This is a genomic window from Ruegeria sp. SATB045 (assembly GCF_059613525.1).
Genome location: NZ_JBXWSR010000021.1, coordinates 57672 through 113130 on the forward strand (window position 1 = coordinate 57672; position 55459 = coordinate 113130).

60 protein-coding genes and 1 tRNA gene (2 of these 61 only partly in view) are annotated in these 55459 nt (G+C 56.2%); 35 read left to right on the forward strand and 26 right to left on the reverse strand.

Translation table 11 applies throughout. The features are described from left to right. The 8 genes from AC2FNR_RS11780 to AC2FNR_RS11815 all read left to right on the forward strand — a co-directional run. Nucleotides 1–156: the final stretch of a hypothetical protein gene (locus AC2FNR_RS11780; RefSeq protein ID WP_496849167.1), read on the forward strand. 303 nt of this gene lie to the left of the window's left edge; 156 of the gene's 459 nt are visible here — the last part of the coding sequence; its start codon lies off the left edge, out of view; the stop codon is at nt 154–156. Nucleotide 157: 1 nt separating this feature from the next. Further along, entirely contained in the window at nt 158–1459 is a 1302-nt protein-coding gene (locus AC2FNR_RS11785; RefSeq protein ID WP_496849168.1) for a site-specific integrase, read from the forward strand. Beyond that, nucleotides 1456–3168 (forward strand): hypothetical protein, encoded by a 1713-nt coding sequence (locus tag AC2FNR_RS11790; RefSeq protein ID WP_496849169.1) that lies wholly within the window; start codon nt 1456–1458, stop codon nt 3166–3168. Before AC2FNR_RS11785 ends, AC2FNR_RS11790 begins: the two co-directional genes overlap by 4 nt. A gap of 287 nt (nt 3169–3455) precedes the next feature. Beyond that, nucleotides 3456–3830: a hypothetical protein gene (locus tag AC2FNR_RS11795; protein ID WP_496849170.1), complete on the forward strand. Its 375-nt coding sequence runs from the start codon at nt 3456–3458 to the stop codon at nt 3828–3830. A gap of 10 nt (nt 3831–3840) precedes the next feature. Further along, entirely contained in the window at nt 3841–4254 is a 414-nt protein-coding gene (locus AC2FNR_RS11800) for a hypothetical protein (RefSeq protein WP_496849171.1), read from the forward strand. Between the two features lie 68 nt (nt 4255–4322). After that, nucleotides 4323–4547, forward strand: coding sequence for a hypothetical protein (locus tag AC2FNR_RS11805; protein ID WP_496849172.1), 225 nt, complete (start codon nt 4323–4325; stop codon nt 4545–4547). A gap of 160 nt (nt 4548–4707) precedes the next feature. Beyond that, entirely contained in the window at nt 4708–4893 is a 186-nt protein-coding gene (locus AC2FNR_RS11810) for a hypothetical protein (RefSeq protein ID WP_496849173.1), read from the forward strand. A 740-nt stretch (nt 4894–5633) separates the two neighbouring features. Beyond that, nucleotides 5634–6713 (forward strand): tyrosine-type recombinase/integrase, encoded by a 1080-nt coding sequence (locus AC2FNR_RS11815; protein ID WP_496849174.1) that lies wholly within the window; start codon nt 5634–5636, stop codon nt 6711–6713. 256 nt (nt 6714–6969) lie between these two features. On the opposite strand, the gene AC2FNR_RS11820 is transcribed toward AC2FNR_RS11815, so the two are convergent. Further along, a tRNA-Ser gene (locus tag AC2FNR_RS11820) sits at nt 6970–7059 on the reverse strand. A gap of 123 nt (nt 7060–7182) precedes the next feature. Here AC2FNR_RS11820 and AC2FNR_RS11825 point away from each other — a divergent pair. The 8 genes from AC2FNR_RS11825 to AC2FNR_RS11860 all read left to right on the forward strand — a co-directional run bounded on the left by AC2FNR_RS11825 (nt 7183) and on the right by AC2FNR_RS11860 (nt 14167). Then, nucleotides 7183–8025 (forward strand): DUF2059 domain-containing protein, encoded by an 843-nt coding sequence (locus AC2FNR_RS11825; protein ID WP_496849175.1) that lies wholly within the window; start codon nt 7183–7185, stop codon nt 8023–8025. Continuing rightward, complete coding sequence (locus AC2FNR_RS11830) at nt 8025–8825, forward strand: DUF2059 domain-containing protein (RefSeq protein ID WP_496849176.1); 801 nt, start codon at nt 8025–8027, stop codon at nt 8823–8825. The genes AC2FNR_RS11825 and AC2FNR_RS11830 overlap by 1 nt, the downstream gene beginning before the upstream one ends. Nucleotides 8826–9034: 209 nt before the next feature. After that, nucleotides 9035–9652, forward strand: coding sequence for a 50S ribosomal protein L21 (locus AC2FNR_RS11835; protein ID WP_480651450.1), 618 nt, complete (start codon nt 9035–9037; stop codon nt 9650–9652). 11 nt (nt 9653–9663) lie between these two features. After that, nucleotides 9664–9933, forward strand: a complete 270-nt coding sequence (gene rpmA, locus AC2FNR_RS11840; RefSeq protein ID WP_010440093.1) for a 50S ribosomal protein L27 — start codon at nt 9664–9666, stop codon at nt 9931–9933. A 249-nt stretch (nt 9934–10182) separates the two neighbouring features. Next, complete coding sequence (locus tag AC2FNR_RS11845; protein ID WP_170751240.1) at nt 10183–10719, forward strand: GNAT family N-acetyltransferase; 537 nt, start codon at nt 10183–10185, stop codon at nt 10717–10719. Between the two features lie 37 nt (nt 10720–10756). Continuing rightward, entirely contained in the window at nt 10757–11791 is a 1035-nt protein-coding gene (obgE, locus tag AC2FNR_RS11850; protein ID WP_170751238.1) for a GTPase ObgE, read from the forward strand. Next, the gene (gene proB / locus AC2FNR_RS11855; RefSeq protein WP_496849177.1) at nt 11779–12885 is read left to right on the forward strand and encodes a glutamate 5-kinase; all 1107 of its coding nucleotides are present in this window, start codon (nt 11779–11781) and stop codon (nt 12883–12885) included. Before obgE ends, proB begins: the two co-directional genes overlap by 13 nt. Before the next feature lie 19 nt (nt 12886–12904). Beyond that, nucleotides 12905–14167 (forward strand): glutamate-5-semialdehyde dehydrogenase, encoded by a 1263-nt coding sequence (locus AC2FNR_RS11860; protein ID WP_496849178.1) that lies wholly within the window; start codon nt 12905–12907, stop codon nt 14165–14167. Here AC2FNR_RS11860 and AC2FNR_RS11865 read toward each other — a convergent pair. Then, nucleotides 14164–14760 (reverse strand): histidine phosphotransferase family protein, encoded by a 597-nt coding sequence (locus AC2FNR_RS11865; RefSeq protein WP_496849179.1) that lies wholly within the window; start codon nt 14758–14760, stop codon nt 14164–14166. The two genes, AC2FNR_RS11860 and AC2FNR_RS11865, sit on opposite strands and share 4 nt — an antisense overlap. Before the next feature lie 43 nt (nt 14761–14803). Here AC2FNR_RS11865 and AC2FNR_RS11870 point away from each other — a divergent pair, with 43 nt between their 5' ends. The 5 genes from AC2FNR_RS11870 (at nt 14804) to tsf (ending at nt 18591) form a co-directional block, all read left to right on the forward strand. Then, on the forward strand, nt 14804–14986 hold the full coding sequence (locus AC2FNR_RS11870) for a DUF3553 domain-containing protein (protein ID WP_170769740.1): 183 nt from the start codon (nt 14804–14806) through the stop codon (nt 14984–14986). 98 nt (nt 14987–15084) lie between these two features. Beyond that, nucleotides 15085–15840, forward strand: coding sequence for an L-ornithine N(alpha)-acyltransferase (gene olsB, locus AC2FNR_RS11875; protein WP_496849180.1), 756 nt, complete (start codon nt 15085–15087; stop codon nt 15838–15840). Nucleotides 15841–15843: 3 nt separating this feature from the next. Further along, a complete protein-coding gene (gene olsA, locus AC2FNR_RS11880) occupies nt 15844–16680 on the forward strand; it encodes a lyso-ornithine lipid O-acyltransferase (protein WP_496849181.1) in 837 nt (278 codons plus the stop codon). A gap of 167 nt (nt 16681–16847) precedes the next feature. Continuing rightward, nucleotides 16848–17639 carry a 30S ribosomal protein S2 gene (gene rpsB / locus AC2FNR_RS11885; protein ID WP_496849182.1) on the forward strand — a complete coding sequence of 264 codons (792 nt, stop codon included), beginning with the start codon at nt 16848–16850 and terminating at the stop codon, nt 17637–17639. 76 nt (nt 17640–17715) lie between these two features. Continuing rightward, on the forward strand, nt 17716–18591 hold the full coding sequence (gene tsf, locus AC2FNR_RS11890) for a translation elongation factor Ts (protein ID WP_170354186.1): 876 nt from the start codon (nt 17716–17718) through the stop codon (nt 18589–18591). Between the two features lie 373 nt (nt 18592–18964). On the opposite strand, the gene AC2FNR_RS11895 is transcribed toward tsf, so the two are convergent. From AC2FNR_RS11895 to AC2FNR_RS11905, 3 genes are all read right to left on the reverse strand, one after another. Beyond that, on the reverse strand, nt 18965–19720 hold the full coding sequence (locus tag AC2FNR_RS11895) for a helix-turn-helix transcriptional regulator (protein WP_170751221.1): 756 nt from the start codon (nt 19718–19720) through the stop codon (nt 18965–18967). Then, nucleotides 19717–20166, reverse strand: coding sequence for a type II 3-dehydroquinate dehydratase (gene aroQ, locus AC2FNR_RS11900; protein WP_496849183.1), 450 nt, complete (start codon nt 20164–20166; stop codon nt 19717–19719). Before aroQ ends, AC2FNR_RS11895 begins: the two co-directional genes overlap by 4 nt. A gap of 124 nt (nt 20167–20290) precedes the next feature. Next, nucleotides 20291–21286 (reverse strand): NADPH:quinone oxidoreductase family protein, encoded by a 996-nt coding sequence (locus AC2FNR_RS11905; protein WP_496849184.1) that lies wholly within the window; start codon nt 21284–21286, stop codon nt 20291–20293. A 138-nt stretch (nt 21287–21424) separates the two neighbouring features. Between AC2FNR_RS11905 and AC2FNR_RS11910 the strand changes: the two genes are divergently transcribed. Both AC2FNR_RS11910 and AC2FNR_RS11915 read left to right on the forward strand, forming a co-directional pair. Further along, a complete protein-coding gene (locus tag AC2FNR_RS11910; RefSeq protein ID WP_480865535.1) occupies nt 21425–22243 on the forward strand; it encodes an SDR family oxidoreductase in 819 nt (272 codons plus the stop codon). 22 nt (nt 22244–22265) lie between these two features. Continuing rightward, complete coding sequence (locus tag AC2FNR_RS11915; RefSeq protein ID WP_496849185.1) at nt 22266–23294, forward strand: phosphotransferase; 1029 nt, start codon at nt 22266–22268, stop codon at nt 23292–23294. 19 nt (nt 23295–23313) lie between these two features. Here AC2FNR_RS11915 and AC2FNR_RS11920 read toward each other — a convergent pair whose 3' ends face one another. Beyond that, nucleotides 23314–23910 (reverse strand): 2-hydroxychromene-2-carboxylate isomerase, encoded by a 597-nt coding sequence (locus AC2FNR_RS11920; RefSeq protein WP_496849186.1) that lies wholly within the window; start codon nt 23908–23910, stop codon nt 23314–23316. A 186-nt stretch (nt 23911–24096) separates the two neighbouring features. On the opposite strand from AC2FNR_RS11920, the gene AC2FNR_RS11925 reads away from it, so the two are divergent. After that, nucleotides 24097–25326 (forward strand): serine hydrolase domain-containing protein, encoded by a 1230-nt coding sequence (locus tag AC2FNR_RS11925; protein WP_496849187.1) that lies wholly within the window; start codon nt 24097–24099, stop codon nt 25324–25326. A 49-nt stretch (nt 25327–25375) separates the two neighbouring features. Further along, nucleotides 25376–26245 (forward strand): acyl-CoA thioesterase, encoded by an 870-nt coding sequence (locus AC2FNR_RS11930; RefSeq protein ID WP_480865529.1) that lies wholly within the window; start codon nt 25376–25378, stop codon nt 26243–26245. Here the strand turns inward: AC2FNR_RS11930 and AC2FNR_RS11935 are convergent. The 12 genes from AC2FNR_RS11935 to AC2FNR_RS11990 all read right to left on the reverse strand — a co-directional run bounded on the left by AC2FNR_RS11935 (nt 26242) and on the right by AC2FNR_RS11990 (nt 37961). Further along, complete coding sequence (locus AC2FNR_RS11935; RefSeq protein ID WP_496849188.1) at nt 26242–27009, reverse strand: SDR family oxidoreductase; 768 nt, start codon at nt 27007–27009, stop codon at nt 26242–26244. The genes AC2FNR_RS11930 and AC2FNR_RS11935 overlap by 4 nt on opposite strands. A gap of 111 nt (nt 27010–27120) precedes the next feature. Beyond that, nucleotides 27121–28350 carry an acyl-CoA dehydrogenase gene (locus AC2FNR_RS11940; RefSeq protein WP_480865527.1) on the reverse strand — a complete coding sequence of 410 codons (1230 nt, stop codon included), beginning with the start codon at nt 28348–28350 and terminating at the stop codon, nt 27121–27123. Nucleotides 28351–28460: 110 nt separating this feature from the next. After that, nucleotides 28461–29150 (reverse strand): phosphate regulon transcriptional regulator PhoB, encoded by a 690-nt coding sequence (phoB, locus tag AC2FNR_RS11945; protein WP_170354175.1) that lies wholly within the window; start codon nt 29148–29150, stop codon nt 28461–28463. A gap of 3 nt (nt 29151–29153) precedes the next feature. After that, nucleotides 29154–29864: a phosphate signaling complex protein PhoU gene (gene phoU / locus AC2FNR_RS11950; RefSeq protein ID WP_496849189.1), complete on the reverse strand. Its 711-nt coding sequence runs from the start codon at nt 29862–29864 to the stop codon at nt 29154–29156. 16 nt (nt 29865–29880) lie between these two features. Beyond that, a complete protein-coding gene (gene pstB / locus AC2FNR_RS11955; protein WP_170354173.1) occupies nt 29881–30678 on the reverse strand; it encodes a phosphate ABC transporter ATP-binding protein PstB in 798 nt (265 codons plus the stop codon). 10 nt (nt 30679–30688) lie between these two features. Continuing rightward, on the reverse strand, nt 30689–32050 hold the full coding sequence (gene pstA / locus AC2FNR_RS11960; RefSeq protein WP_480865525.1) for a phosphate ABC transporter permease PstA: 1362 nt from the start codon (nt 32048–32050) through the stop codon (nt 30689–30691). Then, nucleotides 32047–33519, reverse strand: coding sequence for a phosphate ABC transporter permease subunit PstC (gene pstC, locus AC2FNR_RS11965; protein ID WP_170751198.1), 1473 nt, complete (start codon nt 33517–33519; stop codon nt 32047–32049). Before pstC ends, pstA begins: the two co-directional genes overlap by 4 nt. Nucleotides 33520–33600: 81 nt before the next feature. Beyond that, nucleotides 33601–34641 (reverse strand): substrate-binding domain-containing protein, encoded by a 1041-nt coding sequence (locus tag AC2FNR_RS11970; RefSeq protein ID WP_170354170.1) that lies wholly within the window; start codon nt 34639–34641, stop codon nt 33601–33603. Between the two features lie 197 nt (nt 34642–34838). Further along, nucleotides 34839–35885 (reverse strand): PAS domain-containing sensor histidine kinase, encoded by a 1047-nt coding sequence (locus AC2FNR_RS11975; RefSeq protein WP_170354169.1) that lies wholly within the window; start codon nt 35883–35885, stop codon nt 34839–34841. Nucleotides 35886–35907: 22 nt separating this feature from the next. Then, entirely contained in the window at nt 35908–36429 is a 522-nt protein-coding gene (locus tag AC2FNR_RS11980; RefSeq protein ID WP_209197112.1) for a gamma carbonic anhydrase family protein, read from the reverse strand. Further along, nucleotides 36426–37067, reverse strand: a complete 642-nt coding sequence (gene gmk / locus AC2FNR_RS11985) for a guanylate kinase (RefSeq protein WP_496849190.1) — start codon at nt 37065–37067, stop codon at nt 36426–36428. The genes AC2FNR_RS11980 and gmk overlap by 4 nt, the downstream gene beginning before the upstream one ends. A gap of 15 nt (nt 37068–37082) precedes the next feature. Then, the gene (locus AC2FNR_RS11990) at nt 37083–37961 is read right to left on the reverse strand and encodes a YicC/YloC family endoribonuclease (protein ID WP_496849191.1); all 879 of its coding nucleotides are present in this window, start codon (nt 37959–37961) and stop codon (nt 37083–37085) included. 255 nt (nt 37962–38216) lie between these two features. On the opposite strand from AC2FNR_RS11990, the gene AC2FNR_RS11995 reads away from it, so the two are divergent. After that, entirely contained in the window at nt 38217–38891 is a 675-nt protein-coding gene (locus tag AC2FNR_RS11995; RefSeq protein WP_496849192.1) for a PAS domain-containing protein, read from the forward strand. Between the two features lie 217 nt (nt 38892–39108). Here AC2FNR_RS11995 and AC2FNR_RS12000 read toward each other — a convergent pair whose 3' ends face one another. Continuing rightward, nucleotides 39109–40479 carry a class II 3-deoxy-7-phosphoheptulonate synthase gene (locus tag AC2FNR_RS12000; RefSeq protein ID WP_496849193.1) on the reverse strand — a complete coding sequence of 457 codons (1371 nt, stop codon included), beginning with the start codon at nt 40477–40479 and terminating at the stop codon, nt 39109–39111. Nucleotides 40480–40648: 169 nt separating this feature from the next. Between AC2FNR_RS12000 and AC2FNR_RS12005 the strand changes: the two genes are divergently transcribed. Next, nucleotides 40649–41653, forward strand: a complete 1005-nt coding sequence (locus tag AC2FNR_RS12005) for a GlxA family transcriptional regulator (RefSeq protein WP_496849194.1) — start codon at nt 40649–40651, stop codon at nt 41651–41653. A gap of 6 nt (nt 41654–41659) precedes the next feature. Here AC2FNR_RS12005 and AC2FNR_RS12010 read toward each other — a convergent pair whose 3' ends face one another. After that, nucleotides 41660–42187 (reverse strand): GNAT family N-acetyltransferase, encoded by a 528-nt coding sequence (locus tag AC2FNR_RS12010; RefSeq protein WP_496849195.1) that lies wholly within the window; start codon nt 42185–42187, stop codon nt 41660–41662. 80 nt (nt 42188–42267) lie between these two features. After that, the gene (locus tag AC2FNR_RS12015) at nt 42268–43368 is read right to left on the reverse strand and encodes a PQQ-dependent sugar dehydrogenase (RefSeq protein WP_496849196.1); all 1101 of its coding nucleotides are present in this window, start codon (nt 43366–43368) and stop codon (nt 42268–42270) included. Nucleotides 43369–43518: 150 nt separating this feature from the next. Here AC2FNR_RS12015 and AC2FNR_RS12020 point away from each other — a divergent pair, with 150 nt between their 5' ends. The 7 genes from AC2FNR_RS12020 (at nt 43519) to AC2FNR_RS12050 (ending at nt 49635) form a co-directional block, all read left to right on the forward strand. After that, on the forward strand, nt 43519–44700 hold the full coding sequence (locus AC2FNR_RS12020; RefSeq protein ID WP_170354160.1) for an ABC transporter substrate-binding protein: 1182 nt from the start codon (nt 43519–43521) through the stop codon (nt 44698–44700). A 127-nt stretch (nt 44701–44827) separates the two neighbouring features. Beyond that, entirely contained in the window at nt 44828–45616 is a 789-nt protein-coding gene (locus AC2FNR_RS12025) for an ABC transporter ATP-binding protein (RefSeq protein WP_170354159.1), read from the forward strand. Beyond that, nucleotides 45613–46443, forward strand: a complete 831-nt coding sequence (locus AC2FNR_RS12030; protein WP_496849197.1) for an ABC transporter ATP-binding protein — start codon at nt 45613–45615, stop codon at nt 46441–46443. Before AC2FNR_RS12025 ends, AC2FNR_RS12030 begins: the two co-directional genes overlap by 4 nt. 1 nt (nt 46444) lies before the next feature. Next, a complete protein-coding gene (locus AC2FNR_RS12035; protein ID WP_496849198.1) occupies nt 46445–46879 on the forward strand; it encodes a hypothetical protein in 435 nt (144 codons plus the stop codon). Further along, the gene (locus tag AC2FNR_RS12040; protein WP_480865512.1) at nt 46879–47889 is read left to right on the forward strand and encodes a branched-chain amino acid ABC transporter permease; all 1011 of its coding nucleotides are present in this window, start codon (nt 46879–46881) and stop codon (nt 47887–47889) included. The genes AC2FNR_RS12035 and AC2FNR_RS12040 overlap by 1 nt, the downstream gene beginning before the upstream one ends. Beyond that, nucleotides 47886–49199 (forward strand): branched-chain amino acid ABC transporter permease, encoded by a 1314-nt coding sequence (locus AC2FNR_RS12045; protein WP_496849199.1) that lies wholly within the window; start codon nt 47886–47888, stop codon nt 49197–49199. The genes AC2FNR_RS12040 and AC2FNR_RS12045 overlap by 4 nt, the downstream gene beginning before the upstream one ends. Before the next feature lie 181 nt (nt 49200–49380). Continuing rightward, nucleotides 49381–49635 (forward strand): hypothetical protein, encoded by a 255-nt coding sequence (locus AC2FNR_RS12050; protein WP_247742620.1) that lies wholly within the window; start codon nt 49381–49383, stop codon nt 49633–49635. Nucleotides 49636–49670: 35 nt separating this feature from the next. Here AC2FNR_RS12050 and AC2FNR_RS12055 read toward each other — a convergent pair whose 3' ends face one another. Further along, nucleotides 49671–51212: a helicase HerA-like domain-containing protein gene (locus tag AC2FNR_RS12055; RefSeq protein WP_496849200.1), complete on the reverse strand. Its 1542-nt coding sequence runs from the start codon at nt 51210–51212 to the stop codon at nt 49671–49673. A 437-nt stretch (nt 51213–51649) separates the two neighbouring features. Here AC2FNR_RS12055 and AC2FNR_RS12060 point away from each other — a divergent pair, with 437 nt between their 5' ends. Continuing rightward, nucleotides 51650–52246: an invasion associated locus B family protein gene (locus AC2FNR_RS12060; RefSeq protein WP_170751172.1), complete on the forward strand. Its 597-nt coding sequence runs from the start codon at nt 51650–51652 to the stop codon at nt 52244–52246. Between the two features lie 57 nt (nt 52247–52303). Here the strand turns inward: AC2FNR_RS12060 and AC2FNR_RS12065 are convergent, their stop codons facing one another. The 4 genes in view from AC2FNR_RS12065 to AC2FNR_RS12080 are tightly spaced (at most 33 nt apart) and all read right to left on the reverse strand, a layout consistent with a single transcriptional unit that may run on beyond the window. Next, on the reverse strand, nt 52304–53512 hold the full coding sequence (locus tag AC2FNR_RS12065; RefSeq protein WP_496849201.1) for a beta-ketoacyl-[acyl-carrier-protein] synthase family protein: 1209 nt from the start codon (nt 53510–53512) through the stop codon (nt 52304–52306). A 9-nt stretch (nt 53513–53521) separates the two neighbouring features. Further along, on the reverse strand, nt 53522–53779 hold the full coding sequence (locus AC2FNR_RS12070; protein ID WP_170354151.1) for an acyl carrier protein: 258 nt from the start codon (nt 53777–53779) through the stop codon (nt 53522–53524). A 32-nt stretch (nt 53780–53811) separates the two neighbouring features. Beyond that, entirely contained in the window at nt 53812–54903 is a 1092-nt protein-coding gene (lpxD, locus tag AC2FNR_RS12075) for a UDP-3-O-(3-hydroxymyristoyl)glucosamine N-acyltransferase (RefSeq protein WP_170751168.1), read from the reverse strand. Nucleotides 54904–54936: 33 nt separating this feature from the next. Then, nucleotides 54937–55459, reverse strand: the 3' end of a protein-coding gene (locus AC2FNR_RS12080; RefSeq protein WP_496849202.1) for a L,D-transpeptidase family protein. It continues 1079 nt past the right edge of the window; 523 of the gene's 1602 nt are visible here — the last part of the coding sequence; its start codon lies off the right edge, out of view — the gene reads right to left on this strand; it ends in the stop codon at nt 54937–54939.

Genomic DNA, 55459 nt, shown 5'->3' on the forward strand with positions numbered 1-55459 from the left:
CGAGGGCTGGAGGACGACTGGTCACAGCTCCAGAAAGCCGCAACCGCTCTGATCCAACCGCGTCGAAAAGGCAACAACATCCAAACACCAGAACTTATTGCCCTGACCGTTCTGACAAGTCTGGCAAGAAGTCCAGCCGGCGCGGCTGAATGTTGATATGTTGCACCTCTGGATGAAAGACTGTCACGATCAGGGTCGCAAGAACGCAATTCGTAAAGCTGCGCGTCTGCTGGATCGCCTGCATGAGTTCCCGGAGATTGTCGGACCCTCGCTTTTGCCATCTGTTATCGGTGAGATTCCCAAGGCCACACGCCACCGCGTGACGCCGGCTCTACCGACCGAAATCACGTCGGCCATTCGAGAATACCAGGCGACGATGAGCCTCGGTCGCCCCTATGAAGGGCTCCTGGCAGGACGTCGTCGCGCACCACTTTCTCCGCAGACCGTCAAATCTGCTGGGGAAGATCTGAACTGGTACTTTACCTGCCTTTGTGAACTCGGTCGATTGGATTTGAGCGGTGGCCAATCCATTGCGAAGTTGACCACGGCGGATAACCTGTTTGCGGCCTTCGATGCGGAAGTAGGCGGCGAATACTACTGGAAACCGCTCGGTGCCAGAACGCTCAAAAAGAATATGGGTACAGCATTTCGTTTCGCCCGTGAGTTTCACCCTGAACTCTCAAAAGTTCAAAAAGAGTTCTTTGAGACCGAATATTTCAAAAATTGGGACACCATGACGGAGGCAAACCAGGCGTTCTGCCGGCGCCTTGTCACGTCACCTCGGCGTGTCGAAAAGTTTCTGTCTCTCGCAGGTGAATTTCATAGCCAGGCTGTGCCGCTGATCCAGAATTACCGTGATCTGTCGATGGGCGATCAGGCTCGTGCTGTAAGGCTGTCGCTTGCCGCTGCTATGGCCGCTGTTTTGACCTTTATGCCACTTAGGGTCGATACACTCGTCAATCTGTCAGTCACTGGCGAGAAGGCTAATGTTTCCTTCCCGATTGGTTCGCGAACCGTCAGCTTCGCCATTCCAAAGGAAATGATGAAAAACAAGAAAGCTCTGACAGCGTTGATCAAGAAACGCGGCAAGGTTGATCCTCGTTGCATCCTGGAATGGTGGCTAAACAAAGCGCGCCCACTCTTCATGAAGCGGCTTCACAACCCGGATCCACGTCTGCTGCTTGGGGGAGCCCGCTACAGCAACGCGGCTGATGCCTGGCGTTACGCCACCGCATCGGCCGATGCATACATGAAGTTGCATCAGGTGCGTCACGCCATCGCCTCGATCCTGATCAATCAGCCCGGCGCCGACATGAACGTCATATCCGCGCTTCTCAACAACTCTGCAGCCACGGTTTCGAAGACTTACGCATTCTTTGACCAAACTGCAGCGATTGAACGCGGCCAGGATGGATTGGATGCCGTCAACAACGCACTCGCAAAAGGGAAAAACAGATGAAGTATCTGATCACGGAACAGGAATTGCCGCTGCCTATGCGTCGGTATCTCGCCGATGTCGATACCGGACGGGCCTATTATGCAAAACGTCTTCACCCGAGTAGGCATGCTCTTTCCTCAGCCTTTCGCGGTCTCATCGAGACCGCGCGACATCATGGTTATGCGGAAAAGCTATCGCGGGAGACTGGAGTGGCTTTTTTTGATCGCCTGAGGGCGGACGGGTGGCAAGAAAACAGCCTGAATAGTCAGGCGGGGCTGCTTCGGAAATACGCGTTTGAAACCGAAGAGGGCATGGAGTGGGCAATCGAGAGCGGCGCATTTGACCGCCGCCCACTCGAACTCGTCTTTCGTGCACCGCACTGGTCGCGATTTCTCGCAATCCAATCGGAGTTGCAGGAGGTCTGCGAGCCTTCGCTGATCCGTCTTGCCGATCGCTGGATGCGCTGGCGTCAGTCGATGCCTCGACTTGAGGATGCCACAATGCAAAGCTTCAAGGCAGACGCGCGTAACCTCGGGCTTCTGGCTGAATTGATGTCGGAAATTGATCCGGAGAACCCGGACACAATCTTCCTACAACAATGTCAACGCATACGTCGAACGGTTACCCGCTCAAAATCGCCTCCGCATAAGAAGCCTTCGTTTCATGACCTTCCGGAACCTTTCTATACGGAAATGGCTCGGATCGCCGCGCGGTCCGATAAGCCCAACGGGTTGTCCAGTGCCCGGATCGAATTGTTGTCCTGCGCTCTGCGACGCTTGGTTCGGATCACCAATAGCAGGCAAATGCCAGTGGAGCTTTCGATGGAGACGGCGAAAGCCTTCGCCGAAGACGTCTTCGACAGCGACATCAAAACGCGAAGCAAAGCAAATTACTGCGACGCACTCGCAGGCTTTGCAAAACACGCCAACTATCCCAGCGAAATTCGCGAGGCGCTTATGGAAACGCACAATGCATTGAAACTCGAGTCCTCGTCCGATCTGCGTCGGAAGGAGGTGGCTTTGGCACAGAACCCATTGAATCTGGTTGACCTCGCAGAAATTGCCCATGCGCGACTTCGACAGGCTCCTCACCAGGATCATATCCGTACCCGTCGTCGTGACTACGCGCTTGCTGGCGCTATGGCTTTGTTGGCGAAACTGCCATTGCGCTCTCTCGACCTGCGGACCGGGCGGATCGGTAAGGAATTCCATAGAGATAGTGAAGGTTGGAGCGTGGAGATCGAGACGTCCAAGACCGGAACATTCATCAACGGTCGACTGGCAGATTGTCTGATCCCTTATCTGGATGCGACGCTACTAATGGGAGTCGGCGAAATGCATCTATGGACCGTCTATGAGGCGCGGATCGGAACGGCACTATTCGGCAATCCTGCTCGCGGTTGGAAACCTTTCGGTGACAATTGGTTATGGGAAAACATGCGGCGACTGACCGGCCACGGGCCACATATCGCTCGTAGTCTCACATATGATGCCGTGGTGGAGGACTCCGATCTGGATCTACGCGTCGCGCAAGCGCTCTGCGGTCACGCCCACAAGACAAGCCGACATTTCTATGAGCTGAACGCAGATCGCTACCGGCGATTGGAAGCGCAAGACATCCTCGCGAAAATTGCTGAATCGAGACCGAACAAAAAAGCCTTCGGCGCCTTTGTTGAAAACGCGGTTCCGCAGCTGGATCGAGAATGCAAGACCCAGACAATGCAAACGTGATCGCGATAAAATTCACCGCGCCCCAGATTGATAACAAGTGCGGCATAGGCGGCAAGATCTACTCAATAGCCCTCGGCGCCTCCTCACTTCGATCGGTCGCGTGCCTAATAAGGTGTGAAGTATCCCGGCCCTGACTTCCTCTCATCTTGCTACGTCTTTGTGAGCAGCAAGATGAGAGAAAGCTCAGAGCTCAGATCAACAGAAACTACGTGCAGGGTGAAAGGAGAACGCCCCCGCCTGCGCGCTTGTCGTCCGATGGGGGCGGCGTAAACACAGGGTAATTCCCAATGAATAACAACCAAATCCTGACGCAGGTCGGCGTGTTCCTCGAATCTGCTGATCTCGATCTTCAACATGCAGTGTTGCTGCTCGGTGGATCCGCAGCCCTGATGCGCCTGCAGCGATTGCGCGCGTCGGTCGCAACTGCCAACGCCTACACGGTCCAACATCGCCGTGGCCTGGAATGGCTGCGCGACCTGCTCACTCTGGAGCACGTCGGTGATCCGGACCGTATTGAAAGCGGATTTTTCGCTGAGATTTCACCGGAAGATCCGGCGGTACTGGTCATCTGCGGGCTGACTGACCAGCTGGAAGCTTTGATCGCCAGAATTGATGAACCAACGCTCACGCCTGTAGTGGCTGAGACTGAAGCGGCGGCGTGAGGAGATCATGATGAGCTACACATACATTCGCCGGGAACATACGCTCGAGGAGCTGGGTGCTTGCGTGATCTCGCAAGCGGCCGCTTTTGCAGACGACTGCGCGCGGCATGGGCCAATTCCGCGCGGGCTGATGCGGCGCAGCTTTTCGCATATGCTCGAGCGGCTGGAACGCGGCGACGTTCTCGATGAGCGGGACGATGCGTGTATCGCAATGATCGGCAAAGATCTCGTCTCCGTTGCAAACGCTCGGTGCGCGGGGTACGGAAACAAGGTGCTCGAGATGGACACTGAAGAAGATGTACTGATCGACAGCGAACTGGAGCGGCTACGTCTCCAAATTCTGGCATGGAGCCAGTTTCAGTTTCTCCGAAATCGCCTGAGGGCACGCTTGAAGGCGCAATTGCTGATTGGTGCGTCGTCCTGACGAGATGCGGAGCGGCGTCGCGCAACTGCGCCGCTCGCAAACCAAGATAGAAAGTGGAGCGCGATCAAATGAACGGCAAAGTGACCAATTCAGAACAGAAACATTTGAAGGAAGAAGTTCGGGCATTGGAAAAGTTACTGTGGCAACTCCCCCGCAAGGTAGTCATCGACCTTTTGCTCGAACAGCGTGATAAGCTGACCGATGCAGATGCTGAGGCCCTGGATAGGCATGTTTCAGAACTTATTGCGACGAAAGAAGATCGTATGAGAGACTGGCTCGAAGAGAACGCGTAATCTTTTGAAGAGTACGCGCAATGCCACCAAAAGAAGTCGGTTTAAGGTCTTTCCGGTAGAAATTATTGGTCAGCATGAACAGGTGCGCAAAACCACCACGTGCCTAAACTGTAAATCCGATTTTTCATGTTCGACACCTATCAAGTGTGGAGGAACTAAGATGACGATTTGGGAAATCACTCTTATTGTTGCCAGTGCCGGAGCGACAATCGCGCTTCTTCTTTTCGTGCGTCATCTTCTGAAAACCTACGGACGGGATCGCTTGAGTGATCCTGAACTCGTGCGACGGCTTCGGGACACCGCACCTTATCACTTCCTCGAGGATTTGTACGCACGCAAGAGGTGAACACCTACGTTTTTCCGGTCTGTTTTTTTTCAACCTGAACGCTCGGTCCAACTTTGTTTCGGCTGATCCCATTACGCCGGGTGAGCTGAACCAATCCCAAAAGGCGACCAGCCTCCAGTGCAGTACACAAGCTGCTGAATCAGAAAATTACTCACGATCCCGAACACCGCGAATCCATCTTTGTGAGGTGGAATCGAACCAGTCGATTCAGTTTCGGTCTTAAAATAGGGATTCAAACCAATCTCCCAGCTTTGAGTTGCCGCGCCTAACTGCTCCTTACACGCAAACGAAGTTGCGAGGAGAAAATGAAAACTCGTTCATCAGAAAACACAAGAAATTTCGGGGCAGGGATGCCTGAAATGCAATTGGGCGTTCGCCGGGAGATCGAAGCGGCTCCGCCAGATTGGTCATCTTGGCCGCAAGCTCTGCCGCTTCAACCTCTCAGTTTCCACTGACAGCACAGGACAGGGCCGTAAACAACAATAATGGGACATGAAAACAATGGCTAAACGAGCAGTCCGAAGCCCTGCTTCATTCGAAAACCTTGAGCTGATTGATGGGCTGGCCAACCGGCCTCCTCCCATCAAGACAGCAGTCGTCGCGCGCCTCAGCGGATTCTCCCAAAGGAAGATCACTGACCTCGCAAGCAAGCAGGAAATCCCTGGCGCCACAAAACGTGAAGGTCTCTGGCTTTTTGACCAACACGCAATTCACATCTGGCTCAATGAAGGAAACAAAAAATGTCGAGCAACATCTACAAGCAATCGGGCAGCAAAAACTGGCATCTCCGTGTCACGATCAACGGAGTCCGCCACAGAGAGTCGCTTCGAACAACTTCGAAGCGCGTCGCGGAAAAGAAGGCGAAAGACCGCATAAAGGAACTGCGGGCGAAAGCCGATAAGGGCGAAGACGATTGGTTGTTTCAGGTCGGTTACGTCAAGTTCTACGACGGAATGGGGCAGGGAGATACCGCCTGGTCGGACGAGACCGTCAAGCGCTACAAGACGAGCCTGCGCCAAATACTCAACATCCTCGATGAGCTTTGTGAAGATGAGGACCGTGATATTCGCGATCTCTTTGCAACGGATATTACAACGGCCGTGGTATCCGAGTACGTCGAGCGAAGGAAAGACAAAGGTGTCACTGTGTCTACGATCAACCGCGATCTGACCGCGTTCCGGCACCTGATGGCTGAGATGAAAAACCAAGGTTGGGTTAATGAGAACTCAGTCGTGTCCTATGAACGACAGGGAATGAAAGAGAATTTGCCAGACATTGAAATTCCAACCGATGAAGCAATCAGGAAATTGGGGGCCAGAGCACCGGGAACACTGGCGTTCTTTCCGGAGTTCCTAAACGAAACCGGGGGGCGGGTCACCGAAACGGCGATGCTCAAGTGGTCCGACATAAAGGGATTGGAGCGGCCGACTGAAGGCAACGTTAAGGTCACCTATCGGAAAACCAAGGGGGGTAAGATCCGCGTCGTATTATTGCGACAAGCGGCGATCGACATCCTCCTTCGCATTCCGAGCTCCAATTCGTCTCCATACTTATTTTGGAACCGGAGCGATCACGGCTACTACAAGGATGCCTCGAACCTGTTCTGGGAATACGGGCAAGAAACCGGATTTGGCTCACGCCTGCATGATATCCGGCACAAGTTCGCGATCGAACGTCTGCAGGAGGGCTGGAGCATCTACCGGGTCAGCCGCTATATCGGCCATGTGTCGGTGAGGACGACCGAGCGCTATTACTTCCGGTATCTGACTCAGGAAGAGCAAGATGCCGCGAGTTCCGATGGGGACAACGGCTTCCGGTAAGTCTTCGCTGGCTCATGACCTAAAGACGGGCCTCGCAGATCTGCGGGGCCCGTTTCCCTTTGTCGATCTTCGGTCAGCAATGGCTGTCTGAACGACGCATTTGCCGTGAAAATTGGATTGGACCGATGACATAGCCGGCGCAATCGGAGCTCGAAATGTGACATAGTATGTCAAGTTTCGGGATTGTAAGGTCTGGCATGGGCACCTGATGAGTCGCCGTGTTGGCGATAACTATTCTTACTTATCAGGGATATAGTGGCGGAGAGACAGGGATTCGAACCCTGGGTGGGCTTGCACCCACAACGGTTTTCGAGACCGCCCCGTTCGACCACTCCGGCACCTCTCCGCGGGGGTCTGTGAGGGGGGGATTTAGTGAGGAACGGGCAGGGGTGCAAGCAGAAAATTCCCGAAATTCACTAAGAAGGGATTTTCCATTGCCTGACGGCGTAAAACACCTAGGCTCTGTGTCATGACATATATCTATCGCACCGCCTTTCTGCCCCTTTGTATGTTGGTCGCAACGCTATTCGCCCTTCCGGTTTCATCGCTCGCTGCCGAGCGGGACAGGATCGAGGCATTTCTGGCAACCACCGGCTTTGACGTCGCGTTGGAAAGTATCGCGCTGGCCTCGGCATCAGCACCGGAAATGCTGGGGATTGACCCAGACGGATTCGGTTCGGATTGGGCACGGTTGACCGAAGATGTGTTTGACGTCCAAGAGATGCATGAAACCGCCGTTTCAATTCTAGAGCAGACACTTAGTGATGACGCTCTGAATCATGCAGTTGAGTTTTATGCGTCCGATCTGGGTCAAAGACTGGTCGAGGCCGAAAACGCGTCGCATCTGATTGAAGATGAAGACGCCAAGCAGCTCGAGGGTCAGCAGATCGTGTCAGACCTGATCCGTGAGGGCTCGATGCGGGTGGAAGAGCTGAAGCGGATGAACGCAGCCGTTGATTCTAGTGGAACAGCCCTGCGTGCCATTCAAGAAATCCAGCTGCGGTTCCTTCTCGCAGCAAGCGCTTCGGGTGTTATTGACCTACAGATGGGAGCAGACGACCTAAGACTGTTGATGCGCCAGAACGAAGCCGGGATGCGTCAGTCGCTGCAATTGTCTGCTCTGGCAGGCGCGGCTTATACGTACCAGGATTTCTCGGATGCGGATATCATCGCGTACTCAGACGCGCTTGAGGAACCCCTGATGCAAGAGGTTTATGAACTTCTGAACGCCATTCAGTATGAAATCATGGCCATGAAATTCGAAGATCTTGCAGCACGTATGGCGGATCTGCATCCGGCTCAGGATATCTGATGCGAGTGGGTGTCCTTTTCTTGGTGATCACGCTGTGGGCGACAATTGGGTCGGCCTCGGAAAAAGTGAACCGTCTGATGGATGCCATACGCCTTGAACAGGTAATCGACATTCTTCGAAGTGAAGGGCGCGAACAGGCCAAGGAGTTAAACGAAACGCTTCTGGGCAATTCCGGTGGGTCATATTTTTCGGCGCAACTGGACATCATCTACGATGCGGAATGGATGCACGATCAGATCAGCGATGTTTTCCAAGAGTCGCTGACTGAAGGTCAACTGGATCGCGCAATCGTTTTCTATGAAAGTGACCTTGGCCAGACGCTTGTTTCCCTTGAGAATTCGGCGCGCGAGGCGATTGGCGACGAGACCATCCTAGAGATGGCCAAGGACAGCTTTTTGACGGGCAATCACGATGTGTCTCTTTACCGCCTTATTGACGAATACATCGAGGTTAACGATCTGATCGCCAAAAACGTCCACAGCGCCATCAGTGCAGATTTCCAATTCTTTCGAGGGCTGAACGAAGATGTCGGCGCGGATGATCAGGAAATATTGGCCCAGCTGCTGACCGAAAAGGACGCCATCACTCAAGATACGGAAACATGGCTTTATTCGTTTTTGTTGATGGCCTATCAGCCGTTAGAGGATGGGCAGATGCGCGAAAACATCGCCTTTTCGCGTACCGAGACGGGGCGCGCCGTGAACAAAGCCTTTTTTGACAGCTTTGACCAAATGTATGACGACATCTATTACCGACTTGGTCAGGCGGTTTCACATGCGTTGACGGCTTCGGAACTGTAAGCGGGCTTTTGCTGTTGACTTTCACGAGCATTCCGGAAATAAGCGCGCATCCCGGCCGGTTCCTCCGCGCCGGGTCTCGTTATTATTGACCCATTGGGCCTGTCCCTAGGGTCGTCACACAGCCCGAAAAGGGCGCGCTGTTCGAGGTGGCGAAAGCCGGCAACACCCGTAAGGGGACCACAGAACGCGGGTTTGAAAAGGAAAGACGCATGTTTGCGGTCCTCAAGACTGGCGGCAAGCAGTACAAGGTTCAGGCGGGCGATGTGCTCCGCGTTGAAAAGCTGGCTGCCGACGCAGGTGAAAAAGTTCAATTCAACGATGTTCTGATGCTGGGCGGCGACGCTCCGGTTGTTGGCGCACCTTTCGTTGAAGGCGCAGGCGTACAGGCCGAAGTGATCGAACAGATCAAAGGTGACAAGGTCATCAAATTCGTCAAGCGCCGTCGTAAGCACAGCTCGAAGCGTACCGTTGGCCACCGTCAGAAGCTGACTCTGGTCAAAATCACCGACATCCTGGCGTCGGGCGCTGATAAGTCGGGCATCAAAGCGGCAACCGGTTCTGCACCTGCTGGCGAAGCGGCACCTGCTGCAAAGCCTGCCAAGAAAGCTGCCGCCAAGGCAGAAGCACCCGCCGCCGCTGCAGCTGCTGCTGACGATCTGACCAAGCTGAACGGTGTCGGCCCCGCCGCTGCCAAAAAGCTGAACGACGCAGGTATCGAGAGCTTTGCCGCTCTGGCCGCCTTGTCGGACGAGCAGATTGCTGCTATCGACACCATCAAAGTGAAGCCCGAATGGGTTGAGCAAGCCAAAGAGCTGGCTCAAGGCTAAGGAGAGAGAGAATGGCACATAAAAAAGCTGGCGGTTCCTCCCGTAACGGTCGCGACTCAGCTGGTCGCCGCCTTGGCGTGAAACTCTATGGTGGCCAGGCGGCCATCGCAGGCAACATCATCGTACGTCAGCGCGGCACCAAGTTCTGGCCGGGCGAAGGCGTGGGCATGGGCAAAGATCACACGATCTTTGCGACTGTTGATGGCGCCGTGAAGTTCCACAAGGGACTCAAGAACCGCACCTTTATTTCGGTCCTGCCAGTGGCGGAGGCCGCAGAGTAAGCCGAAACCCTAAAGGTTTAGAAATAAATGGGGGACCGGCAGAAAATGCCGGTCCCCTTTCTCGTTTTTAACACAGTTTTGACCTATGAGCCCGATGACACACGCAGCAAGCACAATACCGCCCCTGTTTCTGGGACGCATTGCCCATGCAGTTGAAGATCGTCTGGGCCGCAAATATCTGATGTGGACGTTAATTGGTTTCACTTTTGCGTCCGTAATTTACGTGTTGTTCGGAGGAGGACCGCACTCATGAAGTTTGAGACAATAATAAACCAGCCGGTGATCGAAACCGAGCGGTTCGATCTACGCCCCTTGCGTCGTTCGGATATGGGTCTCATTGAACACTATGCAGGCGATGAACGTGTGGCGCGGATGACCACGGCTATTCCACATCCATTGCCGCCTGGCTCGACCGAAGCGTTCGTTACCCGCGCCATGTCCGAGGAGCGGGACGAAGACGTTTGGGCCTTGGATGCCACCAAAGATGACGGACCAGAGCTGATTGGCCTGATTTCGTTGACTCGGCTGGATCGCAATCAGTCCGAGGTTGGGTATTGGGTCGCGCCGATCTACTGGAACACCGGTGTGGCATCGCTGGCGGTTGAGGCGTTGGTCAATGCAAACCCGTTGGAGAACGCCAATATGTTCGCCAGCGTGTTCCAGGACAATCCGGCCTCGGCCCGGGTATTGACCCATTGCGGGTTTGAATATCTTGGCGATGCCGAAAACTATTCGGTGGCGCGCGATGCGAATGTGCCCACCTGGACATATACAAAGAAACTGTGACTTGTGGCCGATGGGGCCTTTGCAGTAGGGGACAGCTATGAAATTTCTCGATCTTGCAAAGGTCTACATCCGGTCCGGGGCCGGTGGGGGCGGCTGCGTCAGCTTCCGGCGCGAAAAATACATCGAATATGGCGGCCCTGACGGCGGGGACGGCGGCAAAGGCGGCTCGGTCTGGGTTGAGGTTGTGGACAGCCTAAACACCCTGATCGACTTCCGCTATCAGCAGCATTTCTTTGCCAAAAACGGTCAGCCCGGTCGTGGGCAGCAGCGTACCGGCAAGGATGGCGATGACATTGTCCTCCGCGTGCCTGTTGGGACCGAAATTCTGGACGAGGACGAAGAGACCGTCATCTGCGATCTGACAGAGGTCGGGCAGCGCGTGCTGCTAGCGAAGGGTGGCAATGGCGGTTTTGGCAACCTTCATTTCAAGTCAGCTACCAACCAGGCTCCGCGCCGGGCCAATCCGGGGCAGGCGGGGATCGACCGCACCATTTGGCTGCGGCTGAAGCTGATCGCCGATGTGGGTCTGCTGGGCATGCCCAATGCGGGCAAATCGACCTTTCTGGCGGCCACTTCGAATGCACGGCCCAAAATTGCGGACTATCCGTTTACGACCCTGCACCCCAATCTGGGCGTTGTGGGAGTAGATAACGTTGAGTTCGTTGTTGCCGACATTCCTGGCCTGATCGAGGGCGCGCATGAGGGCCGCGGCATTGGCGACCGTTTTCTGGGCCATGTCGAACGCTGCGCCGTACTGCTGCATCTGGTCGATGGCACCTCGGAAACCGTGGCCGAGGATTACCGCACCATCATTCACGAGCTTGAGGCTTACGGTGGTGAGTTGGCCGAGAAACCCCGGATCACCGTGCTGAACAAGGTCGATGCTCTGGATGATGAGGAACGCGAACTGGCCAAGTCTGAGTTGGAAGACGCCGTGGGCGGCCCCGTCATGACCATGTCCGGCGTCGCGCATTTGGGCGTGACCGAGGTTCTACGCGCCCTGCGTTCGGAAATCGACGACAATCGCCTTCGTCACAAACCCGCCGAGGAGGCCGCGCCTTGGCAACCCTGACTTCAGCCAAACGTCTGGTTGTGAAGATCGGGTCTGCCTTGCTGGTGGATCGGGATACAGGGTTGTTGCGGTCTGACTGGCTGAAGTCGCTGGCGCAGGATGTGGCGTGGCTCAAAGGGCAGGGGACGGACGTCATTTTGGTGTCCTCCGGCTCGATTGCTCTGGGGCGTGGGGTTCTTAGCCTACCTATGGCGACATTGCCGCTGGAACAGTCTCAGGCGGCTGCGGCCGTTGGGCAAATCCGTCTCGCCCGCGCCTATGAAGAGGTTCTGGCCCCGCATAACATCACCACCGCGCAGGTTCTGGTCACGCTTGAAGACAGTGCCGATCGCCGTCGTTACCTGAACTCACGCGCGACGCTTGAGACGCTGCTTGGCCTGGGCGTCGTCCCGATTGTCAACGAAAACGATACAGTTGCCACGGATGAGATCCGATATGGCGACAATGATCGTCTGGCTGCTCAGATCGCTGTCACCGTAGGCGCAGACCAGTTGATCCTGTTGTCTGATGTGGATGGGTTCTATACCGGGAACCCGACCGAGGACAGCTCGGCGACCCGTTATGATGTGATCGAACAGATAACGCCCGAGATCGAGGAAATGGCCGGTGACGCCGGTTCGGGTCTTTCGAAGGGCGGGATGAAGACCAAATTGCTGGCGGCCAAGATGGCGACAGCTGCAGGTTGCGACATGGCGATTACTGAAGGGTCGACCTTAAACCCGCTGAAAATGCTCGAAAATGGCGCAAACTGCACGTGGTTCACGGCCACCGTCGATCCGCACGCGGCGCGCAAACGTTGGATATCAGCCATGAAACCCCGTGGTGAGATCGTGGTGGATGCCGGCGCGGCCAAAGCACTTGGCAATGGCAAAAGCCTTCTACCTGCGGGTGTTGTCGAAGTGACCGGCGATTTCGGGCGCGGCGATCCGGTGGCGATCATAGATCCGCAGGCGAGGCGTTTGGCCCAAGGTCTCAGCCGCTACACTGCGCAGGAGGCAGACGCGATCAAAGGGCGCAAATCATCCGAGATCGAGGCGACGCTAGGCTATCCGGGCCGCGCCGTGTTGATCCACCGGGACGATCTGGCGCTGTAGTTAAAGAAAGGCATGTAAGATGAAGGATTTCGACAGCATTCCCGCCCTGATGACTGATTTGGGTGTGCGCGCCAAAGCGGCCTCGGCCGAACTGGGCTTTGCCAGTGCCGAGCGTAAACACGCGGCCCTGATTGCCGCTGCCGATGCGGTCTGGACGCGACGCGCCGAGATCATTGAGGCCAACGCGAAAGACCTGGAGTTTGGGCGCGACAAGGGTCTGAGCCCGGCGATGATGGATCGCCTGATGCTGGACGAAGCCCGAATTCAGGGCATGGTCGATGGTCTGCGCACCGTTGCCGATCAGGCTGATCCGGTGGGCGAGGTTCTGACCGAATGGGACATGCCGTCAGGTCTGCATATCCAGCGCGTGCGGACGCCTCTGGGCGTGATCGGCGTCATTTATGAAAGCCGCCCGAACGTGACAGCGGATGCGGGTGCGCTTTGCTTGAAATCGGGCAATGCGGTGATCCTGCGTGGCGGTTCGGAAAGCTTCCATTCCTCAAGCGCGATCCATGCCTGTCTGGTCGAGGGTCTGAAGGCTGCCAACCTGCCCGAAGATGCGATCCAGTTGGTGCCCACACGCGACCGAGCAGCCGTTCAGGAACTGCTGACGATGACCGACTATGTCGACGTGATCGTCCCGCGCGGTGGTAAAGGGTTGGTGGGCCTTGTCCAGCGTGAGGCGCGAGTGCCCGTGTTCGCGCATCTGGAAGGCATCGTGCATATTTATATCGACAAAGCTGCCGACCCCGCCAAAACAATCGAGGTCGTTCTGAACGCCAAAACCCGCCGGACGGGGATCTGTGGAGCAGCCGAATGCCTGCTGATCCATCAGGACGTTGCTGAAACTTTGGGCCGGGATGTCATCCAAGCTTTGTTGACTTCTGGTGTCGAAGTCCATGCCGAGAGCGGTTTGGAGATGAACGGAACGATTGCAGCGTCGGCCGACGATTGGGGAAAAGAGTTTCTCGACAGTATCATCGCCGCCAAACCTGTTGCCGATATTGACGCGGCTATTGCGCATATCCGGCAGTACGGCTCTGACCATACAGATTGTATCATGACCGAAGATGCAGAGGCCGCTGCGCGGTTCTTCGAACGTCTCGACAGTGCAATTCTGATGCACAACGCCTCGACGCAATTTGCCGATGGTGGAGAGTTTGGCATGGGCGCTGAGATCGGTATCGCCACCGGCAAGATGCATGCGCGCGGACCTGTGGGCGCTGCTCAGTTGACCAGTTTTCAGTATCTGGTCCGCGGAAACGGGACTATTCGGATCTAGAACCGTATCTCAACGCGGGTTGAGGTTGTATCCACCGCAACCCGCCGTCCCATAGAAGTCGCGGTATCGGGGAGCAAGGCGAACTGAACGTGGGCAGGCGTGACCTTGTTGGCAAACCGCCCGCGGGGCAGGTTATTCCATAAGTCGTTGTCGATGTTCAATTTGTCCGCGATACCCGTGACGGACCAGCGGTCTAAATCATTGCGAATGGAGACTTCGCCGCCGAACGGCATTGCGCTTTCACAGCACATCAATGCCAGAAACGCCAATTTGACCTGATTGCGCGGCACGGCTTCGGTGAGGTTCCAGTTCACCCGCAAACGTCCGGCTCGTTCTACATCTTTCAGCAAATCGCTGACTTCAGTCCGCCCCAAGGGTTGATCCCCTGCGGACCCAAAGGCCACGCGAAAGAATCTGATCCGCGCGCCAGCGCTGCCGACACTGCCCGAGATCAGCTCCATCTCGGGGCCTTGGGTGCCGCCAACCATTTCCAGCAGTTCAAGCCCGTTGGTAATCGCGCCAATAGGGCTGATCAGGTCGTGACAGATGCGCGAGCCGATCAGCTCGGCCAGGTTGACGTCTGTAGCGCTCATGCGTACCTCCTGCTGTATCTGCCGCCGGACCCGGAGCCCAGTCATGTCAGACCTCAATGCCATTCTTGCACCGGGCATGTTTGTCCGCCACCCCGATTTCCCCGATTGGGGCATTGGACAAGTGCAGTCCAATATCGGTGGCAAAATCACCGTGAACTTCCGCGAGCAGGGGAAAGTGGTGATTGACGGATCGCGCATCGCCCTGATGCCCGTCTTTGATCCGTGAAACTGGTTTAGGAAAGGTTAACGCGCAGTCGGTCGCGCGCTTGGTTGCCATTCCCCCGATACCTGCGGTATCAGCCCTGAAACCACAGGGACGTTCTAATGTCGGGTACAGGCCCATCCTTCACCGTCAAACTCGCCGAGACCGAGGCCGAACTGCGTGCCGCGCAGCGGCTGCGTTATGACGTCTTCGTTCGCGAACTGGGCGGTGGCGGAGAGATGGTTGATCACGACGCAGGGCTGGAACAGGATCGGTTTGACCTGTATTTCGACCATATGCTCGCCATCGACGACCAGACGGGCGAAACTGTTGGCGTTTACAGACTGTTACCGGGTGAACGTGCAGCAGATCTGGGTCAGTTTTATTCCGAAGACGAATATGATGTCAGCGTCCTTAAAGACAGCGGTCGCAAGCTGTTGGAATTGGGGCGATCCTGCCTCCACCCTGACTATCGCGGCGGCACGGCAATGTATCATCTGTGGAACGGACTGGCCGCCTATGTGAACGCGCGCCAGATTGAAGTTCTGTTCGGCGTCGCCAGCTTTCATGGCACTGATGTTCAGGCGCTGGAGCAGCCTCTGTCGATGTTGCATCACAACCACCTCGCGCCGCCAGACCTGAGGGTGCGGGCGCAACCCGATGTGTTTCAGCCGATGGACTTGGTGGACGTGGAAGCGCTGGATCGCCGTGCAGCCATGGTGCAGGTTCCAGCGCTGATCAAAGCCTATCTTCGGCTGGGCGGGTTCGTGGGCGAGGGCGCTTTCATCGACCATGCCTTCAACACAACGGACGTGTGCCTGATCCTAGACACAGCGCGTATGAACGAGCGCCAACGGCGCATCTATACCGGAGCATAACACTTGAGCGACGCATCCTGGCACAGCGAAGACGCGCCTGATCCCATTGAGTTGGGCCTTATCGGCTGGATTCTGGTCATCTTGCGTGGTCTGCCTCTGGCGGTGTTAGTCTTCGGCGGTCTGATTGTTCTACTGACCCTGCGCCTGATCGAACGACCGATTTACGGTGTCCGCCGCCCCATCACGCCCTTCATCACACAGTTTGTCTGTCGCAACGCTTTTCGCATTCTAGGAATGGGGTTCCGCAGTTCCGGAGAGTTGATGACTCAACGTGGGGCAGTGGTGGCCAATCACTCCTCGTGGTTGGATATTTTCGCGCTAAACGCCCGCAAAAGGGTCTATTTCGTCTCAAAAGCCGAAGTGGCGAAATGGCTTGGTATCGGCTGGCTTGCCCGCGCCACGGGTACCGTCTTCATCGAACGCAACCGTAAAAAGGCGCGCGAGCAAACCTTATTGTTTCAGGAACGCTTGTCCGCAGGTCATAAGTTGGTGTTCTTCCCGGAAGGCACCTCGACCGATGGAATCAGGGTTTTGCCCTTTAAAACAACACTCTTTGCAGCGTTCTTTACCGATGAACTGCGCGAATTCATGTATGTGCAGCCCGTTTCCGTGATCTATCATGCGCCCGTTGGGCAACCCAACAGGTTCTATGGCTGGTGGGGAGATATGGATTTTGGCCCGCATCTGCTGAAAACGCTGGGCGCCCGTCGACAAGGTTGGGTCGAGTTGATCTACCTCATACCCGCCAAGGTCAGCGATTTTGAAAACCGCAAAGCGTTGGCTGCTCATTGCGAGGAAGCCGTCCGTCATGCCCATAGCTTGGCGCGGCTTGAAAAATAGGGGCGAAAGCCTCTTGCACTGCACCAAAACCTGCCGTATACGCGCGCCATTCAAACCCGCAGGCGGGGTTTGGGCCTTTTGGAGGGAGACATCCTCATCAGGCCCGCCGGTTGGAGCATCCGCTTCTTTCACCCCCGCCAAGGCGTAAACCGGAAAAGGAAAATAGCATGGCTCTTCCCGAGTTCACCATGCGTCAGCTGCTGGAAGCTGGCGTTCACTTTGGTCACCAGACACAGCGTTGGAATCCCCGCATGGGCCCGTTCATCTACGGCTCGCGCAATGGCATCCACATCATGGACCTGACCCAGACCGTTCCGATGCTGGATCAGGCGCTGCAGGCGGTTCGTGACACCGTTGCAAAAGGTGGCCGCGTTCTGTTCGTTGGTACCAAACGTCAGGCCGCTGGCCCGATCGCCGAAGCAGCTGAAAAGTCAGCTCAGTACTACATGAACCACCGCTGGCTGGGCGGTACGCTGACCAACTGGAAAACCGTTTCCCAGTCGATCCACCGTCTGAACCAGATCGACGAAGCAATGGAAGCCGGCGCAGAAGGCCTGACCAAGAAAGAGCGTCTGGGCATGGAGCGTGACCAGCAGAAGCTGCAGGCTTCGCTGGGCGGTATCCGCGAGATGGGCGGCGTTCCTGACCTGCTGTTCGTCATCGACGTCAAAAAAGAAGCACTGGCCATCGCCGAAGCCAACAAGCTGGGTATCCCGGTTGTGGCTGTTGTCGACACCAACTGCTCGCCCGACGGTGTTGACTACATCATCCCCGGCAACGACGACGCAGCCCGCGCCATCGGTCTGTACTGCGACCTGGCCGCACGCGCGGCTCTGGACGGCATGACCGCTCAGATGGGTGCTGCTGGCGTGGACCTGGGTGCATTCGAAGAAGCACCGGTTGAAGAAGTAGTCGCCGAAGAAGCCCCCGCGGAAGCAGAAACACCTGCCGAAGCGTAAGCTGCCCGTCACGTAAATGACATATGGGGCAGGGTAGACCTGCCCCAATTCCGTTTGATTTGAGGAGAGCCGAAAGATGGCAATCACAGCAGCAATGGTTAAAGAACTGCGCGACAGCACAGGCGCAGGCATGATGGACGCGAAAAAAGCGCTGACCGAAACCGGCGGCAACATGGACGAGGCCGTTGACTGGCTGCGTACCAAAGGTCTGGCCAAGGCGGCCAAGAAATCCGGTCGTACTGCCGCCGAAGGTCTGGTTGCTGTTCACGTCAACGGTGGCAACGGTGTTGCTGTCGAGGTGAACTCGGAAACCGACTTCGTTGCGAAAAACGCTGAGTTCCAGGAAATGGTCGGCAAGATCGCATTTGCAGCCGAAGGCGTTGCAGATGTTGACGCTCTGCTGGCGGCTGACCTGGGTGGCAAATCCGTTGCCGACACTCTGACCGACAAGATCGCCACCATCGGCGAGAACATGTCGGTGCGCCGCATGGCGAAACTGTCGGGTGACACTGTTGTGTCTTACGTCCACAACGCAGCTACCAACGGCATGGGCAAAATCGGCGTTCTGGTCGCTCTGACCGGTGGCGACGAAGCGATCGGCAAGCAGGTTGCGATGCACATCGCAGCTGTGAACCCGGCAGCTCTGTCCGAGGCGGACATGGATCCAGCTGTTGTCGAGAAAGAAAAGCAGGTTCAGATGGACATCGCCCGCGAATCCGGCAAACCGGAGCAGGTGATCGAGAAGATGATCGAAGGCCGTATGAAGAAATTCGTCGCGGAATCGACCCTTCTGAACCAGTCGTTCGTTGTGAACCCTGACCTGACCGTTGAAGCAGCGGCCAAAGAAGCAGGCGCAACCATCACCGGCTTTATCCGTCTGGAAGTTGGCGAAGGTATCGTGGTCGAGAAAGAAGACTTCGCAGCCGAAGTTGCCAAAGCCGCGCAAGGCTAAGATGTTTTGTCGGAACCCTTACGGGGGTTCGGCACCTTATCGGAACCGGTCACGCATAGCGTGGCCGGTTTTTTCGTTTGGCAATAAAAAAGACGCCGCAGCGCCTGGAATTTAAGGATAGGGTTGGGGGGCCCCGCATGATGGGGATGGTCGAGGCCCCCCAGTGTTTCCGGCAAAGGTACGTGGACGAATAGACGCCCCTGTGCCAGAGCGGTTGGAGAGCCCTGAAATTACAAAGATCCAACCAAATGTTCCCAGGCTAAAGCCACCACTCACGGAACGATCTCATTTTGCAACTGTAGACCCGGATTCGGAAAGTCATGTTTTCCTTACCTAAGGTAAGTTGATGCAAATTAGCGTCAAATTCCTGGTGTTATGCCTCTATTTTGAACATCTGATTCTGCAATGACGCCTTCAGTACAGCCTGAGCGGTGGTTTCAACCGACAGCGATTCTCGGGCTAGCCTCAAATGCTTTTCGACTGTCGCTGCGGTTAGGCCCATCAACAGGGCGATATCTTGCGTGGTCTTACCATCCCCAACCCATTCCAGCGCTTCACGTTGGCGATTGGTCAACGCTCGATTCGGAGCATTGTAGGGCAGCGTAAGAATTTTCAGATGCGCCACGTTATTCATGAGAAGAATGTCATCGCCATGTTCAGCCCAGATCGCATCGACTTCTTGTTGTGACCGGCCGCCAGAGGCAGAAAGCGAGATCGCACCTTTCGATCTAAATGAAACCGAGTTGAAGCTGACCGTATAGCCGGCAACGACCCCCAACGACCGATTGAACTCGACCACTTTCCGTTCTTGCGGCGATAGGGTGCCATCCAAAAGCATGTCCTGCGTCATTTGCCAGCTTGCAGCGCCTTCGTTCTCAAGCGCCCATTTCAACATAGGGGCATTGAAATAAAGCCCATCTCGCAGGAACCCATCCAAGTAGTCCTTGCCATGGTTCGTCAGGATCGTGAAGTCCTCGGGGTCACCCAGGGAAGTTTCCGTTTTGTAGCGCGTAAAGCCGTATAGCAGGCGATCAAACCCATATCCGGCCATCTGACGGCAATGGGCATCCCAAAGCTCCTCAAGCGATTTGACATAGCTGAGAAAGTGCAAATAGGCGTCCAGCTTCATGCGCCAACCTCGCCGTCCAGATAGCCCACCAGTGCGTCCAGTGCCAATACGTAGCTTCGCGTTCCAAAGCCGCAAATCTGACCCAACGCAACCTTTGAGATATAGGATTTGTGTCGGAATGGCTCTCGCGCATGAATGTTTGACAGATGAACCTCAACCACCGGCAGGTCGACAGAAGAAATCGCGTCCATCAGAGCAATAGAAGTATGCGTATAAGCTCCAGCGTTCAGAACAATCCCGTTCTGGACACCTTTCGCCGCATGGATCGCGTCGATCAATTCGCCCTCATGATTTGACTGCAAGGTCGAAACGTCAATTCCTATTTTTTTTCCATGGTTAAAGCACAATTCCTCAACCATTTTTAAAGTGGTGCTACCATAAACCTCGGGCTGGCGCTTCCCCAGCAAATTCAAGTTTGGGCCGTTCAAAATCAGAGCTTTGTGCATCGTCTCACTGTTCCCATTTATGAGTTTCTTAAACACGAAGGGGTGCCCGAGTCTACTGCCCGCGCACTTATCGCGCGAGCAGGTGTGTTTCTAAACAACGTAGACCGCCTCTGATGTGGAAGTTTCAGGGCATCGACACGACGACTTTACCCAGCACGGACCGATCTGCCAGCTTCACCAGCGCGTCTTGCGCTTGTTCCAGTGGGAAAGTGGCGCTGATTTGCGGTTTGATCTTGCCTTCGCCATACAACCTGAACAAATCGTTGATGTTTTGCGTGTGACCCACTGGATCCCGGAACACGGATGCTCCCCAGAAAACACCGACAATTTGGCACCCTTTGAGAAGCGGTAGGTTGAGGGGTATCTTGGGAATTCCGGCGGGAAACCCGACTACAAGGTATCGACCATTCCACGCCATACTGCGCAGTGCAGGTTCGGCATAGTCGCCTCCGACCGCGTCATAGACCACGTCCACACCCAAAGGTCCGGCCATTGCCTTGATTTCACCCGAAAAGGCTTTCTGCGCATCGTGGTCCATCTGATGGTCGTAGACGATCACCTCATCTGCACCAATCTTACGGCAGAATTCGGCTTTTTCTTGCGAAGATACAGCCGCAATCACCCGCGCACCCTGTGCCTTTGACAATTCAATCGCAGCTGTCCCAACGCCGCCCGCTGCGCCCAAGACCAAAACAGTTTCGTCTGCCCGCAGGTGCGCCCGGTCTTTCAATGCATGGTAAGAGGTGCCGTAGGTAAATATGAAACAAGCGGCATCCTCGAACGGCATCGACTGCGGAAACTTTACCGCTGTCGACGCTTTGATCGTCATATGAGTTGCGAATCCCCCATGGCCGGTCAAAGCAAGAACACGGTCCCCGACCTCGTAACCCGCGACATCCTCACCAATGGCCAGAACTTCGCCCGCAATCTCACCACCGGGTGCAAAGGGTCTGGGGGGCTTGATCTGGTACAGGTCTCGGATCATCAGAGTGTCGGGGTAATTGACCCCAGCGGCCTTAACACCAATCAGCAATTCGCCTTTTCCCGGTTCCGGATCGGGCAGGGTGGTGAGTTCCAAAGTTTCCGGTCCACCCGGGGCGACGCTGAGTAAAGCTTGCATGTTGGCCCTATTGTCCTTGTTATTGATTCAGGAGGAAGTTTGGCGCAGCAGCGGGTGTTGTCAAGAAACCGACGAGGTGCAACCCTCGGTCGATCAACAGCATGCGATTGCGCCAAATAAATGATCGAGGAGCACACTATGACGCCCGAAGCCCTATTTTCCTTGCATGGAAAGACAGCATTTGTGACCGGGGGCGCCACCGGAATTGGACGCATGGCTGCAGAGGCATTGGTTCGGGCCGGTGCGCGGGTTCTGATTGCGTCGCGCAAGGCTGACGCGTGTGAAGCCGTCGCCGCGGAACTAAACGCTCTGGACGCGCCGGGAACCGCCGAAGGGTTCGGTGGAGACGTTGGGACAAAGGAGGGCATCGAAGCGTTGGCGTCCGAGGTTCAAAAGCGGACGGACCGACTTGATATCCTTATGAATAATGCCGGTGTATCTTGGGGTGCGCCGATGGGACAATTTCCCTATGAGGCATGGGACAAAGTCATGTCGGTCAACGTTGCGGGTATCTTTGATCTGACCCAAAAACTGTTGCCAATTTTGATGAAGTCCGGAACCCCCGAGGACCCGGCCCGCGTGGTCAATGTGGGCTCGGTGATGGGTGAGGTGCCAATGGGCGATGGCGCATACAGCTATTCGGCTTCGAAAGCGGCTGTATTGCATCTGACCAAGATCATGGCAAAGGAACTGTCTCCGTATCACGTGACCGTCAACGCGCTGGCTCCTGGTCCTTTTGTGTCGCGGATGACCGCCTTTGCAACGGCCGACACAGATACACGGGACAGGGTGGGTAAATCGGTTCCACTGGGCCGCGTCGGCAGCGAAGACGATATCGCAGGATGCATGCTGTTCCTGTGCGGCCGGGGCGGGAGTTATGTAACGGGCGCGGTCATTCCTGTCTCTGGTGGGATCAATGTTGTGACCGCCGGAAACATTTTCGCCGAAGCGCTTTAAGATCGCATTGGAGGGAGCTGAAATGGCGAATAGTTCGACATTGGACCTTGATGCCGTTGACCGGTATCTCAGCGCACATTTGGAAGGGTATCAAGGCCCTCTGCAAGCCACCAAGTTCGATGTCGGGCAATCCAATCCCACCTTCGAATTGCGCACGCCTGCGAAGACTTATGTGCTGCGCCGTAAACCGCCCGGTACGTTGCTGAAATCCGCGCATGCTGTCGATCGCGAGTTTCGTGTTCAACGCGCGTTGGCAAACACCAACGTCCCGGTTCCCGAGATGTACCTGCTGTGCGAAGACGACGGCGTTATTGGTTCAGAATTCTACGTGATGGAACGTCTTCAGGGGCGCGGTTTTCTCGAGCCCACCATGGACGGCGAAAGCAATGAGACCCGAAAAGGGGTTTTCGCCGAAATGAACCGTGTGCTGGCCGAACTGCATATGGTCGATATCGACGCGGTCGGTCTGTCTGACTACGGGCCTCCTGGAAACTACTTTGAACGGCAGATAGCGCGGTGGACCAAGCAGTACCGAGCCTCGGAAACCGACCGGATCGATGAGATGGACAGGCTGATTGCCTCTCTTGAAACGTCGTTGCCTGCGGATGACGGGCAACGGACATTGGTTCATGGCGACTACAGGATCGACAACATGTTGTTCGAGCGTGACGGAACGCGTTGTATAGGTGTTCTTGATTGGGAGCTATCGACAATCGGACATCCTTACGCAGACCTGGCCGCTGTCATCATGCAGTGGCAAATGCCGCCAGGAAAAGAAGGTCGGGGATTGGCAGGATTAGATCGAGAAAGCCTCGGTATCCCTTCGGACCATCAGTTTATCGCAGAGTACTGTGAGCGCCGAGGGCTTCCGGCCATCGACAATTTTGGGTTTTATCTTGCTTTCAACTTCTTCCGCATGGCCGGTATTTTGCAGGGCGTTTACAAACGTGCTCTAGACGGTAATGCCTCTGATCCGAAACGTGCTATGAAATTAGGATCTTATGTTCCGATGTTCGCGCAATATGGATTGATGGCGATGAAGGCATCCTAACGATTTTCAAATGCTGGCCCTATGCAAGTTCCAGTTCGAGGTTCCCCAAACTGTTCTTGCCGAAAAACATCTCGGGCCCGCTGAATAGGGTCGGCACCCCGAACACTCCGCGCCTGACAGCAGCTTTGGTTTGATCCTTCAGCTGCTGTTTCACATCCGGACTGCTGATGGCTTCGCGTAGTTTGCGGACAGGCAAGTCGTTCTCTTGCAGGATTTCGGTTAGTACATTGATCTCATCAACTTTTTGCCCATGCACCCAAATTGCATCAAAAACAGATTTTATGTATCCGTCTTCCCACGATTTTCCAGAGGCATAGATTGCGCCGCGCATGGCGAATTTTGTATTGATTGGAAAATGTGGACTCATGTGAAAGCTCAGGCCGCGGCGCCTGGCAAAACGATGCAGGTCATGCGTCAGATATGCTGTTTTTTGTCTGTTTTCGGAATAAGCTTGAAACGGGCCCTGATTGTTGGTGGCCTTGAATATTGTGCTTAGCAAAACCGGGACATTGGTCACTGAAACATCGTGGCGGTTCGCCAGTTCAGGAAGAACCTTGTGTGCCAGATAGGCATTTGGACTGCAAAAGTCGTAAACGAATTCTATGGTTTGTGTCACTTTTCTCACTCCCGACCGGTAATCGTTGAAAAAGCACTCACCACAAAAACGAATCTGTTGTGTGACGAGCTTACCATCTCGCCGCAGTATTCAGCCCAGTCTAAATGGGTTTGCTTGAATTTCTCTGTTCATTTTGGGCGTCCTTGCGCAGTGTAAGGCACGTGTATTTCAGGAGACCTAGCCCCTATGATTTGTGCGCCTAGCTTTGACGCTGATCGATTGGATCGTATCCGGATCTGGATGCAGCGCTACGTTGATGACCGGAAATATGCCGGTAGCTCGTTTCTCTTGCGCCAAGGGCAAGACGAGGTTCTGTTCCGTGCTGCCGGACACCGCAGCAAAGAACATAACCTGCCATTCGAAAGAGATACGATCGCTCGCATTTATTCGATGACAAAACCCGTTACATCGGTCGCTGTTATGATGTTGGTTGAACAAGGGTTGATCCACTTAGATGCGCAAGTATCAGACTTTATTCCCGAATTTCGGAATGTTCAGGCGCTGATCCCCGGTGCCGAACGTCTGGATCAAACCGAGGATACGCAACCCCCGACACTGCACCATCTTTTGACCCATACCAGCGGTCTAAGCTATCCGTTCAACCCTGGTGTCCTTCCCGCAGCGATGAACGAGATGGATCTCATCTTTTCAGCCGACCAAGGCCTCATTAAGGACCGGGTACGTGAATTGGCGACGCTGCCGCTCGCGTTTCACCCGGGCTCCCGTTGGGAATATTCAGTCGGGATAGACGTTTTGGGCCGCGTCGTCGAAATCGTATCTGGCCAACCGCTGGACAAGTTCTTCCAGGTTCAAATATTCGACCCGTTGGGAATGACCGAGACGGGATTCAAGGTTCCCAAAGGGGCAGGGGACAGGTTTGCGTCGCTCTACACACCTCTTTCCGGCGACGCCATGGCGCTGAACGCCGCCAAAGAAAGCACGGATACTCTGCGACTGGTGGACGAACCGGGCGCATCGCCGTTTGAACGAACCACCACATTCTCGGGCGGAGGAGGTCTGGTCGGAACGATTGACGATTACGCAAAATTTGCGGACATGCTCAGAAACCGAGGCAGCCTGAACGGGCAGCGTCTGCTGGGGCCAAAAACTGTAGACTTCATGATGGTCAATCACTTACCGGGTGACATTGCATCGATGGGTCCACAGAGTTTCGCCGAACAGCCGATGGAGGGAACCGGGTTCGGTCTGGGCGGAGCAGTAGTTATGAACCCTGGCCGCACACGCACTCCGGGCTCGGTCGGAGATTTCAGTTGGGGTGGTATGGCCTCGACATTCTTCTGGTTGGATCGGCGCAATGACCTCACTGCCGTGTTCTTTACTCAGCTTTCGCCATCCAGCTCTTATCCGTCACGCGCTGAGCTCAAGGCGCTTGTCCTAGGGGCAATGATTGATTGATCGGAACAGCGCTGATACCTGTCTCACACGACCCTAACGGAGAGCTGTCATGACCGAAGCCGAACGCGTTCTGCTGGACCTGTTGAATGTCGAAAGGCTGGAGGTTGACTTGTATCGCGGCACCGGTTCCGGCGGTGAAACGCCTAAACGGATCTTTGGCGGGCAGGTCGTATCGCAGGCCCTTGCCGCAGCGTACAGGACCGTCGATGATCGGCTATGCCATTCGCTTCATGCCTATTTCATAAGACCGGGCGATCCAAGCATTCCCGTGATTTATCAAGTGGATCGCGCCCGAGATGGAGGTTCGTTCACAACCCGCCGCGTGGTTGCCATACAGCATGGCAAACAGATTCTGAACATGTCTGCTTCGTTCCATATTGTTGATGAAGGTTGGGATCATCACCACCCAATGCCCACGATGGAGGCGCCTGAAAGTTATCCAGCGCGCACTGATCTGAGGAACAAGTATGTCGATCTTGTTCCTGAAAAACTGCAGGGTGAGTTATTGCGAGAGCGTCCGATCGAAGTTCGTGAGGCAAGCCATTTAAATCCTTTTGCGCCGGAAAAGTCCGACGATCGAAATCAAGTATGGTTTCGGATGAATGCCGCAGCACAAGCAGATCAAATCACTCAACAACTCCTTCTGACTTATGCGTCGGATATGTATCTGATGAGCTCGGGGATGCGCCCCCATGGGTTAAGCTGGTTCACCGGCGAAGTGAATGGTGCCAGTCTGGACCACGCGCTTTGGTTCCATGCACCTGTTCATTTTGAGAACTGGCATCTCTATGCGATGGATTCGCCTTGGACCGGGCGAGGGCGCAACTTCAACCGCGGATCAATCTATTCTCTAGATGGCACACTGGTCGCTTCGGTTGCGCAAGAAGGTTTGATGCGCAAAGCCAAGAGGACAGTTTAGTTATTCTCGATAAATACTTGGTTTAACTTCCGCATTCCGCCAAGCCAGCGCTCATAGTCTCCGGCTTTGTGTCGGATGTAGTCCAACACCTGAGGATGCGGAAGGATCAGAAATTGCTCGGCCTCTATGCCTTTGACGCACGCATCAGCAACGTCCTCCGGCTCAAGCATGCCATCGATTGAGGCTACCGAGGTCTCATGACCTTTGGTCATATCGGATCGGACGGCCTGAGGACATAAGACAGACACGCGCAATCCTTTGTGACCATATGTCAAAGACAGCCATTCGGCGAAACCAACGGCGGCGTGTTTGGTGACGCCGTATGGTGCTGCGCCGGGCTGATTCAACAATCCGGCTGCAGACGCAGTCGTAAGGATGTAGCCGCCGCCACGCAACACCATGCGCGGCACCAGATGGCGCGCGGTCCAAACATGAGACATGACATTGATCTTCCAGATCCTGTCCCAGTCCTCGTCGGGGACATCCAGACCTCCTAACGTCAAAATACCGGCATTCGCGCAGAAAAGATCAATGGGTCCAATGTCTTCTTCGACGGTATTGATTAAGTCTCTGACGCTGGCTTCACTGGATACGTCGCAGTGAAATGCGTGGCCACCAATCTCATTTGCAATGTCCGCAGCACCGGCGTGATCGAGATCCGAGCAAACAACTGTCGCACCTTCGGCAGCAAATCGACGGGCGAGACCTTCGCCGATACCTCCGGCTGCACCTGTTATAACGACGGTTTTGTCATTCAATTTCATGAATCACTCCAGAGCCACGGGTTCAATTCGTGATCCTATGGTATTGGTAAAGAATGGAAAGTTGCATTTCATTCCATGCATTAAATTACCATAATACCAATTACGCGACAGTTAGTAGAAGGCTTGTAGGCCCGTTTGTGCGCGCCCAAGGATCAACGCGTGGACGTCATGGGTGCCTTCATAAGTGTTTACGGTTTCGAGGTTCACCATATGCCGGATCACTTGGAATTCGAGCGATATTCCGTTGCCGCCATGCATGTCCCGCGCCAACCGCGCGATGTCCAAAGCTTTACCGCAGTTGTTGCGCTTGACGAGCGAGATCATTTCAGGCGCAGCTTCGGCTTGGTCCATAAGACGCCCGACCCGCAGACTGCCTTGAAGCCCAAGCGCAATTTCAGTTTGCATGTCGGCCAGTTTGCGCTGGAACAATTGTGTCTGGGCCAAAGGTTTGTCGAATTGCTTGCGATCCAACCCATATTGACGCGCAGCGTGCCAGCAGCATTCAGCAGCCCCCATCACACCCCAGCTGATGCCATAGCGTGCGCGATTCAGGCAACCAAACGGACCTTTTAGGCCCTGAACATGCGGCAACAGTGCTGTCTCATCCACCTCAACGCCGTCCAGAACGATTTCTCCGGTGATCGAGGCGCGTAGACTTAGTTTGTTCTGTATCTTCGGCGCGCTCAGACCCTTCAGCCCCTTGTCCAGGACAAATCCACGGATTTTCCCATCATGGGCGTCGGACTTGGCCCAGACTACGAAAACATCCGCAATGGGCGCGTTCGATATCCACATTTTGCTGCCGGTCAAACGGTAGCCACCATCAATTTTCTCGGCGCGGGTCTTCATACCGGCCGGATCCGAACCCGCATCAGGCTCGGTCAGGCCAAAACAGCCGATCCATTCGCCGCTGGCCAGTTTCGGAAGGTATTTGCGGCGCTGTTCTTCGCTGCCATAGGCATAGATCGGGTACATAACCAGCGAGCTTTGGACCGACATCATGGAACGATAACCCGAGTCGACACGCTCGACCTCGCGCGCAACAAGGCCGTATGAGACGTACCCGCCCCCTAGCCCACCGTATTCCTCGGGGATCGTCGTTCCCAGCAGGCCCATCTGGCCCATTTCGCGGAAGATTTCTGGGTCGGTTTCTTCATTCTGAAACGCCTCGGTGACGCGTGGTTGCAGCTTTTCCTGCGCGTAGGCCCGCGCGCTGGCCTCGATCATGCGCTCATCTTCTGTAAGCTGATCTGTCAGCCGGAACGGATCGTCCCAAGCAAACCGGCCCATGTCCGGAGCATCCTTGGCGCGCAGGGTCGGTTTGGTATCGGGGGCATTCATGGTCCATCTCCGCTCTGTCAGGTTTCACGCAACCTAGCTTTACCGACAGGTAAAAGACAGAAAGAGTTTGGCAATACCTTATGAGAAAAACTCATAAGGTAACATGCGCCCTACCCCAACGCGTAACCTGCGCCACGAACAGTTCTGACTGGGTCTGCACCGCCATGCTGGGTCAAAGCCTTTCGCAGGCGACCGATATGCACGTCCACGGTGCGTGTATCGACATAGATGTCGCGTCCCCACACCCGGTCGAGCAGTTGTTCGCGGCTCCAGACACGGCCGGGTTTTTCCATGAACGTGCTCAGTAGCCGGAACTCGGTTGGGCCAAGTTTCAGCGGCTTGCTGTTGCGACTGACTTTATGCGTTTCCGAGTCCAGGATGATATCGTCAAACTCTAGCCGAATGCCCACAGTCGCCGGGCGCACACGGCGTAATTGCGTGCGCACACGGGCCATCAGTTCGACCACCGAGTACGGCTTGACCACATAGTCATCCGCACCGGTTTCCAGACCACGAACCTTGTCGACCTCTTCCGTGCGGGCCGACAACATGATGATCGGAATTGAACGTGTGTCAGGGCGCGATTTGAGGCGGCGGCAGACTTCGATCCCGCTCAGGTTGGGCATCATCCAGTCCAACACGATGATATCCGGGCTGTCTTCATCCACCAGCAGCATGGCTTCGTCACCGCTGGCGGCCTTGGAGACGCGGAACCCTTCTGCCTCGAGGTTATAGGCCAGCACTTCACGCTGTGCCGGCTCATCCTCAACGACCAGAACTGTAGGCTGATCTGCAGACATGGATCAGATCTCCTGCGGGAATTGGGACGTCGTGTCCGCCTTTGGGCGGGCCTCGGTCGGGCGTTCGCCGGTCACCAGATAGACAACCTGCTCCGCGATCGCGGTGACATGGTCACCCATGCGTTCGATGTTCTTTGCGATGAAATGCAGGTGCATACAGGACGAGATGTTGCGCGGGTCTTCCGCCATGAATGTCAGAAATTCCCGGAATAACCCGTTATACATCTGGTCCACTTCTTCGTCGCGGTTAATAACGTCGGTCGCCAGTTCCGCGTCGCGCTGGATATAAGCGTCCAAAGCGTCGCGAAGCATCCGCTCGACTTCGCGTGCCATGCGGCGCAGGGCGGCGGCGCTGCCGTTGATCTCGCCCGCATTGACCAGAACCGTCGTCCGTTTGGCGATATTCTTGGAATAATCACCGATGCGTTCAAGGTTACCGGACACTTTCAAGACAGAAAGGACCAGACGCAAGTCGCTCGCAGTCGGCGCTCGCAGCGCGATCAGACGCGCGGTTTCCTCGTCAATCAACTCTTCCAACGCGTCGATGGCCTTGTCGCCCTGCCGGACTTCTTGGGCCAATTCTTCGTCTCGGGTCTCCAGTGATCTCGCGGCGCTCATGATGGCGGCCTCGACCAGCCCGCCCATCTTCATGATATGAGCCTGAATCGCCTCGAGGTCGCGGTCGAATGCGGATGCAATATGTTGTTCGCTCATGGTCTGATACCTGTCCTCAGCCGATCCGGCCGGTGATATAGCTTTCGGTGCGGGGATCTTCGGGGTTGGTGAAGATTTGCCCCGTCTCGCCGAACTCGACGAGGTTGCCGAGGTGGAAGAATGCGGTTTTCTGGCTGACCCGCGCGGCCTGCTGCATCGAGTGTGTGACAATCACGACCGAATATCGCGAGCGCAATTCGTCTATCAGTTCTTCAACCTGCGCAGTTGCAATCGGGTCCAGGGCCGAGCACGGCTCGTCCATCAGCAGAACCTCAGGCTCGGTCGCGACGGCGCGGGCAATACATAGGCGCTGCTGCTGACCGCCTGACAGGCCGGTTCCGGGGGCGTCCAGACGATCCTTGACCTCATCCCAGATCGCACCGCGACGCAGGGATTTCTCAACGATCTCATCCAGTTCCGCCTTGTTTTTGGCAAGGCCGTGAATGCGGGGGCCATAGGCCACGTTGTCATAGATCGACTTTGGGAATGGGTTCGGCTTCTGGAACACCATGCCCACTTTGGCGCGCAGCTGCACCGGATCAACGCGTTTGTCATAGATATCCTCGCCATCCAGCAGGATATCGCCCTCGACCCGGCAGATGTCGATCGTGTCGTTCATCCGGTTCAGGCAGCGCAGGAAGGTGGACTTGCCGCAGCCCGAGGGGCCGATGAATGCGGTCACGGTCTTGTCTTCGATCTGAACATCCACGTCCTTGATGGCGTGGGTGTCGCCGTAATAGACCTGAACCTTGTTCGCGGCGATTTTAATGGCTTTGGAGTCCACGGCTCTCTCCACTCGTGTCATGTCGTTCATAATAAGCCCCTTACCAGCGGCGTTCAAAGCGGCGGCGCAGGATGACCGCGATGGTGTTCATTGTCACAAGGAAGATCAACAGGATGATGATGCCCCCCCATGCGCGTTCGTAAAAGGCCGGGTCGGCGCGTTTGGACCACTCGTAGATCTGCGCCGGCATGGCCGAGTTCGGAGACAGGAAGCCCGCCACCAGCCCGTCGGGCGGGTTCGAGGCGATAAAGCCCACCATCCCGATCAGCAGCAGCGGCGCGGTTTCGCCAAGCGCCTGCGCCAGACCGATAATGGTGCCGGTCAGAATACCGGGCGCGGCCAGCGGCAAGACATGGTGGAACACCGCCTGCATTTTCGAGGCCCCTACCCCAAGTGCGGCATCGCGGATCGACGGCGGAACCGCCTTCAACGACGCACGCGTCGAGATGATGATCGTCGGCAGAGTCATCAGCGTCAGAACCAGACCACCCACCAGCGGGGCTGAGGTTGGCAGGTGCATGTAGTTGATGAACACGGCCAAACCCAGAATACCGAACACGATCGACGGCACGGCGGCCAGGTTCGAGATATTCACCTCGATGATATCGGTCAGCCGGTTCTGCGGCGCAAACTCCTCAAGATAGATCGAGGCGGCCACACCAATCGGCAGCGCCAAAGCCAGCACCACGAACATCATGAACAGCGAGCCCAGCATCGAAACACCGATCCCCGCAGCCTCGGGCCGTTGGTCGGACGCGTCCGAGCCGAAGATGAAATCGGGGTTGAATGCCTTGTACAGAACACCCGCGTCCCGTAGTTGATCGACGAAATCCAGCTGGGCAACCGTGATGCTTTTGTCATTGGCGATGGACTCGCGGGTCACGCGGCCCTTCATGTAACCATCGACACGGCTGTTGACCAGAAAGCGGAAGCTGACGGTTTTGCCGATTTCATCGGGGTTGGCGATCACATAGTTCCGCAGCTCGGCCTGCGCTGCTTTGGACAGGATGCCGCCCATTTCTTTGGGGGTCAGGTCGGTCTGGATGCCCAGGTTTTGCACCTCAGCTTCCACAGCAGCCGCGATCAGCGGCGCGTAACCAAAGGTCGAGACCTTCTTGATATCCTCGATATTGCGGTTGCCCTTCTTGTCCAGCTTGTCTTCTTTCAGCTCGACATTCAGCTCAAGGAAAGACTGCTGGAACGCTCCGGTGCCCGCGGTCACAATGTTTGTAACCAGCACGATCAGCATCAGCAGGCCGATACCGATGGCAGCAATCCCATACATCTTAAACCGGGATTCAGCCGCATTGCGTTTTTTGGTACGGGCATCCTTTTCGAACAGCGATCCATGTTTGGAAGGTGCCGCAGGTGCTGAGCCGGGGGTTTGGGAAATATCGGTCATTCGTACTGCTCCCGGTATTTGCGCACGATGTAGAGGGCGAAGATGTTCAGCCCCAGCGTGATGATGAACAAGGTCAGACCCAGCGCGAACGCCACCAACGTTTCGGGGCTGGCAAAGTCGGTATCGCCGGTCAGCTGGCTGACGATCCGGGTTGTGATCGTGGTCATCGCCTCGAACGGGTTGCCGGAGAATTTGGCGATTGCACCGGCGGCCATCACAACGATCATCGTCTCACCGATGGCGCGGCTGGCGGCCAGCAGGATCGCACCCACGATCCCCGGCAGTGCGGCCGGCAGAACCACCTGACGGACGGTTTCGGAGTGCGTCGCGCCAAGACCCAACGAGCCGTCGCGCATCGACTGGGGTACCGCGTTGATGATGTCATCGGACAGCGACGACACGAATGGGATCAGCATGATGCCCATAACCAGACCCGCCGTCAGAACCGCGTTGGAACTGGCCATCCAGCCCACTCCGAATGCACCGCCTTCGCCGAACATTGACACTAACGCGGGGCCAACCGTCAGCAGGGCAAACAGACCGTAGACGATGGTTGGGATACCGGCGAGGATCTCCAGTAACGGTTTGGCAATCGAGCGGGTTGCGCCTGATGCATATTCGGACAGGTAGATCGCTGCGAACAGGCCGATTGGCACCGCCACCAGAAGCGCAATCAATGAGATATAAAGCGTGCCCCACAACAGCGGTAGGATTGATAGTTCCGAGCCCCCTCGGAAGTTCGGGGCCCAGGTACTGCCGAAGAAGAAATCCTTCCACGAATGCAGCTGGAAGAAGTTCATCGTCTCGAACAGCATCGACAGAACGATGCCCACGGTCGTCAGGATCGCGATGGACGCAGCCAACAGGAGCAGCGCCAGAACGCCCTGTTCTACCACGTTACGCGCGCGGAATTCCTTGTGCGTACGGATATAGGCAAAGGCCGCGCCCAACAGTGCGACCGCGAGCACGATCACCTGCATCGCCACCGAACCGGTTCCGGTCATGCTGCGATAGGTTTGTGCAGCAACCAAAATGGGTTGCGTGATATCCTGCGTCAGCACCTGCCCTGCGTCTTTCAGCGTCTGGGTCAGCTGCGCGATGTCTGCATTTGCGTCTTGAGCCTGCGCCTGCGTCAAGGCGCCGGCGGCCACCGCGCCCTCAAGACCATCCGCCACCCGGCGTACTTCGCTCATGATCAGGCCCCGGTCGGACCCTTCGGGGATCGCGCTATCGGGGATCATGCCCGTCACGGTGCTGTTCACGAAAACAGGTTGCGCCAGCAACCAGACAATCAGTACCCCGATAGCAGGGACCAGCGCCGTCAGCGCGACATTGTAGCCATAGTAGGACGGCAGTGAGTGCAGATCACGCGCATCCCCTCCGGCACTTGCCAAAGCACGGGACCGGCCCGTGAAAAATCCGATCACTGCCAGTGCAAGCAGGATGATCAACAGCCAGGATAATGCCATGGGAACTCCGTGGGGATGGCAGTAGTGGAGTCAAAAAGAACCGGGGCGCGCGAAACGCCCCGGTTCAACAGTGTTAAAGGCTTAGGAGCCGCCGCCCAGAACAGTTTCGTTCGCAACAGCTTCCTGAACTTTTACCAGCTCGGGATCCGAAACCAGACCGTATTCGGCCAGCGGGCCGTCGGGGCCAGCGATCTCGTCTGCGACGAAGAACTCAGCATACTCTTTCAGGCCAGGGATCACGCCGATATGGGCTTTCTTGACGTAGAAGAACAGCGGACGTGACACAGGGTATTCGCCGGTTGCGATCGACTCGGTCGAAGGCACAATGCCGGACATGGTCGCAACCTGAAGCTTGTCGGTATTGTTCTCGTAGAACGCCAGACCAAAGACGCCGATGCCGTCTTTGTTGCTGTCGATACGTGCCAGAGTTTCAGTGTAGTCGCCGTCAATGTCGACCGACACGCCGTCGGTGCGGATCGCGATGCACTGTTTTTCGGCTGCTTTCTTGTCGTCGCCGGCTGCTGCCTTGAACACTTCGAAATCGCCCAGGTGCTCACAACCTGCCAGGATGACCTTGTCTTCGAACACTTCACGGGTGCCGTGCTTGGTGCCCGGGATGAAGGTTGCGATCGGCTGCGCCGGGAAGTCCGGGTTCACGTCGGCCCAGGTCTTGTTGGGGTTGTCGACAACTTCACCATCTACGACGATTTTGGCTGCCAGCGCTTTGTACCAGTCTTCCGGCGTGAACTCGAAAGAGTTGCCGTTGATGTCGGATGCGAAAACGATGCCGTCATAACCGATCTGAACTTCGATGATGTCGGTTACGCCGTTTTCGGCGCAGGCTTTGATCTCTTTTTCGCGGATGGCGCGCGATGCGTTGGCCACGTCGATGGTGTTTTCGCCAACACCTTCGCAGAAGCGCTTGAGGCCAGCCGAGGAACCGCCCGATTCAACAACCGGTGTCGGGAAATCAAAGTTTTCACCGAAGGCTTCGGCAACGATCGAGGCGTAAGGCAGAACGGTCGAGGAACCGGCAACCTGAACTTGATCACGTGCAGCAGCAGTAGTGGCCGAAACGGCAGCAATCGCCAGAGCAGAAGCCGACAGTTTTACAAAGGACATCTCAGTCTCCTTGAGAAAGATAACAAATGATCACCCCCATGATGATCTTGGGCGAACCCCTAGAAGCCGCGCGTAAGCCTTTTGTGACAAGTTTGTAACGGTTTTATGACAACTGAATTTGTTTCAACGTGACCCAGCGTAAATGTAAAGAAAGCAGACAACCTGGTCAGACTTTCAGGGGTATCATGAACTTGATGTCATCGGGGCAGAATGACAGTAAAAACAGAGCCTTTACCCAAGTCGCTTTCGACCCTAAGCCGCCCGCGGTGGCGATTCACGATGTGTTTCACAATCGCCAGCCCCAGCCCTGTTCCACCAAGTTGCCGCGACCTGTGACTGTCCGCGCGATAGAATCGTTCTGTCAGGCGCGGCAGGTGAACGGGATCAATGCCCGGCCCTTTGTCTATCACCTGAACCCGCACTGCGGGTCCCCGCATCGCCGTATCCCGGTCCGAGGCCGTTGCATGAACGTCTACACGCCCACCACTGCCGCCATACTTTATTCCGTTTTCAATCAGGTTGGTAAAAACCTGCCGTAATTGATCGCTGTCACCAACTATCGACACAGGCCCGTGCGTTTCGCTGAGAACCAGCTCGACGCCCGCGTCCTCTGCTAGGGGGCGCAAGGAATTGATAATGGATTGCAACAGCCCGATCAGTTCCAACTGCTCTTTCGGGCGCACCCGTTCTTCACTTTCCACGCGGTTCAGTGAAAGTAAGTCGTCGACCAGACGGTTCATACGGCTGGCCTCGTCGGTCATGATCTGCAGAAACCTGTCCCGGGCGGCGACATCATCGCGTGCGGGTCCGCGTAGCGTTTCGATGAACCCCATCAAAGCCGTTAGCGGCGTGCGCAGCTCGTGGCTGACATTGGCGACAAAGTCTCGTCGCATCTGGCTGGCCTGTTCCAGATGTGTCACGTCCTGAAACGTCGCCAGAACCGCCCCGCCCGAGACGGCCCCCACCCCGTTCATATACCGGCATTCAACTTCGAAGGTTGTATCCTGCGCCCCGTCATTTGCCAGATGTCGGGTTCTGGTGGTGCCTTTCGAACGCAAGCTCTGTTCCATCGCGTCGATGACCTGCGGTTGCCTCAAGATCGTCGCGAAGTGGCGCGTCTCGATGTTTTTGCCCAACATCGTAGTGGCGTCCGTGTTCGCAGCAATGATCCGCTCGGTCTGATCAACCAGCAAAGCAGGCATGGGAATGGCCGACACGAATTCGGCAAGAAGGTTTTCGGACATGGACGTCAACTCTTGCAGGCACTCAGACCGGTTTCATGGTGTCCCGGAATTTGCGCATATTGCTTTGGTAGTGCAACGCACTGAGCGTCAGTTTCTGCGCGGCCGCGTCATCCAACTGACGAATGACCTTACCCGGCGATCCCATGACTAACGAGTTGTCGGGGATTTCCTTACCTTCAGTGATCAGGGCTCCGGCTCCGATCAGGCAGTTCTTGCCGATTTTGGCCCCGTTCAGAACAATGGCTCCCATTCCGATCAAGGAGTTTTCGCCAATCGAACAGCCGTGCAGCATGACCTTGTGACCAATCGTACAGTTCTTGCCAATGGTCAGCGGAAAACCCGGGTCGACATGCATGACGCAGTTTTCCTGAACGTTACTGCCCTCGCCTACACGGATTTCCTCGTGATCGGCACGCAGTGTGCTGCAAAACCAAACCGAGGCCCCCTCTTCCAACACCACTTTCCCGATCAGATTTGCGTCAGGTGCGACCCACGTATCCTGATGAAGCTGCGGTGCGTGATCCCCCAAGGCGTAGATGGTCATGATTGTTCCTCAAATTCATTTTGCAGGTTGCGAACGTGGTTCTGAAGGCTGGGTTGCTGGATGCGGCGCATCCGCTCGGCGCTGACGATGGTTTTCAGCTTTTCCTCAGTTGAGTCTAAATCATCATTTACCAATACGTAGTCGTAATAGCCCCAGTGGCTGATCTCGTCCCAGCTTTTCAACATCCGTTTTGAAATCACGTCGTCGCTGTCCTGCCCGCGCGTCTCAAGTCGGCGGCGCAGTTCCGGGATCGAGGGCGGAAGAATGAATATTGAAAGCGCGTGCTTGCCCAAATCCGAGTTTCGGATCTGTACTTCGCCCTGCCAGTCTACGTCGAACAGAACATCCTTGCCGGATTCGATCGACTCACGCACCGGACCGGAAGGTGATCCATAGAAATTGCCAAAGACATGCGCGTGTTCCAGCATTTGTCCGTCGGCAACCTGCTGTTTGAACGCATCCTCCGAAAGGAAATAATACTCGCGGCCGTGTTCCTCGCCCGGTCGTGGTGCGCGAGTGGTGGCCGATACCGAGAATTTCAGATCCGAATCCCATTGCATCAACCTTTTGGCCAGCGTCGATTTCCCTGCCCCTGAAGGCGAGGACAGAATGATGAGAAGGCCGCGTCGATCCGCCATTTGGGGCTCCTGTCGTTATTCCACGTTCTGCACTTGCTCGCGCATCTGATCTATTACGGCCTTCAACTCAAGCCCCACCGACGTCAGATCAGCGCTTTGCGCCTTAGAACACAATGTATTGGCCTCACGGTTGAACTCTTGCATCAGGAAATCCAGCTTGCGCCCGACCGCGACATCCTGCGCGAGTAGGTCCCGAGCTGCACTTACATGGGCCTTCAGACGGTCGACCTCTTCGGTGATGTCGGCTTTGACAGCGAGTAACGCCAGTTCTTGCGCGACCCGGTCGGGTTCGACCCCCTGCGCGTTGTCCAGAACCCGCAACAGGTTTTCGCGCAGGGCCTCTGCCATTTTGTCTTTGCGCTGCTCAGCAAGATCTGCGGCCTGGTCGGTCAAACTGGCAACTTGGTCCAGCTGTCCACCCAAGACCCGAAACAATGCCTGACCTTCGCTTTCCCGCATTTGGATGAAATCGCTCAGGACGTCCTTAAACTCGACCACCAGGTGCGCGACCAGAGGCGCGGGGTCGTCAATATCACTGCCTGCATCCAACATACCTTTGAGCGATAGCAACTCGGCCGCTGAAGATGGGGCAAGTGTCACATCACGTGCCGACGCCAATTGCTGAGTTCGCACCAAAGCATCCAGCACCGCAGACATTGCGGTTTCGTTCAGCATCAGATCAGGTGCGGTTTCGTCTTTAGACAGCCGCAGAGAAAGGGTTACGTTTCCCCGGCTCAACGATTTTGACAGCTCTGCCCGTAAGGCGGCTTCAAGTCCGCTTAGCCAGTCCGGCATCCGCAATCGCAGATCAAGACCCTTGCCGTTGACGCTGCGCAGTTCCCATGTCCAGCTATGTGGGCCCAACGCGCCTTTACCCGATGCAAATGCGGTCATGGATCTGATCATGCCGGTTCCTTCTGTCTACGCCTGCGTTTGCCTGCCTGGCGCACCTAATGGCATTGGCCGCTTCAGAGCAAGAGTTTGCTGAGTTTGACGGCAAAGCCGACAAGTTAACCATTCATTAAAGAATTAGTCCAAAATTGACTCAACCCGTGTCAATTTGATCACCGTCAGGACTGGTCAGTCAGTGATGCCCCCGGTATCTGGCATTTTATGAAAATCGTGGTCGATTGATGCTAGGGTGATGAAATGAAAACCTTTTTCGGGAACGGATCCGGGTCAAGTTTTGGAAAGATCGTCGCTATGGATCGATTCGACAGTGGGCGCAGCCTATCGCCCATCCGGCAGGCCGAGGCATATTGGACAGCGCTGCTGACCGGCGACAGTGTTCCTATGCGCGCGCAAATCGACCCGCGCGGGCTTGAGAGCATACTGGAATATACCTTTATCCTTGAACGCATCGCGCCCGGCTTGGCACGTTTCCGACTGGCGGGCAGTCATCTGAACAAACTTGCGGGTATGGAGGTGCGTGGAATGCCTCTGACCGCGTTCTTCGAAGCAGAAGCGCGTGAACAGGTCACCGATACACTGGAACAGGTGTTTGGCGGCCCTGCGATTGCCGAGCTGGGTCTGATGTCGACCGGAGCGCTGGGTCGTCTTCGGCTGGAGGCGCGGATGATACTCTTGCCGCTGAAAAGCGATCTCGGCGACATCAGCCGGGTGTTAGGCGTTATGGTCAGCGACGGCCCAACAGGCCCCACACCACGTCGGTTTGGCGTGCGCGATCGCAAGCTCCGCCCTGTGTCCGAAGTTCAGGCCCCCAGCAAGCGTCCAGCGCCGGAACCGGCAGGTTTTGCGGAAGACACCGCAGAATTCAGCCGTCCCGGTTCGCATTTACGATTGGTCGTTTCGCGTGACGACTAACGGAGTTGGCGTCTGGTCCGAGTTGGCGCCTTCGGAAAAAGGAAGTTGGAGGATCTGACCGGTTTTCCAGTAGCGCCCGACCTTGCGTTAGGGCGCTCTGTCCATACGCAACAGCGTGCGAGGATCGGATATTGGTTCAAGGTTCTGCAAATAATGCGTCAAACAACAAAAGTCATTTGACGCCTTGCTTTCATTCGTTTGGAATATCCGCGCCCCGTTAACCGGCTTCGCGTTTGGTCCGATTGCGCCGCAATGACGTAAGCTCTTCTGCGACAAGGAATGCCAGTTCAAGCGACTGCGACGCATTCAGGCGTGGATCGCAAGCAGTATGGTAACGATCCGAGAGATCCTCTTCCGTAACGGCGCGAATACCTCCGGTACATTCGGTGACGTCCAGACCAGTCATCTCGAAATGCACGCCACCGGGGATCGTGCCTTCAGCCTGATGGACGCCAAAGAAGTCGCGCACCTCGCGAAGGACCGAATCGAACGGACGGGTCTTGTATCCTGTGGCCGACTTGATCGTGTTGCCATGCATCGGGTCGCAGACCCAAGTGACCTGGGCGCCCTCTTCCTTGACCGCTTTGACCAGACGCGGCAGATGCTCACCCGCTTTACCGGCACCGAAGCGTGCGATCAGGGTCAGGCGGCCCTCTTCATTTTCGGGGTTCAGTTTGGCCATCAAAACCTTGAGGTCTTCGGCGGTCGTGGTTGGACCGCATTTCAGACCGATCGGGTTCTGTACGCCCCTGCAGAATTCCACATGCGCACCGTCGGGCTGACGGGTACGGTCGCCAATCCAGATCATGTGACCCGAGCCGGCCAGCCAGTTGCCGGATGTCGAATCCAGACGGGTCAGCGCCTCTTCGTATTCCAGCAGCAGCCCTTCGTGGCTGGTGTAGAACTCGACAGTCGAGAATTCATGCGTGGTATCGGCATTGATCCCGGCAGCATCCATGAAGTCGATGGAATCCTGAATGCGGTCTGCGATTTCCGAGTATTTCTGAACGTCCTGATCGTCGGTAAAGCCCAGCGTCCAGGAATGGACGCGGCTCATATCGGCGAAACCACCGGTCGAAAATGCCCGTAACAGGTTCAACGTGGCCGCCGCCTGAGTGTAGGCTTGCAGCATTTTGGATGGATTCGGAATACGGGCTTCGGGCGTAAAGGCCAACTCGTTGATGATGTCACCACGGTAGCTGGGCAGCTCCACGCCATCAATCACCTCGGTCGGCGCGCTGCGCGGTTTGGCGAATTGACCCGCCATGCGGCCCACTTTGACCACTGGCACCTTGGCGCCATAGGTCAGAACCATGGCCATCTGCAGCATTACTTTGAAGGTGTCACGGATCGCATCCGCGCTGAATTGTTCAAAGCTTTCAGCACAATCCCCGCCCTGCAGCAGGAATGCCTCGCCGCGGCCAGCGGCACCCAGTTGCTGTTTTAGGCGTCGCGCCTCGCCCGCAAAAACCAGCGGGGGATACTGTGCAAGCTGGGCCTCGACCTTGGCCAGCGCGGCCGCGTCGGTATAGTCTGGCATCTGAATCCGGGGCTTGTTGCGCCAGTTCGTTTTTTGCCACTCGGTCATAGCTTTGATCTCCGCTGAAGTATTCAGGTCGTCTCTATACAAAATGCATTGCAGAGTGACCATATCCGATTTGCGCCCCTTGACGACCTAAACAACCTTTGATCATGGTGGCTGTCACATCTGTCGCCAGACGCAACGTCATCAGGCGCCGAATCAAGGACACCTCGCCATGCAAGAGCAACGCCAAGTTGTCACGGTGCAAGACACTGCGGCCAACCCCCGGAATTTCGTATTTGTCCTGCTGGACAAGTTTTCGCTTTTGTCATTCGCTTCGGCGCTGGACAGTTTGCGTATCGCGAACCGGATGGCTGACAAAGATCTGTATTCCTGGACCTTCGCGGGCGAAGGAGGCGATACTGTCAAATGCTCGGCCGGGACCGAGTTTAAGTTGGACACCGACCTGAATGAGTTGCAGCGTGATGACGTTGTGATGATTTGCGGTGGCGTCGACGTGCAGGCCGCGACAACCAAAAAGGTTCTGAACTGGGTGCGGCGTGAAGCACGGCGTGGCCTCAAGATCGGGGGGTTGTGCACAGCTGCCTACACGCTGGCCAAAGCTGGTTTGCTGGACGGTAAACGCGCAACCATTCACTGGGAAAACGCAGACAGCTTTGTTGAGGAATTTGATGAGGTCGAGCTGACCAAGTCTGTTTTCCAAATTGATGGTAACAGGATGACAACGGCGGGCGGGACGTCGTCGATTGATCTGATGCTGAAGATTATTGCCGATGACTACGGTGAAGATCTTGCTAATGCCGTTGCCGATCAAATGATCTATTCCTCGATCCGTACGGATCAGGACACTCAGCGTCTTTCCACACCTACCCGGATCGGCGTTCGGCATCCAAAGCTTAGCCAAGTTATCCTGATGATGGAAAAGAACATCGAAGAGCCGATCTCGCCCTCGATTCTGGCCAAAGACGTGGGTATGTCGACCCGTCAGTTGGAACGCCTGTTCCGCCGCTATCTAAGCAGGTCGCCCAAGCGTTATTACATGGAGCTGCGCCTGCACAAGGCGCGCAACTTGCTGATGCAAACCGATATGAGTGTGATCAACGTGGCCCTGGCCTGTGGCTTTGCCTCACCCAGCCATTTCTCGAAATGCTATCGTGCGCATTACAACACGACGCCTTACCGCGAACGCGGAGCCCAAGCCGGGCGGCTTTCCGTCTGACCGGGCTTACAGGGTCTTAGCAAAGTAGTGTAGATGCGGCCTCAGCATGGGCTGATCCAGATAGGTGGTCGTCTCGATGGGTTCGGAAAGTTCTACAAATCCCAATTTCGGATAGAGGTTCCGCATCTCGATATTCGGCGTAAGCGTGTCGGCCACCAGGCGCTTTAGTCCCAAGGAACGCGCCGCGTCCTCTCGCGCTTGAATCAAGGCTCGCCCTGCACCTGTGCCGCGCGCAGTTTCGGTCACGAACACCCGTTTCAATTCACCAGTTTCCTGATCCAGACGTTTCATCATGCCGCATCCTATGATCTGACCTGTGCGGTCTCTCGCCAGAACCAGGCACCCGCTCGGCGGTAGATAGTCATCCGACCGCGCCCAAAACTCTGCCAATGCGCTTTTCGGAGCAGCCGGGTCTATTTCAAACCCCATGGCCGTCATGCGTTGAACGATCAACGCATAGTACTGAGACAGGATTCCGTTCAGCTCCTCGTGATCTGGCAGGTCGTCACACATTTCTATCGAGAAGTCGCGCAATGGACAGCACCCTGATATGACCCTGATGCCCCAAAACAAGCCTGGTTCAGGGTCAACAGTCAAGGATCGAGGCCAGCACCCTATGTGTCAGGCGAAAGCCGGAAAACCGCTCCTTGTCCCACGGAAATGAACCAGATCGTTCCGTCCGGTGCTTCGACGATATCCCGAACGCGTTCCGTTTCGGGGCCTTTGATCTGTTCGACTTCTTTCAGGGGGGCACCTGTTAGTCGGGCGATATAGTCGAACTTAAGCGATCCAACGAAAATATCCCCTGCCCATTGCGGCCACAGTTTTCCCGAATAGACCAACAAGCCAGACGGAGCGATGGACGGATCCCAATAGTGACGCGGCTGCTCCATTCCGTCCTTGGCGGTGCCTTCGCCAATACTTTGTCCGGAATAGTGCTTTCCGTATGAAATCACGGGCCATCCATAGTTTAAGCCGGGGCGGATCAAGTTCACTTCGTCGCCACCGCGCGCACCATGTTCCGATGTCCAAAGCTGGCCTTGGGCGTCCAGCCCCGCGCCTTGTGGATTTCGGTGCCCATAGGACCAAATCTCGGGCCGAATATCGGCTTGGCCCACGAACGGGTTATCCGCGGGGACAGAGCCGTCGCGATTGATGCGGACCACCGTACCAATATGGGTCGTCCTGTCTTGCGCCTGAGGACGATCACCGCGATCTCCGATTGTGACGAACAGTGTCCCGTCCGTCGCTTCGACCACCCGCGAGCCGAAATGGCGACCGCCCGAGCCTCCGGGCAGCGCCTCAAAAATCACCCGCAGGTTCGTCAAACGATCTCCACTTTCCGACAAACGAGCCACGGCAAGTGCAGTGCCAGCACCACCCCGCTGTGATTTTGAAAATGTCAGGAAAATTTCACGGCTCTGGTCGAAATCCTTTGGTACCGTGACATCCAGCAACCCGCCCTGCCCGTTCGCAACCACTTTCGGAACGCCGCGCACGGGGTTGGCTTTTCCTTCTGCGACATACAACAACTCACCATCCCGTTCGGTCACGAGAAATGCGCCGTTGGGCAGAATGCCGATGGCCCATGGCGTATCCAGGTCCTCGACCATCGTGTCGACCTGAACATTCCCGGCGGAGGTTTTCAGCGTATCCGCCAAAGCGGAACCCGTGCCGAACATAAAAACAAGAATCGCAAATACCCGAACCGTCATGTTTTTCACCTTGGAACCGCTGTGTTAGCACTAAGAAAACAAATAGGTTTCCTCTCGACAAAAACACGTTTTCGTTAGGACTTTTCTTTTCCGAACAGCTTGCCTAGGGTCGTGACCAGAACGAATACGTTCACAATAGGGAGTAACCATATGAAAAAGCTGCTTACTGCAACTGCAGCATCCGCTCTGCTGGCTGGTCCGGCACTGGCCGAAGACATTTCGCTGGGCGTTCTGTTTGGCTTCACCGGCCCGATTGAATCGCTGGCCCCGGCCATGGGATCGGGTGCCGAGATGGCGATGGCCGAGGTCACTGAATCCGGCAAGCTGCTGGATGGCACCAAAGTAACCGCGTCGCGTGCAGACACTGGCTGTATCGACAATGGTTTGGCCACCTCGAACGGGGAACGCATGATCGCGGATGGCGTTGCTGGCATCATTGGCGGCGATTGCTCGGGCGTGACCGGCGCGATCCTACAGAACGTCGCGATCCCGAACGGCATGGTGATGATTTCGCCGTCGGCGACCTCGCCCGGCCTGTCGACCATGGAAGACAACGGCCTGTTCTTCCGCACCGCCCCGTCGGACGCGCGTGAAGGTCAGGTGATGGCGGACATCCTGAATGACCGTGGCATCAGCTCGATTGCTTTGACCTACACCAACAACGACTACGGCAAGGGTTTGGCAGACGCGATCCAGTCCTCGTTTGAGGCGTCAGGTGGCGAAGTGACCATCGTTGCCGCACACGAAGACGGGAAAGCCGACTACTCGGCCGAAGTGGGCGCTCTGGCCTCGGCCGGTGGCGACATTCTGGTTGTCGCCGGTTATCTCGACCAAGGTGGTCTGGGCATCATCCAGTCGGCGCTGGACAGCGGTGCGTTTGACACATTCGGTCTGCCCGGCGGCATGATCGGTGACTCGCTGCCCAACAATGTTGGCCCCGACCTGAACGGTTCGTTCGGTCAGATCGCCGGTTCGGGTGGTGAAGGTGCTGAGAAGTACTTTGCCATGGCCGAAGCTGCAGGTTTCGACGGTTCGTCGCCTTATTCGCCGGAAAGCTATGACGCGGCTGCGCTGTTCATGCTGGCGATGCAGGCGGCCGGATCCACCAACCCCGCTGACTACGGTGCGAAAATAATGGATGTCGCCAATGCGCCGGGCGAAAAAATCTATCCCGGTGAGCTGGCCAAGGGTCTGGAACTGCTGGCCGCAGGTCAGGACATCGACTATGTCGGCGCGTCCGGCGTTGAGCTGATCGGCCCCGGTGAAAGCGCAGGCTCGTACCGCGAGATCGAAGTGACCGACGGCGAGAACAAGACCGTTAACTTCCGTTGATCGACACGTATAAGTCATAAAAACAAGCAGCCCGGGCCTTGTGTCCGGGCTGTTTCAATGACAAAAGCCCGCACCATTCGTACAGGGATGTGGCAACAACGCCGGAAAACGGCGGCTAGGGGATAAGATGATCGTCGTCGAAGACGTGCACAAGCATTTCGGCGGGTTTCATGCGGTGGACGGGGCATCGCTGGAAATCCAAAAGGGCTCGATCACCGGTCTGATCGGACCGAACGGGGCCGGAAAAACCACTCTGTTCAACGTGATCGCGGGCGTTCTGCCGCCGACCAGCGGGAAGGTCCATATGGATGGTGAGGATATCACCGGCTTGCCCCCGCATGAGCTGTTTCACAAGGGCCTGCTGCGCACCTTCCAGATTGCGCATGAATTCTCTTCGATGTCCTGCCGCGAGAATCTGATGATGGTTCCGGGTGCGCAATCGGGTGAATCGCTTTGGAACACGTGGTTCGGCCGTAAGCGCATCGCCGATGAAGAACGCGCTTTGAAGGCCAAGGCCGATGAGGTGCTGGAGTTCCTGACCATCGAACATCTGGCCGATCACAAGGCCGGTCAGGTCTCGGGCGGGCAGAAGAAACTGCTGGAACTGGGCCGCACCATGATGGTCGACGCCAAGATCGTGTTTCTGGACGAAGTTGGCGCGGGCGTTAACCGCACCCTGCTGATGACCATCGCCGACACGATCCTGCGCCTGAACAAGGAACGCGGCTATACCTTCGTGGTCATCGAGCATGACATGGATTTCATCGGCAAGATCTGCGACCCGGTCATCTGTATGGCCGAGGGCAAGGTGCTGGCCGAAGGCACTCTGGATCAGATCAAGGCCAATGAGCAGGTGATCGAAGCTTATCTGGGCACCGGCCTCAAGAACAAAGACAAGCTGGAGGCGGGCGCATGAGCGACAACCCCTACCAGGACGACAAGGGCAACAAGGACGCCTCGATCACCAATACGCATGGTGTCGGCACCATGACCCCCGCCCATCGCACAAGCGGTGAGACGCACAAGGTCGAAGGCGGCCCCTTCCTGATCGGCGACACCATGACCGGCGGGTATGGCAAGGGTCCAGACATCCTGCACGACTGCACCATCGCCGTGGAAAAGGGTGAGATTGCGGTAATCGTCGGCCCCAATGGCGCGGGCAAATCCACCGCGATGAAAGCCGTGTTCGGCATGCTGGACGTGCGCTCGGGCGCGGTGCGGCTGGATGGTGAGGACATCACCAACCTCAGCCCACAAGATAGGGTGATCCGCGGGATGGGCTTTGTGCCGCAGACCTCGAACATCTTCACGTCGATGACGGTAGAAGAAAACCTTGAGATGGGCGCTTTCATCCGCCGCGACGATATTTCGGGAACGATGGAGCAGGTCTATGACCTATTCCCCATCCTGCGCGACAAGCGCAACCAAGCGGCGGGAGAGCTGTCGGGCGGCCAACGCCAACAAGTCGCCGTTGGCCGCGCGCTGATGACCCAACCTAAGGTGCTGATGCTGGACGAACCGACCGCTGGTGTCTCGCCCATCGTTATGGATGAGCTGTTTGACCGGATCATCGAGGTCTCGCGTACCGGGCTGCCGATCCTGATGGTCGAACAGAACGCCCGTCAAGCGCTGGAGATCGCGGATAAGGGATATGTGCTGGTTCAGGGGCGGAACGCCTATACCGGCACGGGCAAAGAACTGCTGGCCGATCCTGAAGTACGTAAGAGTTTCTTGGGGGGGTGAGGTGAGAACCGTATTGATTGTCGTATTTACCTCTTTTTGCAGTTCAGCATGGGCAGCCCCCTGCATACTGCAAGAAATCTGCACAAACGTGGAGAACTGTGAGGGCGATGAGTTCACGCTTGAACTATTGGGCACACCTCCCGAGCGAATAAAAAGTAGCTTCGGAGATTATTCAGTCGATAGGATCGCCAGAGCAGGCGAGATCACCTCGAAAATTCGCTTGTCCGATGGGCAAGAGTGGACCGCCACTTCACAAAACGATTTGCTGACAGCGTTCCGGGTCGAAGGTGATAAACACGAGTATATGTATGTGACAAAGACTTCGACCACCGAACTATCAGTGACGTTTCTAACCCAACCGCTGCGCTATGCCGACTATACGAAAGCTAACAACGGACGACGCGCATTCTCAGGCAAATGCGAGCAGGAGTTTTAATGGACTTCCTCAACGCCCTTGTGGCGCTCTCCAACTTCGTTCTAGTTCCCGCAATCGCCTATGGCAGCCAGTTGGCGTTGGGCGCTCTTGGGGTGACGCTGATCTATGGAATTCTGCGGTTCTCGAACTTTGCCCATGGCGACACGATGGCCTTTGGCGCGATGATTGCGGTTCTGGTCACGTGGGGCCTGCAGGCCGCTGGGGTCAGTTTCGGACCGCTGCCGACCGCTCTGCTGGCCCTGCCCTTTGCCATTCTGGGATGCATCGTGCTGGTGCTGGTCACCGACCGGTTGGTTTACCGCTTTTACCGCGAACAAAAGGCCAAACCGGTCATTCTGGTGATCGTGTCGATGGGGGTGATGTTCATCATGAACGGCGTTGTGCGCTTCATCATCGGCCCGGATGATCAACGCTTTTCGGACGGCGCGCGGTTCATCGTCTCGGCGCGTGACTTCAAAGCGATGACCGGCCTGCGTGAAGGGCTGGCGATCAAGACCTCTCAGGGTATTACCGTGGTCGTGGCCGTTGTCGCCGTGGTGCTGCTGTTCTGGTTTCTGAACAAAACGCGCACCGGCAAGTCGATGCGGGCATATTCGGACAACGAGGACTTGGCGTTGCTGTCTGGCATCAACCCGGAACGCGTGGTGATGATCACATGGATCATCGTTGCCGCGCTGGCGACCACTGCAGGTGTGCTCTATGGCCTCGACAAAAGCTTCAAGCCCTTCGTCTATTTCCAGCTTCTGCTGCCGATCTTTGCCTCGGCCATCGTGGGTGGCTTGGGCAACCCACTAGGCGCCATCGCGGGTGGCTTCATCATCGCGTTTTCCGAAGTGACCATCACCTATGCGTGGAAAAAGGTACTGACCTATCTGGCCCCTGAAAGTCTGGAGCCTTCTGGATTGGTCCAATTCCTGTCCACCGATTACAAATTCGCCGTCAGCTTTGCCATCCTGCTGATCGTGCTTCTGTTTAAGCCCACGGGCCTGTTCAAGGGGAAAGCGGTATGACCGAGCCCGTCAAAAACACACTGCTTTTTGTGGTCGTTGCCAGCCTGATCCTGCTGTCCGGTTTCACGCAAAGCTGGAACTCGGCCATATTGATCCTGAACATGGGGCTGATCTCGGCCATCATGGCGATCGGGGTAAACCTGCAATGGGGATTTGCCGGTCTTTTCAACGTCGGCGTCATGGGGTTTGTGGCCTTGGGCGGGTTGGCGGTTGTTCTGGTCTCGACACCACCGACACCCGGTGCGTGGGTCGCAGGTGGGTATGGGGTCATACTGTCGCTGGTGCTGGGTGCCGCGACCGTGGTTGCGGCCGTCGTGACCGCCCGGAAATTACCAAAAGGTCGGGTTCAGACACTGACGATTGTGGCCATACTCATTGTGGGGTTTTTTATCTACCGCGCGGTATTTGACCCCAATGTCGCAGCGATCGAGGCGATCGACCCGGCCGTAGCGGGTAACATCGGCGGCTTGAACCTGCCGGTCCTGATCGCGTGGCCTGCTGGCGGTCTTCTGGCAGCCGGGGCAGCCTGGTTGATCGGAAAAACTGCACTGGGGTTGCGATCCGATTATCTTGCCATCGCGACCTTGGGGATTGCCGAAATCGTCATCGCCGTCATGAAAAACGAGGATTGGCTGGCCCGCGGCGTCAAGAATGTCTACGGCATTCCGCGCCCGGCACCTGTGGTGGGATATGAGGTCGAATTGCAAGCAGATCCCGGTTTCATCGCTCGCGCCGAATGGCTGGGTCTTGATCCCGTTACTGCCTCGACGCTTTCGGTCAAGCTGGGCTATTCGCTGCTGTTCACCATAGTGCTGCTAGTGCTGCTATGGATGGCGCAGATGGCGCTGAAAAGCCCATGGGGCCGCATGATGCGCGCCATTCGCGACAATGAAGTCGCGGCCGAAGCGATGGGCAAGGACGTCACGCGCCGGCACCTGCAAATCTTTGTTCTTGGCTCTGCAATCTGTGGCATCGCTGGCGCAATGATGACCACCCTGGACGGGCAGCTGACACCGGGCACCTACAACCCGCTGCGTTTTACCTTCCTTGTGTGGGTCATGGTGATCGTCGGCGGTTCGGGTAACAATTTCGGAGCGGTTTTGGGCGCGTTCTTGATCTGGTTCCTGTGGGTTCAGGTGGAACCCATTGGTCTTTGGCTGATGAACCTGATCACGTCCGGAATGCCAGAAGGAAGTGCGCTGAAAGCCCACTTGATCGAAAGTGCCGCGCATATGCGCCTGTTCACTATGGGGCTGATATTGCTGATCGTTCTCAGGTTCAGCCCCCGTGGCCTCATTCCGGAAAAATGATCACTTCATCTTGAGAGGCACTACAATCACGCCCGATTTCGGGCGTGATTTCTTGATTTACCCGCCTCTCCCGTCTAGAGCACGTTACACACCATGCGGCCCCAGGAAAATTTCCGGTGTTTACCGGAATTTAGACAAACCGCTTGAGACTGCGACCAAACACTCACAATAAAGAGTTCACATGATTATGACACTAGCCAAACCAATCCTTTTTCTGACGCTGATCGCTGGGCTGACAGGGTGTGTTCCAAGCCCAGAAGATTTTGAAACCACCCCGGTGAAAATCCAGACGCCCGAAGGTGAAATCACCTGTCAGCTTTATCGCCAGGATCGCGTGAACTGGGACCGGGCCATTGATTTCCCCGCGACCAAGCTGACGGTTCCTCAGGCCGATGCCTATTGCAAGCAGGAAGGCCAGCGCCGACTGAAAGGGTGACCCTTCGGCCGGGAAAGCAGCCTGTTTTCCCGGTTTTACCTGCTTTTGAATAAACCCCCAAGAATTCCGCGGACAATACGCCGGCCAGTGGTTCCTTTCAGCTCTTTGATGACAGCTTCACTCATGGCGGTCGCGAACGTGTCTTTCTTGCGCGATACTCGGGAAGATGAGCGTCCAACACGACTGCCTGAATATCTGCGGGCTGTTGCGAACTCTCGCTCGGCTACGGACTTGGTTTCGATCTCTTCCTCGGCCTGTTGAGCCGCCTCAGCAGCGGCATCCGCCCGTGACTGCAAAATCTCGAACGCCGACTTTCGGTCTTTCAAGTCGCGGTATTTCTGTTGCATGGGCGAAGCATCAATGAGCGTTTGCCGCTCGGCTGAGGTAATCGGCCCAAGGTGAGTCCCTGGCGGGCGGATCAGCGTGCGCTCGACAATTCCGGGCACACCCTTTTTTTGCAGCATCGAGGTGACAGCTTCGCCGACGCCGACTTCACGAATTGCTGCCTCGGTGTCGAAGGCGGGGTTTTCTCGATATGTCTCTGCGGCCAGACGCAGATTTTTCCGATCCCGTGCAGTGAACGCACGCAGCGCATGTTGAACGCGGTTTCCAAGCTGCCCAAGAATATCCTCGGGGATGTCAGCAGGGTTCTGCGAGATGAAATACACTCCCACACCTTTGGATCTGATCAGGCGTGCGACTTGCTCGACCTTGTCGACAAGGATCTTTGGCGCGTCTTCAAACAGCAGATGCGCTTCGTCGAAAAAGAACACCAGCTTAGGCTTTTCGGGGTCGCCGACCTCGGGCAGTTCCTCGAACAACTCGCTGAGCAGCCACAGAAGGAATGTCGCATAAAGGCGGGGCGACCCCATCAGCTTGTCCGACGCCAGAATGTTGACCATCCCCTGCCCCTGTGCGTCGGTGCGCATTAAATCCGCCAACTCGAGCGCTGGTTCTCCAAACAGATTGGTCCCGCCCTGATTTTCAAGCACCAAGAGGCGTCGCTGAATAGCTCCGATCGATGCCGTCGAGACATTTCCGAACCGAAGTGACAGTTGCGACCGGTTCTCGCCGATCCAAACAAGCAACGACTGCAGGTCCTTCAGGTCCAAAAGGGGCATTCCTTCATCGTCTGCCACTCGGAAAGCTATATTCAGGATGCCTTCCTGCGCCTCACTCAGATCCATCAGGCGGGACAAAAGCAGCGGGCCCATTTCGGTCACTGTTGTACGGACCGGATGGCCCTGCTCGCCGAACAAATCCCAAAAGGTAACCGGGCAAGCGCCGTAGACGTAATCCGTAAACCCAATACGCTCGGCGCGTTCCTGAAAAGCCCGGTGAAGCTTATGAGTTTCGCTTCCCGCCTTGGCCAACCCGGACAAATCCCCTTTGACGTCGGATAGGAAAACGGGAACGCAGGCTTGCGAAAATCCCTCGGCCAAAATCTGCAACGTCACTGTTTTGCCAGTTCCCGTCGCTCCGGCGATCAGGCCGTGCCGGTTGGCGTATTTCAATGCAAGGGCCTGCGGCTGCCCATAATCCTCACCACCACCGCCCAAGAAGATACTGTTTTCCATAGATTTTCAGCCTTGATTTGCACCGATCTGTCCTCACCATACAAATTTAACATTTGCCTGCGATAGTCTAATCGCTGCCTTCGCGTTTAAGCGCGTGGGCGGCAATCTTCCTCCCTGTCGACTGGCCGCGCCTTATGGCGCGGCTTTTTTGGACAAATCACGCTTTTGAGATTAAAATTTCAGGTTAGCAGTTGACCGTTGCGCTCCCCTTTCGTAACGTCTGCGCATAACTAAGTCGGCCAGTCCGACGGGGAGAAAATTCTATGAAAGGGAGCCGCTCCACCGGCTCCCTTTCTACATCTGGTGCTGGTTTCACGATATCGTACAAACCGGCAAAAATCCGACCAGATTGTCGGCTTGGTCCACCTTAGCGACTGACACTGCCGATCAGGGATGGTAGACGAGAAAAAAAGATCAATCACCTGACCGAGGCATTCATGATCAAGAACACTCTATCTTATAGCTTGCTTGCGACCGCACTCTGGTGCGGTGCTACTTTTGCACAGGAAGCCGCGCAAGACAGCGAAACGCCACAAACACAGGTCGGAAGCGATCTGGACCTGGGCGAAGCCGGCCCGCGCGTGGGCGAGCAATATGTCAAGGAACAATCCGGCGACTGGGATATCACTTGCCTGAAGACAGAAAACGGAGACGATCCCTGCTTGATGCGTCAGGTTCTGAACGGTCAAGAAGGGCAGCCCATTGCGGATATCACGGTCACCAAACTGCCCGAAGGTTCCGCCGCGATTGCCGGCGCAACCGTTCTTGTCCCTCTGGAAGTTCTTCTGCAGGCGCAGATTGCGCTATCAATAGATGGTGCCCCAGGCCGCCGCTATAATTACCACCACTGCAACCCTGTGGGTTGTCTGGCGCAGCTAGGGTTCACGCAAGGCGATGTCGACGCGATGAAAGCCGGAAGCAAGGCCGTGCTCTCGCTGGTATCTGTGGTAGCGCCGACGCAGTTGTTGGAACTAGAAGTTTCTCTGGCCGGGTTCACTGCCGGATTTGACGGACTGCAAGCGCAGCAGAATTGATACCCGATACAAAAAAGAGGCGGCTTTTCAGATCAGCCGCCTCGAATGTTTAGTGCCTTAGACCTGCTTCAATGCCAGCACAGCGTTCAGACCGCCGAATGCAAACGCATTGCTGAGCGCGACATCAACCTTAGATTCTCGCGCCTCGTTTGGGACTACGTCCAGTGCGCATTCAGGATCGGGTTCTTCGTAGCCGATAGTCGGAGCAATGACGCCGTCGCGCAGCGCCATTATACAGGCCAACAACTCAACCGCACCGGTTCCGCCGATCAAATGGCCATGCATGGACTTGGTGGATGAGATCATCAGATCATCCGCATGCGGGCCGAATACATCCGCAACCGCTGCGCATTCTGTTTTGTCATTGGCCGCTGTTCCGGTGCCGTGGGCGTTGATATATCCCACTTGATCCGCATTGATACCCGCATCGGACAAAGCACCCGAAATCGCACGTGCAGCCCCTTGTTTACTGGGCATGACGATATCGGCCGCATCCGAGGTCATGGCAAAACCGACCACTTCGCACAGGATGTCAGCGTCGCGCGCACGTGCGTGTTCGTATTCTTCAAAGACAAAGACGCCCGCGCCTTCGCCTTGGACCATTCCGTTTCGGTTGGCACTAAAAGGACGGCAGGCATCTTTGGACATCACCCGCAGCCCTTCCCATGCCTTGACCCCGCCAAAGCACAGCATGGATTCCGCGCCACCGGTCAACATCGCCGGGGCCGCTCCGCTGCGGACCATCTGAAACGCCAACGCCATTGCATGGTTGGACGATGCACAGGCTGTCGATACGGTAAAGCTGGGCCCCTTGAGGTTATGCTCCATCGAAACATGGCTGGCTGCCGCGTTGTTCATCAACTTGGGCACGACGAATGGATGAACCCGGTTCTTACCATCCTCATAGACCGAGCGGTAATTGTCATCCCAAGTCGATACACCGCCCCCAGCGGTTCCCAGAACAACGCCTGAACGCGCGGCCAAGTCGCCGTGGAACTCGATGCCAGACTGTTCGATCGCCTCTTTCGCAGCAGTCAGAGTGAATTGCGTGAACCTGTCATACAGGCTCATTTGTTGACGGTTAAAACGGCCCTCGGCCTCGAACCCGCGGACTTGACCGCCAATTTTGATGGCCAGCCGTTCGACGTCACGAAACTCGAGGTCCGAAATGCCGCAACGCCCTTCGCGCATCGCCTCAAGCGTCGCGGGAACGGAATGGCCTAACGAGTTGATCGTTCCGGCCCCGGTAATAACAACGCGTTTCATGATCCTGTGTCAGACCTTTTCCGACACGAGTTTTTCAATGCCCGCAATGATTGCCGCCACGTTCGAGATGTCAAAATCGCTGGCCGACGGTTCGTTCGCATTGAACGGGACCGAGATGTCAAACTCTTCCTCGATGGCGAAAATGCTCTCGACCAGTCCAAGGCTGTCGATTCCCAGATCCTCGAGCGTACTATCGGGCGTCACATCCGAAGGTTCCAGCACGGCCTGCTCGGCGATGATGGCGATGACGCGGTCGGTGATGCTCATGTCGATCCTCTGATTATCACATTGAGGATGATTTAATCGCTCGGCGACTGTTTGAAAACAGCCTTTTTCAGCGCCTCGACGTCACGCGCCATGCGCGGCAAACGCCGTTGAGCTTTGTATACGTCCGTATGAGTTTCCATCTTGATACCCGGATACCCCATGATCACACGGCCTGCTGGTACGTTGGACAAGATTTTTGTACCGCCGCCCGAAATCACCCCGTCACCGATAAATATGTTGTCGGCAACGCCGGTCTGACCGCCCAGAACAACATTATTTCCAATATCAACCGATCCAGATACGCCGGTCTGACCGCACAGAAGGCAATCGCGACCAACCCGCGTATTGTGGCCGACATGCACAAGGTTATCCAGTTTTGAGCCATCGCCGATCCGGGTGTTCCGGATTGTGCCATTGTCCACGGTGCAATTCGCTCCGACCTCGACATCATCCCCAATCTCGACGGCACCAAGCGAGTGGATGCGCAGCCAGCTTTGCGCGCGCGCATCGCCCTTGTCGCCCATAGTCTTGCGTACGTTTTCGACGTCCGAGACCTCGGGGGTCACAAAGCTGAACCCGTCCCCGCCAATCCGTGCGCCTGGTTGCGCGATAAAACGGTCCCCAATGACAGCACGGGCCCCTATGCTGACCATCTCGCGCAGCAAGGCGTTTTTGCCGAGAACAGCGTCCATACCAACGACGCAATGGCTGCCAATCACTGAACCATCGCCGATCTTCGCACGCGCTCCGATCACTGCGAGAGGGCCAACCGATACATCTTCCCCTAGCTCTGCCGACGGGTCGACAACGGCTGAGGGGTGAATGCCCGGTTCAATCCCCTGCCCGCGATCCAACATCGCAGTAATACCAGCCATGGCCATACGAGGGCGTGGAACAAAGATCGCGGCGGACAATCCCAAAGCCTGCCAATCGGCCCCTTCCCACAACACCGCCGAACGGGCCGCTCCGCCACCAAGTGCCTCGGCATATTTGGGTGACATTGCCATTGCCAGATCATTCGGGCCCGCATCTGCGGGTTCCGCGGCGCGTTGGATCGTCAGCGATGTGTCGCCCTCGCAGGTCGCGCTCAAAGCGTCGGAAATCTGCTGGATGGTATAGTGCATGTCGGGTTCCCCGGATTAAGGATAACCCGGTGATTACCCCTGAACGTCCGGCAGGGCTACCCCTGCTTTCTGCAGAGCCTCCCAGATTTTCTGATCGCGGCCGTAAACGTCACGGCGATACTGCACATCCCCTTTCGGGCCGATATAGGCCGTCCGGTAAATCAAATGAACCGGCACGTGCTGTTTGAGCGGAACGGTTGTTTCCTTACCGGTGGACAAAACACGTTGAAAAAATGCTTTGGGATCTTCTTCCTGCTTGGCCAGCAACGCATAGGCAAACTCGAACGGTTGGGCCAGCCGGATGCACCCATGCGAGAACGCGCGCGTTTCCCGGGCAAACAGGCTTTTCTGCGGCGTATCATGAAGGTAGATGTTGTACTGGTTGGGGAACATGAACTTCACCAACCCCAACGCATTGCTTTGGCTGGGGGGTTGACGCATCGCGAATGGGAAGTTCCGTGCCGTGTATTGCGAAAAATCAACTGCACCACGATCGACCTGACGACCACTGCGATCTGTAATGTGGATATGATTAACTGCATTCGGGTTGGATTGC

Excerpts from the sequence above, each read along its gene's own strand:
- AC2FNR_RS11815 (WP_496849174.1), top strand. The coding sequence starts at position 5,634 with ATGTCGAGCAACATCTACAAGCAATCGGGCAGCAAAAACTGGCATCTC.
- AC2FNR_RS12020 (WP_170354160.1), top strand. The coding sequence starts at position 43,519 with ATGAAAAAGCTGCTTACTGCAACTGCAGCATCCGCTCTGCTGGCTGGT.
- AC2FNR_RS11785 (WP_496849168.1), top strand. The coding sequence starts at position 158 with ATGTTGCACCTCTGGATGAAAGACTGTCACGATCAGGGTCGCAAGAAC.
- AC2FNR_RS12070 (WP_170354151.1), bottom strand. The coding sequence starts at position 53,779 with ATGAGCATCACCGACCGCGTCATCGCCATCATCGCCGAGCAGGCCGTG.
- AC2FNR_RS12005 (WP_496849194.1), top strand. The coding sequence starts at position 40,649 with ATGCAAGAGCAACGCCAAGTTGTCACGGTGCAAGACACTGCGGCCAAC.
- AC2FNR_RS11990 (WP_496849191.1), bottom strand. The coding sequence starts at position 37,961 with ATGACCGCATTTGCATCGGGTAAAGGCGCGTTGGGCCCACATAGCTGG.
- AC2FNR_RS11895 (WP_170751221.1), bottom strand. The coding sequence starts at position 19,720 with ATGAAGCTGGACGCCTATTTGCACTTTCTCAGCTATGTCAAATCGCTT.
- AC2FNR_RS11970 (WP_170354170.1), bottom strand. The coding sequence starts at position 34,641 with ATGTCCTTTGTAAAACTGTCGGCTTCTGCTCTGGCGATTGCTGCCGTT.
- AC2FNR_RS11865 (WP_496849179.1), bottom strand. The coding sequence starts at position 14,760 with ATGAGCGCTACAGACGTCAACCTGGCCGAGCTGATCGGCTCGCGCATC.
- AC2FNR_RS12015 (WP_496849196.1), bottom strand. The coding sequence starts at position 43,368 with ATGACGGTTCGGGTATTTGCGATTCTTGTTTTTATGTTCGGCACGGGT.
- AC2FNR_RS12025 (WP_170354159.1), top strand. The coding sequence starts at position 44,828 with ATGATCGTCGTCGAAGACGTGCACAAGCATTTCGGCGGGTTTCATGCG.
- AC2FNR_RS11935 (WP_496849188.1), bottom strand. The coding sequence starts at position 27,009 with ATGAAATTGAATGACAAAACCGTCGTTATAACAGGTGCAGCCGGAGGT.
- AC2FNR_RS11995 (WP_496849192.1), top strand. The coding sequence starts at position 38,217 with ATGAAAACCTTTTTCGGGAACGGATCCGGGTCAAGTTTTGGAAAGATC.
- AC2FNR_RS12060 (WP_170751172.1), top strand. The coding sequence starts at position 51,650 with ATGATCAAGAACACTCTATCTTATAGCTTGCTTGCGACCGCACTCTGG.
- AC2FNR_RS11940 (WP_480865527.1), bottom strand. The coding sequence starts at position 28,350 with ATGAATGCCCCCGATACCAAACCGACCCTGCGCGCCAAGGATGCTCCG.
- AC2FNR_RS11800 (WP_496849171.1), top strand. The coding sequence starts at position 3,841 with ATGAGCTACACATACATTCGCCGGGAACATACGCTCGAGGAGCTGGGT.
- AC2FNR_RS12055 (WP_496849200.1), bottom strand. The coding sequence starts at position 51,212 with ATGGAAAACAGTATCTTCTTGGGCGGTGGTGGTGAGGATTATGGGCAG.
- olsB (WP_496849180.1), top strand. The coding sequence starts at position 15,085 with ATGTCGGGTACAGGCCCATCCTTCACCGTCAAACTCGCCGAGACCGAG.
- AC2FNR_RS11830 (WP_496849176.1), top strand. The coding sequence starts at position 8,025 with ATGCGAGTGGGTGTCCTTTTCTTGGTGATCACGCTGTGGGCGACAATT.
- rpsB (WP_496849182.1), top strand. The coding sequence starts at position 16,848 with ATGGCTCTTCCCGAGTTCACCATGCGTCAGCTGCTGGAAGCTGGCGTT.
- obgE (WP_170751238.1), top strand. The coding sequence starts at position 10,757 with ATGAAATTTCTCGATCTTGCAAAGGTCTACATCCGGTCCGGGGCCGGT.
- AC2FNR_RS12065 (WP_496849201.1), bottom strand. The coding sequence starts at position 53,512 with ATGAAACGCGTTGTTATTACCGGGGCCGGAACGATCAACTCGTTAGGC.
- AC2FNR_RS11790 (WP_496849169.1), top strand. The coding sequence starts at position 1,456 with ATGAAGTATCTGATCACGGAACAGGAATTGCCGCTGCCTATGCGTCGG.
- AC2FNR_RS12040 (WP_480865512.1), top strand. The coding sequence starts at position 46,879 with ATGGACTTCCTCAACGCCCTTGTGGCGCTCTCCAACTTCGTTCTAGTT.
- AC2FNR_RS12000 (WP_496849193.1), bottom strand. The coding sequence starts at position 40,479 with ATGACCGAGTGGCAAAAAACGAACTGGCGCAACAAGCCCCGGATTCAG.
- AC2FNR_RS11795 (WP_496849170.1), top strand. The coding sequence starts at position 3,456 with ATGAATAACAACCAAATCCTGACGCAGGTCGGCGTGTTCCTCGAATCT.
- AC2FNR_RS11835 (WP_480651450.1), top strand. The coding sequence starts at position 9,035 with ATGTTTGCGGTCCTCAAGACTGGCGGCAAGCAGTACAAGGTTCAGGCG.
- rpmA (WP_010440093.1), top strand. The coding sequence starts at position 9,664 with ATGGCACATAAAAAAGCTGGCGGTTCCTCCCGTAACGGTCGCGACTCA.
- aroQ (WP_496849183.1), bottom strand. The coding sequence starts at position 20,166 with ATGCACAAAGCTCTGATTTTGAACGGCCCAAACTTGAATTTGCTGGGG.
- pstB (WP_170354173.1), bottom strand. The coding sequence starts at position 30,678 with ATGAACGACATGACACGAGTGGAGAGAGCCGTGGACTCCAAAGCCATT.
- AC2FNR_RS12030 (WP_496849197.1), top strand. The coding sequence starts at position 45,613 with ATGAGCGACAACCCCTACCAGGACGACAAGGGCAACAAGGACGCCTCG.
- AC2FNR_RS11860 (WP_496849178.1), top strand. The coding sequence starts at position 12,905 with ATGAAGGATTTCGACAGCATTCCCGCCCTGATGACTGATTTGGGTGTG.
- AC2FNR_RS11805 (WP_496849172.1), top strand. The coding sequence starts at position 4,323 with ATGAACGGCAAAGTGACCAATTCAGAACAGAAACATTTGAAGGAAGAA.
- phoU (WP_496849189.1), bottom strand. The coding sequence starts at position 29,864 with ATGAGCGAACAACATATTGCATCCGCATTCGACCGCGACCTCGAGGCG.
- AC2FNR_RS11825 (WP_496849175.1), top strand. The coding sequence starts at position 7,183 with ATGACATATATCTATCGCACCGCCTTTCTGCCCCTTTGTATGTTGGTC.
- pstA (WP_480865525.1), bottom strand. The coding sequence starts at position 32,050 with ATGACCGATATTTCCCAAACCCCCGGCTCAGCACCTGCGGCACCTTCC.
- AC2FNR_RS11910 (WP_480865535.1), top strand. The coding sequence starts at position 21,425 with ATGACGCCCGAAGCCCTATTTTCCTTGCATGGAAAGACAGCATTTGTG.
- pstC (WP_170751198.1), bottom strand. The coding sequence starts at position 33,519 with ATGGCATTATCCTGGCTGTTGATCATCCTGCTTGCACTGGCAGTGATC.
- AC2FNR_RS11975 (WP_170354169.1), bottom strand. The coding sequence starts at position 35,885 with ATGTCCGAAAACCTTCTTGCCGAATTCGTGTCGGCCATTCCCATGCCT.
- phoB (WP_170354175.1), bottom strand. The coding sequence starts at position 29,150 with ATGTCTGCAGATCAGCCTACAGTTCTGGTCGTTGAGGATGAGCCGGCA.
- tsf (WP_170354186.1), top strand. The coding sequence starts at position 17,716 with ATGGCAATCACAGCAGCAATGGTTAAAGAACTGCGCGACAGCACAGGC.
- lpxD (WP_170751168.1), bottom strand. The coding sequence starts at position 54,903 with ATGCACTATACCATCCAGCAGATTTCCGACGCTTTGAGCGCGACCTGC.
- AC2FNR_RS11915 (WP_496849185.1), top strand. The coding sequence starts at position 22,266 with ATGGCGAATAGTTCGACATTGGACCTTGATGCCGTTGACCGGTATCTC.
- AC2FNR_RS11870 (WP_170769740.1), top strand. The coding sequence starts at position 14,804 with ATGTCAGACCTCAATGCCATTCTTGCACCGGGCATGTTTGTCCGCCAC.
- gmk (WP_496849190.1), bottom strand. The coding sequence starts at position 37,067 with ATGGCGGATCGACGCGGCCTTCTCATCATTCTGTCCTCGCCTTCAGGG.
- AC2FNR_RS11905 (WP_496849184.1), bottom strand. The coding sequence starts at position 21,286 with ATGCAAGCTTTACTCAGCGTCGCCCCGGGTGGACCGGAAACTTTGGAA.
- AC2FNR_RS12050 (WP_247742620.1), top strand. The coding sequence starts at position 49,381 with ATGATTATGACACTAGCCAAACCAATCCTTTTTCTGACGCTGATCGCT.
- AC2FNR_RS11925 (WP_496849187.1), top strand. The coding sequence starts at position 24,097 with ATGATTTGTGCGCCTAGCTTTGACGCTGATCGATTGGATCGTATCCGG.
- AC2FNR_RS11930 (WP_480865529.1), top strand. The coding sequence starts at position 25,376 with ATGACCGAAGCCGAACGCGTTCTGCTGGACCTGTTGAATGTCGAAAGG.
- AC2FNR_RS11810 (WP_496849173.1), top strand. The coding sequence starts at position 4,708 with ATGACGATTTGGGAAATCACTCTTATTGTTGCCAGTGCCGGAGCGACA.
- AC2FNR_RS12045 (WP_496849199.1), top strand. The coding sequence starts at position 47,886 with ATGACCGAGCCCGTCAAAAACACACTGCTTTTTGTGGTCGTTGCCAGC.
- AC2FNR_RS11845 (WP_170751240.1), top strand. The coding sequence starts at position 10,183 with ATGAAGTTTGAGACAATAATAAACCAGCCGGTGATCGAAACCGAGCGG.
- AC2FNR_RS11980 (WP_209197112.1), bottom strand. The coding sequence starts at position 36,429 with ATGACCATCTACGCCTTGGGGGATCACGCACCGCAGCTTCATCAGGAT.